Genomic DNA, 43,216 nt, shown 5'->3' on the forward strand with positions numbered 1-43,216 from the left:
GTCATCTCAGGTGCCTCAGATCGAGTGACCCGGCTGCTGGTTGCCGCCGAGGGTCTCCGGTGCCAGCGATCCGGAGTTCTCCAGTTCGCGCAGCTGATCGGTGAGGTAGCTCTTGAGGCGGGTGCGGTACTGGCGCTCGAAGTTCTGCAGTCCGTCGATCTCGCGCTCGAGGCTGGTCTTTTGGCTCTCCAGGGTGCTGAGGGTGTCGTCGCGCTTCTTCTCAGCGTCCTTGACGATCTGGTCGGCTTCGGCGCGGGCCTCGGAGATGAGCTTGTCGCGGATGCGCTCACCTTCGGCGACGTGCTCGTCGTGCAGGCGCTGGGCCAGCGAGATGAGGCCGTGGGCGTCCTGGTCGCCTCCGCCTGCTCCACCGTCGACAGCACCGACAGCGGCACCGGTTCCGGCTGCAGCGGCGTTGGAGCCGAAGCCGTTGGTGGCAGCGCCCTGCTGGGTCTGCTGCGGCTTCTCCTCAGCCTGCTCGCGCGATTCGTCTGCCGACTGCTGCGGGGCGACCAGCGGCGAGGCGGCCTGCTCCTTCTTCTCCTCGGCAGGGGTCTCCTTGACGTCCTGCTCCAAAACAGCGGCGGGCATCGCCTGGGTTGCCTGCGGATCCTCAGCGGTCTGCTGGGCGGCCGGCTGCGATCCGATCGTCTGGGCGCCGGTCTGCTCGGTGCCTGCAGCACCCTGTCCCTGGCTCAGCTCCTGGTTGCGCTGCTCGCACGCCGAGAGCTTCTGACGCAGCTCGTCGTTCTCCTGGTAGAGGCGACGGAGTTCGAGGACGACTTCGTCGAGGAAGTCATCGACTTCCTCCTGGTCGTATCCTTCGCGGAACTTCACGTGCTGGAACCGCTTATTGACAACATCTTGAGGCGTAAGCGCCATGAGGCCACCTTCGATCGGAAATCGTCTTTACTCTACTGTTATACAACAGATGTCGATGCCACTGTACAGCAACGCCAGCTTATTTGTCGTGCAGGCTTTGCCATGATTCGCATCATAATACGCCTTGTGCTTAAGCCGGGTCTCTACCCCGGGCGCGGCGCGGCATCCATCACCTGCTCGATATTGCAGTTCTGTCATATTCACCCGAGGCGAATACTTGCACTCACAAACCGGCGGCTGCTTTCACGACTGTGAAAGGGAATGTCACATTCCCTGGGCTGCGAGGCTGAAGAACACACCGGCGAGGATCTGCACTGCGATGAACACGAGGATGAAGCCCAGGTCCAGGGAGATCTGGCCGAGGCGCAGCGGCGGGATGATCCGGCGCACGAGCTTCACCGGCGGGTCGGTGAGCGTGTAGATGATCTCGGCGAGTACCAGGATGAAGCCGGTGGGCCGCCAGTCACGTGCGAACACCTGGATGAGGTCGATGACGACCCGCGCCAGGAGCACGAAGACGTACAGGCTCAAAGCCTGGCCGATGATCCAAAACAGCAATGACACGAAGGCTTCTCCTGAGGGAACGCAGACGGCGGACTACATTCAAGCGTAGTCCGCCGTTGCTGTTAATGCCGAACCGGGAGCCGCAGCTGCGGCCAGACGCCTCAGCTCTGGTTGAAGAAGCTGGCCTGATGGTCTCCTGCGGCTTCTTCGGTCGATACTTCGATCGACTCGGGGGTGAGGAGGAACACATTGTTGGTGACCTTCTCGATGGATCCGCGCAAGCCGAAGATGAGGCCGGCGGAGAAGTCGACGAGGCGCTTGGAGTTCGCCTCATCCATTGCCGAGAGGTTCATGATGACCGGCACGCCGTCGCGGAAGGCGGTGCCGATGGCCTTGGCGTCGTTGTAGCTGCGGGGATGGATCGTCTGAATGCGCTGCATCGCGGTGGCCGGTGCACTTTCCACAGGACGAACGGACGGGCGGATCGGGGTGACAGCAGCAGCCGGCGGCTCGAACGGCTCAGGTTCGGCCTCGAGGCCGTCGTCAGCGTAGTCGTCGTACTCGTCCTTATAGGTACGGCGCTGTTCGGTGGGCTGATGACGCAGGTCCTGCTCGTCGTAGTCCTCGACGAATCCCAGGTAGCTGCCGATCTTCTTGAGAGCGGACATGGGCGACTCCTCGTGATTGCGGGCGTCCTTCGCGGTTCGACATGCAAAGGTCTTAGTGAGAACGTACCCCACTGGCAGGTGATGGCCGGGAAAGCGCTGCGGGCGTGTCGAAAGTTCGGGTGAAGTTCTCACCGCGGCTGTGCGGTGGGCTCCATCCAGATGACACCTGCGAATCGGCCGGTGACGGCGTCGCGTCGGTAGGAGAACAGGTCGGGGCTGTCGTAGGTGCAGGCCGAGACCCAGCGCTCAAGCCGCACGCCTTCCCGGCGCAGCTGCTCGGCCACTCCGGCGGCGACGTCGATGGCTGGGGTGCCCTCGGCCGAGACCGAGGCGGCGACCGGTTCGATCTCGGCGATCTCCTCGCGCAGTTCGACCGGCACCTCGTAGCGTCGCGGGGAGATCGAGGGGCCGATGATCGCAGCGATGTTGTCCGCCCCACGCTCACGCATCGACTCGACAGCAGCGCCGACGACGCCTGCGGCCATGCCCTTGCGCCCGGCGTGGACGCTGGCGATGACCCCGGCATCCGGGTCGGCCAGCAGCACCGGAGTGCAGTCGGCGACGAGGACGGCGAGACCGAGGAGGGTCGATGAGGTCACCTGGGCATCCGCTTCGACGGTGTCGAGCGAGACGGACGAATTGAGGTCATCGAGATCGACGGTGTGCACGGCGGTGCCGTGGACCTGGGAGGTGAAGCTCAGCCGGTCGGCCTGCAGGCCCAGCACCTGGGCGAGCATATTGCGGTTGGCTGTCACCGCCGAGTCGTCGTCGCCGACTCCGCGCCCGAGGTTGAGCGAGTTGTAGGGAGGAACGGAATAGCCGCCCCATCGGTCCGAGAACGCCGCGTGGGCCACGCAGCGAGTTCCCGGAACGACGAAGCGGCTGTGCAGCACGAGGCCGTCCCTGTCTTATTTGAGGAAGTCGGGGATGTCGAGGTCGTCATCGAAGCTGTCGACCTTCTCATCCGGCAGCTCGCGCGGAACCGAGGGTGCAGATTCCTCGCTGGAACCGGCCGAAGCCGAGGCATCGTCCGATCCGCTCGACGAAGAGTCTTCCGAGCGCAAACTGTATGGGCCAGCCTGGGTGCCCGAATCGCTGGCGGCAGCACCTGCGGCCGCACCGGCGCCGGCGGCTGCCGCACCGACGGCGGCGGGCTGGTTGCCGGATTCGCTGCGGCCGGCGTCTGCCGAACGGCGGTCCTCCGACGACTTGCTGGCTGCCAGCGACGGCGAGCCCTCCACAGCGCCGACCGGCGTGTCGAAGCCGGCGGCGATGACGGTGATGCGGCATTCGTCGCCGAGGTTGTCGTCGATGACGGTGCCGAAGATGATGTTGGCTTCCGGGTGCGCGGCTTCCTGCACGAGGCGGGCGGCCTCGTTGATCTCGAACAGGCCGAGGTCGGATCCGCCCTGGATGCTCAGCAGCACGCCGTGGGCGCCTTCGATGCTGGCTTCGAGCAGCGGCGAGGCGATTGCGGCCTCGGCTGCCTGCACGGCACGGTCGTCGCCGACGGCGGAGCCGATGCCCATGAGCGCTGTGCCGGCGTCCTGCATGACGGACTTGACGTCGGCGAAGTCGAGGTTGATCATGCCCGGCGTCGAGATGAGGTCGGTGATGCCCTGCACGCCCGAGCGCAGCACCTCGTCAGCGGACTGGAAGGCCTCGATGACCGAGACGTTGCGGTCCGAGATCGACAGCAGCCGGTCGTTCGGGATGACGATGAGGGTGTCGACTTCCTCGCGGAGGTCGGCGATGCCCTTCTCCGCCTGGGCCGAGCGGCGCCGGCCTTCGAAGGTGAACGGGCGGGTGACGACACCGATGGTCAGGGCGCCGAGGCCGCGGGCGATGCGGGCGACGACAGGTGCTGCACCGGTGCCGGTGCCGCCGCCTTCGCCAGCGGTGACGAAGACCATGTCGGCGCCTTCGAGCGCTTCGGTGATGGCCTCTTCGGAGTCCTCTGCGGCCTTGCGCCCGATCTCCGGGTCGGCTCCGGCGCCGAGCCCGCGAGTGAGGTCGCGGCCGATCTCGAGCTTCAGGTCAGCTTCGGAGAGGAGCAGCGCTTGTGCGTCGGTGTTGATTGCGATGAACTCGACGCCTTTGAGGCCGACGTCGATCATCCGTTGGACAGCGTTGACACCGCCGCCGCCGGTACCGGCAACCTTGATGTCCGCTCCGGATTGTGGGAATTCAGCCAAGTCGGTTTCCTCTTTCGACGCATCGGGCCCATGCGGGCGTGTGGGCCTATTTTGCCTTCATGTCGACGCTATGACCCGCTCCCCCTCAGCGCAACTCTCGCACGCGGTGTGTCGAAAGCTTCTGCCCCGGCAGGCCCGATCGGTGCCCCGGGCGGGAGCTTATGAGGTGACCGGCACCTCGGGCACGGAGACGTCGATCGTCTGCGCATCGGTATCGATGAGCTTGGAGGCGATGTCGAATTTGCGGGCGGCGTCCTCGGCGCTGCCGAATCGGATCGTCACCGGGGAGGCGTCTTCGCCGGGGCTGTAGTCGATTTCGATCTTCTCCGGATCACTGGCGCGCACGACGCTGATCTGCTCGGGCACCCCGTCAGGCAGTTCGTCGAGCAGTGCCAGTGCGGCGCTGATCGTCTCCTTGCGGCCGGCTCCGGCGGTGAGTTCGAGGCGGGCCAGTCCGTCGGGTTCGCCGGTGACGGTGTCGATCGTCGTGCCGGTGGCATCGACGCGGTCCCAGCCGGAGCCTGCGCGCACGGCGATGAGCGGGGTGCGGTCGGTGACCGTGATGGACAGAGCGCGCGGGCCGGCCCAGCGGGCCTTCGCCGAGGCGGCCTTCGGCAGGCGCTTGAGGGCGGCCTTCTCGACTGCACCGGGCATCGCCTGCGGCAGCGGGGTGCCGGACCAATCGGCCAGCACCGCTACTTCGATCTGCTCGGCGGTGTAGAACTCCGTCGCCTTGGCTTTGACGCTGGTGATCGCCAGCACCGGGGAGAACCAGGCGGCGGCCAGCAGCCCGATGATGACCGCGGCGCTGCCGGCGATGACGAGGATGCGTGTGAGCCGGGCGCGGCGGCGGGCGGCGAGCCGGTCGGACAGGCTCGCGGTCGCCTCGGTGCTGCCGGTGTGCGTCTGCGTCATCGCCTGCCGGTCACCAGGCCGTTTCGAGTGCGGCGACGATCTCGGGGCCGAGGATCGTGACGTCGCCGGCGCCGATGGTGATGACGATGTCGCCGGGCTGGACGCGGGAGACGACGGTCGGCACGGCATCGGAGAAGGCCGGCAGGAAGGTGGCGTTGTCGTGCGGGACCTCCTCGGCGACGATCGCGCCGGTCACCCCAGGGATCGGGTCCTCGCGGGCGGGGAACACGTCGAGGACGATCGCCTCATCGGCGATGCCGAGCGCCTGGCCGAACTCCTGCTTGAAGTTCTGGGTGCGGCTGAACAGGTGCGGTTGGAAGATCGCGTGCACCCGCCCGCCGGGGGCCACGACCGAGCGGGCGGCGGTGAGCACGGCGCTGACCTCGGTCGGGTGGTGGGCGTAGTCGTCGTAGACGCGCACGCCGTGGGCGGTGCCGCGCAGCTCGAAGCGCCGGCGGGTGCCGCCGAAGCCGGCCAGGCCCGCAACAGCGGCATCGAGGTCGCCGCCGAGGTGGTGGACGACGCAGAGTGCGGCGGTGGCGTTGGCGGCGTTGTAGGCGCCGGGCTGCTGGAGTTCGACGTCGAGGTCACGGCCGTCGAGGGTGACGGTGAAGGCGGTGCCGACCTCGCCGGGGCGCAGGTCGGTGATCGGCACATCGGCGGTCTCGGCGAATCCGTAGGTGACGACGGTGGTGCCCTCAGCGGCGGCTTGGGCTGCGATCTCGCGGGATCCGGCGTCGTCGGCGCAGGCGATGAGCACACCGCCGCGGCTGCGCACGTGGCTGGCGAAGTCGACGAAGGCCTGGCGCACACCAGCCCAGTCGCCGTAGTGGTCGAGGTGGTCGGCCTCGGCGTTTGTGATGACGGCGACGGCCGGTTCGTAGAGCAGGAAGGAGCCGTCGGATTCGTCGGCTTCGGCGATGAACGCCTCGCCGGTGCCGTCGTGGGCGTTGGTGCCCGAGGCGGTGAGCACTCCCCCGATGACGAACGACGGGTCCCCGCCGCCGGCCTGCAGGGCGACCGTCGTCATCGATGTCGTCGTCGTCTTGCCGTGAGTGCCGGCGATCGCAACGGTCGTGCGGCCGTGCATGAGGCCTGCGAGTGCCGCTGAGCGGTGGATGATGCGCAGGCCCTTGTCGCGGGCGGCGGCCAGTTCGCGGTTGTCCTGGCGGATGGCTGAGGAGACGACGACGGTGTCGACATCGGCGATGTTCTCTGCCCGCTGGCCGATCGCGATCTCCGCGCCGAGGGCGCGCAGGGCTGCAACGACCGAGGAGTCCTTCGCATCGGAGCCGGTGACGGTCATGCCGCGCATGAGCATGATCCGGGCGATGCCGGACATGCCGGCGCCGCCGATGCCGATGAAGTGGACGCGGCCGAGTTCAGCGGCCGGGATGATCGGCGTGTCAGGGGCTGCTGCCATCTGTCAGTCGTCCTTTGTGCGTTCTTTGCGGTTGAGCAGTTCCGGCGGGTACGGCCGGTGCGGATGCTCCCGGCCGAGGGCCGCATACATCTTATGCACCATCGTGCGCGCAGCTGCCATCGGGAAGTCGGCGGCCAGGGCGGTTTCGCTCATCGCCTGCAGGCGCGCCGGGTCGGTCAGCAGCGGCAGGATCGTGCCGGTGACCGCGGCCGTGTCGAAGTCAGCGTTGTCGATCATGAGTGCCGCGCCGGATTCGACGAGGCCTGCAGCGTTGAGGCGCTGCTCGCCGTTGCCGATCGCCAGCGGCACGAACACCGTCGGCACTCCGGTGATCGACACCTCGGCGACGGTCCCGGCACCGGAGCGGGCGATGAGCAGGTCGGCGGCCAGATAGGCGTTGTGCATCCCGTCGACGTATTCGACGACGTGGTAGTCCGGGACCGAGGCGGCTGCGGCGGCGACGTCTGCGGCCTTGCCGGCGCCGGTGATGTGGAGGATCTGCACGCCTGCTGCCGCGATGTTCTCGATCGCTCCGGCGAAGGCTTCGTTGAGCCGCTGGGCGCCGGACGATCCGCCGGTCACCACGAGGGTCGGCAGGTCTTCGCGCAGACCGAGATGCTGGCGTGCGGCGGCCCGCTGGGCGGGGTCGGTGTAGTCGACGAGTTCGATCTGAGAGCGGATCGGCATGCCGACCTGGCTGCCCTTGAGCGGGGTGCCGGAGAAGGTGTAGCCGATGTTGGCCGCAGGCGTGAAGCCGGCGCCGAGGCGGTTGGCCAGTCCCGGCCGGGCGTTGGCTTCGTGGATGATGACCGGGATCTTCGCGAGTTTGGCAGCCAGGTAGGCCGGCGGGCAGACGTAGCCGCCGACTCCGACGACGATGTCGACGTGGCGGTCGCGGATGAGCCGGCGGACCTTGCGCACGGTGCCGGCCAGCCGCCCGGGGAAGCGCAGCAGGTCGGTGTCGATGCTGCGCGGGGCGGGCACCTTGTCGATGGTGACGAGTTCGAAGCCGGCTTCGGGTACGAGGCGGGTCTCCAGGCCGGCGGGCGTGCCGAGCATGATGATCTCAGCTTCCGGGTCCTGGAATCTCAGATCCTCGGCGATGGCGAGCATCGGGGCGACGTGGCCGGTGGTGCCGCCGCCGGCGAACAGGGCTGTCAGGGGTCGGGTCATGTCCTCTTCTTCTTCCGTAGGCGCAGCGGTGAGGAGGCGAGCACGGCCAGGGATTCGCGCACCCGGGCGTTCTGGGCGCGCATCGCCTCCTGCGCCCCGGATTCGGCGCGCGCGAAGGCGAGCACGACCCCGGCGGCGATGCAGGTGGCCAGCAGTGCGGAGCCGCCGTAGGAGACGAAGGGCAGCGGCACGCCGATGACCGGCAGCACCCCGGAGACGACGCCGATGTTGACGAGTGCCTGGCCGATGAGCCACATGAAGATCCCGGCGGTGGCGGCCTGGATCATCCGGTCGTCGGTGCGCAGCACGATGCGGATGAGGCCGTAGCCGAGCACGGAGAACAGCAGCAGCACTGCCACGGAACCGAGCAGGCCGAGCTCTTCGCCGATGATCGCGAAGATGAAGTCGTTGTGCGCCTCGGGCAGCCACAGCCACTTCTCCCTGGAGGCGCCGAGTCCCACGCCGAACCAGCCGCCGGAGGCCAGGGCGAACAGTCCGTGGTTGGACTGCCAGTGCTGGCCGAGTGGGTCCATCGCCTCGTTCTCGTGGCCGACGAACATCGCGCGGATGCGGGCCATGCGGTTGGCACTCGTGATCACGAGGAGGGTGACGACGGCGGCGATGCCGAGGAAGGCGGTGATGAGGTAGCGCCATGGCAGTCCGGCGACGAACACGGTGCCCAGTGCGGTGGCCATGACGATGAGGGCGGTGCCGAGGTCGCGTCCGGCCAGTACGAGCCCGAGTACGGCGGCGAGTCCGATGATGGCGGGCATGACCTCTTTGAGGCTGGTGAGTTTGGTGGCTTTGTGGGCGAAGAACGTCGCCAGCCAGATCGCCAGCGCCACCTTGGTGAATTCGGCTGGCTGGCCCTGGAAGCCGCCGATTCTGATCCAGCCGGCGTTGCCCTGCACCTCGTGGCCGAGGCCGGGGATGAGCGGCAGCGTCTGCAGTGCGAGAGCGCCGATGAAGATGATCGGGGCGGCCTTCCTGAACCAGTTCACCGGCGCGTAGGACAGGGCGATCATGACGGTCACGCCGATGATCGCGTAGATGCCTTGCCGGTTGAACACGGAGAACGAGGAGCCCTCCCCTGCCCGGTAGGCGGTGATGGAGGAGGCCGAGAGCACCATGATGAGGCCGAAGCCGATGAGTGCGAGCACGCAGATGAAGACGAGGTAGTAGCTGGTGACCGGCAGGTCGAGCAGCCGGCGCAGGCTGGCCATCACGCCGGTCCCGCGCGTGAAGTCAGCTGCGCGCGTCCGCCGGGTCTCGGCGTCGTGCCGCAGCGAGGCCATCTCAGCTCACCTGGTCCTGCACGGCTGCGGCGAACAGCGCCCCGCGTGTGCCGTAGTTGAGGAACTGGTCCATGCTCGCAGCCGCCGGGGCGAGGAGCACGGTGTCACCATCGGAGGCCAGTTCACGGGCAGCGGTGACGGCGGCGCGCATGAGCGCCTCGCCTCGCCGGGTCTCATCGGCCGGGCCCGAGGTCTCGGTCGCCTCATCCTCGCCGGTGGCCGGGTCGATGCGCACGAGCGGCACCGCGGGTGCGTGTGCGGTGAGCACGCTCGTGTAGGGGTCCGGGTCGGTGCCGATGAGCACGACGCCGGTCAGCCGGTGGGCGTGGGTGCTGATGAGCTCGGTGAGGTCAGCGCCCTTCGTCAGGCCGCCGGCGATCCACACGATCCGTTCGGCCGAGGCCAATGCGGCGTCGGCGGCATGCGGGTTGGTGGCTTTGGAGTCGTTGATCCAGCGCACTCCCCCGGATTCTGCGACGACGGCCATCCGGTGATCGGCCGGCTGGTGGGTGCGCAGTCCTTCGCGCACGGCAGCTGGTGGGATGTCGAGGCTGCGGGCGAGGGCGGCTGCGGCCAGGGCGTTGGCGATCTGGTGGGGTGCGACCGGTGCACCGGCGCTGCCGACGGCGGTGGCGACGTCGTCGAGTGAGCCGAGTTCGGCTGCCGTGGACTGCCGGTTGTGCAGGTATGCACGGTCGACGAGGACTCCGTCGACGACGCCGAACTCGCCGGGGGCCGGCATTCCGGTGGTGAAGCCGATCGCGCGGGCACCACCGATGACCTCGGCGTCCTCGACGAGCCGGCGGGTGGCCGGGTCGTCGACGTTGTAGACGCAGGAGGCCGCGACGTTCGTGTAGGCGCGGGCCTTGTCAGCGCAGTAGTCCTCATAGCTGCCGTGCCAGTCGACGTGGTCTTCTGCCAGGTTGAGCACGGCGGCGGCATGCGCGCTCATCGAGTACTGCCAGTGCAGCTGGAAGCTTGAGAGCTCGATAGCGAGCACGTCGGCGGCCGGGTCGAGGACGGCTTCGATGAGCGGCTGGCCGATGTTGCCGCAGGCTTTGGCGTGAAGGCCGGCGGCGGTGAGCATCGAGGCGAGCATCGAGGTCGTCGTGGTCTTGCCGTTGGTGCCGGTGACGACGAGCCAGGGTGCGGTGTTGTGGCCGCGGACCCGCCAGGCGAGTTCGACTTCGCCGATGACGGGGATGCCGCGTTCGTGGGCGGTCGTGAAGATCGGGTGGTCGGGTCGCCAGCCCGGTGAGGTGACGACGAGGTCGGGGATCTTGCCGGCCGCGCTGGTCGGCAGGTCGGTGACGTGTTCGGGCCCGCGCCGGATGTCGACGTCGAAGACGCCGAGGATCGTCTCCCATTCGCTCAAGTCCCGCTCGGTGTCGCCGTCGACGACGATGACCTCGGCGTGGCGTTCGGCTAGGTGGACGGCCATCGGGAAGCCGGAGACTCCCAGGCCGGTGACGACGATGGTGAGACCGTGCAGGCTCTGGGTCGGTCCGTGCAGCACGTCCGGGATGTTCTCGGCGTGCGGGTAGTCGACTGGCTCCCAGCCTTCGGGGTGCAGGGGCAAGTCGGCTGCCGGCGGGGGTGAGAAGGTCATCCCGGCCAGCGGGTTATCTGGAGTGCCGTTGCTGTCAGCGGGCAAGGTTGGACACCCATTCGGCGTAGAAGAGCGCGATCGCGCCGACGACGAAGAGCACGGCGATGATCCAGAAGCGCACGACGATCGTGACCTCGCCCCACCCCTTGAGTTCGAAGTGGTGCTGCAGCGGTGCCATGCGGAAGACGCGTTTGCCGGTGAGCTTGTAGGAGGCGACCTGGATGATGACGCTGAGGGTGATGATGACGAACAAGCCGCCCATGACGACGAGCAGCAGTTCGGTGCGCGACATGATCGCCAGGCCGCCGATCGCACCGCCGATCGCCAGCGAGCCGGTGTCGCCCATGAAGATCTTCGCCGGCGAGGTGTTCCACCACAGGAATCCGATGCAGGCTGCTGCCAGGGCGGCGGCGACGATCGTGAGGTCGCGGGGGTCGCGGACCTCGTAGCAGCCGGCGCGGGCCTCGGACATGAGCGAGCAGTTCTGCGTCGACTGCCACGTGTTGATCATGACGTAGCCGAGGAAAACGACTGCTGAGGCGCCGGCGGCCAGGCCGTCGAGGCCGTCGGTGAGGTTCACGGCGTTCGACACAGCGGTGATGATGAGGTTGGCCCACACGATGAAGAGCACGGTGCCGAAGATGACGCCGGCGAACGCGAGGTCGATGTTGGTGTCGCGGATGAAGGAAATCGCCGAGGATGCCGGGGTCACGCCGTAGCGGCTGGGGAAGTTGAGCGCCAGAATCGCGAACGTGATGCCGACGAAGCCCTGCCCGATGATCTTGCCGCGCGGGCGCAGGCCCAGGGACCGCTGCTTGGAGACCTTGATGTAGTCGTCGAGGAAGCCGATCGCGCCGAGGCCTGCGGCCAGCCACAGCACGAGCAGCCCGGAGACCGTCGGCCAGGAGCCGGTGACGAGGTGGGCGATGAGATAGGAGGCGATCGTCGCCGAGACGATGACGACACCGCCCATCGTCGGGGTGCCGCGCTTGGTGGCATGCGATTCAGGCCCGTCATCGCGGATGAACTGGCCGTAGCCGCGGCGGACGAGCTGGCGGATGTAGACCGGGGTGCCAACGAGCGTGAACAGCAGGCTCAGGCACGCGGCGAGCACAACTGCGATCATTGGGCCCCCGAGATTCCAGCGATCTCGTCACCGAGGTAGCGCAGTCCGGCATCGCGTGAGGACTTGAACAGCACGATGTCACCAGGCTGCAGCTCGGCGTTGAGCAGATCGCGGGCCTCAGCGACGGTGGCCACCCAGGCGGCCTCGTTGCCCCAGGAGCCTTCGAGGTGGGCTGCCTGGTAGATCGGGCGGGCGCCTTCGCCGACGGCGATCGTGCGGTTGATGTTGAGGCGGACGGCCTGCCGGCCGACGGTGTCGTGGGCGGTGACGGAGTCCTCACCGAGCTCGAGCATCTCACCGAGCACGGCGACGGTCCGCCGCGGCGGGGTCTCCTCATCGCCGCGGCCCATCGCGGCCAGCGTCTTGAGGGCTGCGGCCATCGAGTCGGGGTTGGCGTTGTAGGCGTCGTTGAGCACGGTCACACCGCTGGGCGAGTCGATGAGCTCCATCCGCCACCGGCTGGCAGCGCCCGAGGTGCCCAGGGTGGTGGCGATGGTGCGTGATTCGACGCCGCACAGGTGGGCGACGGCGGCTGCGGCGAGGGCATTGTCGACGTGGTGCTCACCGAGCAGGGCGAGTTCGACCGGCTGGGGCTCCTCATCGGGCAGCTGCAGCTGGAACGACGTCCGGCCCGAGGCGTGGGATTCGATGTCGCCGGCGCGCACAACCGGTTCACCCTCGGAACCGGGGTTCGAGGAGAACCACAGCGTGTTGACACCGGGGGCGAGCACATCGTGCATCGCACGCACCCTGGCGTCATCGGCGTTGAGGACCGCCCAGCCGCCGCTGGTGAGCGATTCGACGAGCTCGGACTTCGCCCGTGCAGTATTCTCGACTGAGCCGAACACACCGGAGTGGGCGCTGCCGACGTTGAGTTCGACGGCGATGTCGGGGCGGATGAGGGAGGTGAGGTAGGCGAGGTTGCCGATCGTGCGCGCACCCATCTCGAGGACGAGGAAGCGCGTCGACTCGTCGGCCCGCAGGGCCGTCAGCGGCACACCGACTTCGTTGTTGTAGGAGTTCGGCGGCCACACAGTCTCCCCGACCGAGAGCAGCAGGTCAGACGTCAGGTCCTTGACGGTGGTCTTGCCGGCCGAGCCGGTGATGGCGATGACGGTGAGCTCGCCGGATTCGCGCAGCGCGGCGACGTTGAGGGAGGCGAGCTGGCCGAGGGCTGCAGTGGCGTCGGAGACGTGCAGTGTCGGCAGGTGCTCGCCGTCGACAGCGGGCACCGCCTCTGCGATGACGAGGGCGGCTCCGGCTTCGACGGCGGCCGGGGCGAAGGTGATCCCGTCGGTCTGCTCACCACGCCGAGCGACGTAGATGTCCCCGGGGCTGACCTCGCGGGAGTCGGTGACGACCCCGCCGGTGAGCATCGTGTCTTCAGATACGCCGTACAGGCTGCCCTTGAGGGCAGCGGCGACTTCTCCTGCAGAAAAACTCTTCATATCAATCCTGAACTCTACCTGCTGCAACGCCCGAAGGCCGTGAAGCGCAGGCCCGGCGAGTGTGTTCTCGGTCATCGAAGGGGTGGACGACCCCGGCGATCTCCTGGCCGGTCTCGTGCCCCTTGCCGGCCACGAGAAGGGTGCCGGTCTCCCCTGCTGCTGCGACGCCGGCGATGATCGCCTCAGACCGGGCGGGGATCTCCTCGATGCGGGTGGCGCGGGCCGTTCCCGAGGCGCGGGCCGCCTCGGCACCGGAGCGCACCGCAGCGCGGATGGCGGCGGGGTCTTCGGAGCGGGGGTTGTCGTCGGTGACGATGACGACGTCGGCACCGCGGGCAGCGGCAGCACCCATATCGGCGCGCTTGGAGGGGTCGCGGTCGCCGCCGGCGCCGCAGACGATGACGAGCGGGCGGCCGGATTCGGCCAGGCCGCCGAGCACCTGGGTGATGGCGTCAGGGGTGTGAGAGTAGTCGACGACGGCCAGCGGGGCTGCGCCGTTGACCTGTTCCATGCGTCCGGGCACGGTGACCTCGAAGGAGCCAGCGACGGCTGCCAGCGCGTCGAGGTCGGTGCCGGATTCGAGCAGCAGGGCCAGGGCCAGGGCGGTGTTGGCGACGTTGAAGCTGCCCGGCAGCGGGGCGCGGGCGGGAAGTGTTCCGGCTGGTGTGTGCAGGGTGAAGTGCGGGCCGGACTCGTCGGCGATGAGGTATGTGGGGTTCTCGGCGGTCTCGCGGGAGATCGTGGCGACCGGCACCTCGGCGATGGCCGCCAGGCGGCGGCTGTAGTCATCGGCGAGCATGATGACCCCGCGGTCGGAGAACGCCGGGGTGAACAGGGTGGCCTTGGCCTGGAAGTACTCCTCCATGCTGGCGTGGAAGTCGAGGTGGTCCTGGCTGAGGTTGGTGAACCCGGCAACAGGGAAGTGCGCGCCGTCGACGCGGTGCTGGGCCAGGGCGTGGGAGGAGACCTCCATCGCACACGTGTCGACGCCGGCTGAGCGCATGCGGGCGAACAGGGCGTGCAGCTCAGGGGCCTCAGGTGTGGTGCGCACGGCTGGCTGCGTCTGCCCGGCGATTGTCGTAGCGACGGTGCCGATGAGCCCGGTGGTCCGTCCCAGGGCGGTGAGCAGGCCGTCGAGGATGTAGCTCGTCGTGGTCTTGCCGTTGGTGCCGGTGATGCCCAGCAGCTGTGGAACATCCGGGTCGGTGCCGTAGATCTGGGCGGCTATGCTGCCCAGGCGTGCGCGCGGGCTCTCGGTGATGAGCAGGCACAGCTCATCGAGGGCCGGGGCTGCCGAGTCGGCAGCGAGGGCGGTTTCGATCATCTGCTGGCCGGCCGGGTCGGTGAGGATTGCCCGGACGCCTGCGGTGATGAGGGATGGGGCGAACTGGGCGCCGTGGACGTTGGCGCCGGGCAGGGCCGCGTACAGCCAGCCGGGCTGGGTCTGCCGCGAGTCGTGGCTGACGCCGTGCACCTCGGTGTCGGCCGGGCCGGTGACCGCGACGTCGTCCGGCAGCTGCAGTTCGGTGATCCGCATTACTTCCATTCCCCTGGGTAGAGATCGGGTTCCTCGGTCGATGGTGGCACACCCATATGACGCAGGGTGAATCCTGCGACGTCGGAGAACACCGGGGCCGCTGCGGTGCCGCCGTAGTAGCCCTTGCGGGGCCGCTGCAGGGTCACTGACACAGCGATCTTCGGGTCCTCGGCCGGTGCCGCACCGACAAAGGAAGCAGTGTAGCCGTCATAGCCGGGTCCGTTCTCATTCGGCGCCTGCGCAGTGCCGGTCTTGCCTGCCACCCGGTAGCCGGAAATCTGCGCGGACTGGCCGGTGCCCTCGGCGACGACGCCTTCGAGCATGCGCATGAGTTCGCCTGCCGCTTTTTCGCTGATGACCTGTTCGGGATCGGCTGGTGCGATATCGGTCACGCGGCCGGAATCGTCGACGGTGCCGGTCACGAGCTGCGGGGCGACCTTCTTCCCGCCGTTGGCGATGGTGGCCATCGCCGCGGTCGTCTGCAGTGAGGTGGCTGCCACGCCCTGGCCGAACATGACGGTGTACTTGGTGCGGCCGTCCCATTCATCCGGCGGGTAGAGCAGGCCGCGGGTGGTGCCGGGGAAGTCGATGCCGCTGGGCTGGCCGAAGCCGAACTTCGTCAGATACTCGTAGCGCTCCTCAAGGGAGAGCTTGTCGCCGGAGAGGATCGTGCCGGTGTTCGAAGACTCTTCTAAGATCCCGGCGACGGTGAGCTTCTGGTCCGGGTGGCTGCTGGAGTCGCGGAACTCCTCGCCGTTGGGTGCCTTCCACTTTTCGGGCACGACGAACTTGTCGGTCGGGGTGGCTTTGCCGGTGTCGAGCAGCGCTGCGGCGGTGACCATCTTGGCAGTCGAGCCGGGTTCGAAGGAGCCGGAGAAGATCCGTGATCCGCGGTCTTCGGCATCAGCCTTGCCGGGGTTGTTCGGGTCGACGCTCGGGGCTTCGGCGGCGGCGATGATCCGTCCGGTGCCGACTTCGAAGATCGTCACGGTGCCCCATTCGGCTTCGTGCTTCTTGACCTGGTCGGCGATCGCCTGCTGGGCGTAGTACTGCACATCGGAGTCGAGGCTCAGCTGCAGGCCCTGGCCGTTCTGGGCTGGGGTGATGTTCGAGTCGCCGAGCGGGATGATGTCGCCGGACAGGCCGCGCTCGTACTGCTGTTCGCCGTCGCGGCCGCGCAGGGTGCCGTCATGCTGGAGTTCGAGGCCGGCCAGTGCCTGCCCGTCGGAGCCGACGAAGCCGAGCAGGTTGCCGCCGACCGCACCGGCTGGATATGAGCGGATGGCGTACTCGTCGGCGGTGATGCCGGGGATGTCGCGGGCCTTGATCGCCTGCCACACCTCGGCGGTGATGCCATCGGCGACGACGGACCACTGCCGGTCGCCGTGCAGCATCGGATACAGCAGGCCGGGATCGGTGTCGAGGTCTTCTGCCAGCTGTTCGGCGGCACCCCAGGCACCGATGATGACGCCGTCCTTGTTCTTGTACTTGCCGACGTTCTGCTGGTCGGCGACCAGCCGGTAGCGCATCGCGTTGTCGGCCAGCACGGTGCCGTCGGCGGCGAGGATGACGCCGCGGGAGGCCGGCAGGGACAGGGTCACGAGCCGGGAGTCGAGTGCCCGCTCAGCCAGCCGGCGGGTGTCCATCCCCTGGATGTAGAACAGCTTGCCGGTGATCGCGATGATGAGAAGCACGGCGCAGATGGCGAGGAACTTCATCCGCTTCTGCGGGTCGGCCACCCGGGCCGGTTTGGGCGTACGGGTTTTCGGCTTCGCTGTCACCGGTGTGCGCTTGGGTCCGGTGGCGCGGCGAACAGGCTTCTTCTGGGCGGTGGCTGTCGTGCTGCGCGGGGACCGAGAGGTGCTGCCGGAGGCGCGAGTGCTGCCAGCTGCCCGCGCGCCACCGCTGCCGGTGCGGGCTGGTCGCTTCGCTGACCGGCTGGCAGGTCGTTGCCGCGGGGAAGCGCCGGTGCGTGCGGCGGTCTTCCGCTTCTGCGGCTTGCCCATGACGTCTGCTCCCCCTTGCTGTCCGGCTGTCTGCTGTTCGGCCTGTGTGGTCTGCGGCCCCCGAGCACCGGTTCCGGTGTCAGCGCGGGACGGTGAGCTGCGGCGGGCTGAGCTCCTCTGCGCCGGAGTCGCCGACGGCCGGGAGCTTCTCATCTGATCGTAGGTTCGGGCGGACGGCTTCACGGGTATCGGCACGCGGGCCCGGCACCTTTTCTGCTGAGCCTTCGCTGAGAGCCGGCACCTCTCCGGGGTCGATGACGGACCCGTCGGACAGGCGCAGGTACTTCACATGCGTCGGCTGGTGCATGCCCATCTCCTCGGCCGCTTTAGTGATCGACTGCGGGCTTTCGCGGTAGGAGATGTCCTCGGTGAGCCGGTCGCGTTCGCTGTGCAGCGCCCGCTGTTCGGCGGTGAGCTTCTCGACCTGGAAGGAGCTGTGGGAGATGAAGATGTTGAGAAGCAGCACGGCGACCAGACCGAAGAGCAGCAGCCCGACGAACATAAGGCTGGCAGGTGTGCGGCGCTTGGCCAGGCCCGGAACGATGAGCTTGAGGCGGGAGGCCTCGCCGCGGGTCAGCGGCGCGGTGAGTGAGCGGGCCGGGCGGGATGGGGCGGCGGAGGTCGTGACGGCGCGGGCGACGGGACTCATGAGGAACGGTCACCTTTCATCTGCGATGCTGCTGTCTTCTTGGTATCCGTGTGGCGGGTCTTCTGTACGGCCCGCAGGCGCACGGAGGCGGCCCGCGGGTTGATCTCAATCTCCTCTGCCGGGGCCTTCTCGGCCCCGCGGGTCAGCGCGCTCAGCCACGGCTGCAGGTCCGGTGGGATGACCGGCAGGTCGGCTGGTGCCTGGCTCTCGAGTCCTGCCCGGAAGGCGCGCTTGACGATCGTGTCCTCCAGGGACTGGTAGGACTCGACGACGACAACCCCGCCGACGTGCACGGCTTCGAGTGCCTGGTTCAGTGCTGAGCGGAGGATGTCGAGTTCGGCGTTGACCTCGATGCGCAGGGCCTGGAAGGTGCGCTTGGCCGGATGTGAGCGGTTGCGCTGCCCGGCCGGCTGCGGGATGACGCGCTGGAGCATCGCCACGAGCTGATCGGAGGTCTCCCACGGCGTCTCGTCGCGATCGGTCACGATGACGCGGGCGATCTTGCGGGCGTAGCGCTCTTCGCCGTACTCGCGCAGGATGCGGGTGAGCTCAGCTTCCGGGTAGGTGTTGAGCACTTCGGCGGCGGTGAGCTCATCACCGGGATCCATGCGCATGTCCAGCGGAGCGGAGCGGGCGTAGCTGAAGCCGCGGGCGTCTTCGTCGAGGTGCATCGAGGAGACCCCGAGGTCGAAGAGCACCCCGCTGACTCCGGTGTGCCCGGCACGGGCGATAACCGAGGCCATCTCGTCGTCGGTGGCGTGGAAGGCCTGGAAGCGCTCTCCGTATCCGGCCAGGCGCTTGCCGGCGATCTCGAGAGCTGTCGGGTCGCGGTCGATGCCGATGAGCTGGACCTGTGGGAAGGCTTCGAGGATGCCCTCGGAATGCCCACCTGCCCCGAGCGTTGCGTCGACGATGACCGGGGTGGTGCCCTCCGCCTCGGCGGCGGCGACCCCATGGCCCAGGAGCTCGACACAGCGCTCAAGCAGGACGGGGGTGTGCGGTGCCTGTGCCATGTCTCCTCCTCTTCATCGTCGAGCGGTGATGGTGCTGGTCGCGGTGGTGCTGCGTGCCGCTGGGACCAGAACCTCGTCCGCCTGTGCCCTGCCACCGGGGAAGTGCGTCAGGACCGGAGGGCTTTGGAACCGGGGAAGTATCCCAAAACCACCAGGCGGGCGAGGATCTCAGCCCAGCGACTAGATCACACCGGGAATCACCTCGTCGGACCGATCGGCGAAGCCCTGCTCGGTCTCTGCCAGGTAGGTCTCCCATGTCGGTGCATCCCAGATCTCTGCACGGTTGCCCATGCCGATGACTGCGACGTCGCGATCCAGGCCGGCGTAGCGGCGCAGGATCTGCGGAACGGTGATGCGCCCCTGCTTATCCGGTTGTTCTGCGGAGGCTCCGGAGAGGAAGACGCGCAGGTAGTCCCGCGCTTCCTTGCTCGTCATCGGCGCCGATCGCATCTGCTCGTGGACGGTCTCGAACTCCCGCGTGGAGAACAGGGTGAGGCAGCGCTCCTGGCCGCGGGTGAGAACGAGACCGTTCTCAAGCTCGTTGCGAAACTTCGCAGGCAGGATGAGCCGACCTTTGTCATCAAGGCGCAGGAGATGCGTCCCCAAGAACATGTCGCTCACCCCTTTCGAAACCACCCGGTTCCGATAGCAACCACTGTACTCCACTTCCCCCCACCTTTTCTATACATCTGTCTAAGTCTGGCCGATTCCTCGCTGTTTTCGCTGGTCAGATAGGTGGTGGAAAGTGGGGTTTTTGGGCAGAGAACCCGTGCCCGAGGCGGTGGCTGGGCGGGCTGCAGGGCGCTTGCGGCCGTCGCCGAGGCGGTCGCGGGCCTGATTTGGCGGGTTCTGGGGGCTGTGTGGAGGGATGTGGGGTGGCCGGTGGTGGGAAGTGGGGTGAGGGGTGGAGAGGGGTGGAGCGGCGGGTGAGGTGGAGTCGAACCGCCTCGTCGGGGACAATGGAGCCTATGAGCATTCCGAGCGATCCGCAGCAGCCGCTTTCGCGCCGCCAGGCCCGCGAGTCCGGCTATCCCGTCCCACAGTCGCAGCAGCCCGCCCACGGTTCATCGGCGGTCGGGTCGCAGCCGAGCGGAGCCCAGGCTCCGTTCATCAGCAGCCAGCCGGCGGCCCCGGCAGGCCAGCAGGGCGTTGATCCGCGCATCCAGCATGTCCAGCGGATCGCCGAGAACGCCCGCCAGGCGATGAACTCAGTGCTCGACGGCAAGGACCGGGTCGTGCAGATCGCGCTCATCACGCTGCTGGCCGGCGGCCACCTGCTGCTTGAGGATGTGCCCGGTGTCGGCAAGACGCTGCTGGCCAAGTCGCTCGGCCGGGTCGTCGACGGTTCGGTCAAGCGCATCCAGTTCACCCCGGACCTGCTGCCCAGCGATGTCATCGGCGTCAACCTGTTCAACCAGGAGTCCCGCCACTTCGAGTTCCGGCCCGGCCCGGTGTTCGCCAACATCGTCATCGCCGATGAGATCAACCGCGCCTCGCCCAAGACCCAGTCGGCGATGCTGGAGTGCATGGCCGAATCCCAGGCCAGCATCGACGGCACCACCTATCCCCTGCCGGCGCCGTTCATGGTCGTGGCCACCCAGAACCCCATCGACATGGAGGGCACCTATTCGCTGCCCGAAGCCCAGCGCGACCGCTTCACCGCCCGTGTGTCGATCGGCTACCCCGATCAGGCCTCGGAGATCGAGCTGCTCGACCACCACGTCGACCACGACCCGCTGGCCAAGCTGCCGGCGGTGACCTCGCTCGATGAGATCATGCAGGCCCGCGAGATCGTCCGCCACATCGGCGCGACCCACGAGCTGCGCGCCTACATCGTCGCCCTGCTCGAAGCCACCCGCAACGACCCGGCCGTGGCACTGGGCTCCTCCCCGCGCGGCGGCGTGCAGCTGCTGCGCGCAGCGAAGGCCCATGCAGTGCTGCACGGCCGCGGCTACGCCACCCCGGCCGATGTCCAGGCGCTGGCCGTGGACGTGCTCGCCCACCGGATCATCACCCATGACGGGGAGGACCACGACCACGCAGCGGAGATCATCCGGGCGACGCTGAGCCGCACGCCCGTGCGCTCATGAGGCTCACCACCTCGGGGTTCGTCTTCCTCATCGCCGGCATCGCGCTCATCATCTCCGCGTACCGGTTCTCACTGCCGGGCATGCTGCCGGCCGGGATCCTGCTCATCGGGCTCGTCGCCCTCAGCCTGCTGCTGGCGATCATCACGAGCCGCCGGATGGAGGTCACACTCTCAGCGGCTGTCCGCAGCGTCGACGGCACCCCCGTCGCCGAGGTGGGCCGCCCGCTGCTGCTGCGCGCGGCCCTGCGCAACCGGACCCCGCTGCCGATCGGCCCCTTCGGCGTCGACCTGGCCTTCCGGCCGGGTCTCGGTGAGGACCAGGGCGTCCGGGTGCCGGGCATCGGCGCCTCGTCCTCAGTGACCGTCGAGGCCGAATGCACCCCCACCCAGCGCGGGGTCAGCGGCGTCGACGGGGTTGCCGTGTCCTTTGAGGGCCCCTTCGGGCTCTCGGCGGTCTCGCACACGCTGCTGCGCGGCTACGACATCGCCGTCGCCCCGCGCCTGGAGCAGATGCCCAGGCCGCCCAAGGCCGGGCTCGCCCAGCCGATGGCCGACACCTCCCGCGCACTGCGCGGGGGCACGAGCCGGGACTTCGACACCCGCGAGTACGTCCCCGGTGACGACCTGCGCCATATCCACTGGACGTCGACTGCCCGCCATGACGAGCTCATGGTCCGCCACGAAGCCGAAGAGGAACATCCGTTCGCGGTCATCCTGCTCGACACCGCCGGTGCCGGGGAGCATCCCGATCCGGCCGCCGAGGTGCTCATCTCAGCCGTCCAGTCGCTGGCCTCGGTGTACTTCTCCGCCGGCTACGAGGTGCTGTGCTGCATCGACGGCACGCTGCATCCGGTGCGCGAGACCCGCGGGGCCGAGCGCCTGCGCCTGGCCCTGGCCAGCTACGAGACCGGCGGCACCGAACTTCCGGGCACCCTGCGCGGGGCCTCCGGTGCTGCCGATGTCGCGGTGTGCGCGATGACCCCACAGCGGGCGAGCGCACTGGAGTCGGCCCTGCCGCGGGGCACCCGCAGCCGCCGGCTCATCGCCGCCGACCTCGACCTCGACGCCGGCGGTGTCGACGGTGTGTTCGCCACCGGGCATGCGATCCCGCAGGAATGGAAGCGACTGGGAAGGAGGCGCAGGTGAACTCGCGTCAGTGGATCGGCACTCTGGCCGTCATCGCCTCGATGTCCCTGCTGGCGGTGGCGATGTCGAGTGTGTTCATCGACTTCAACTGGTTGCCGCCGGTGCTCATCATCGTGCTCGTCGTCGCACTCTCCGGTGCGCTGCTGCGCATGAGCTCCCGCATCCAGGCTTCTGGCCTGACGGTGCTGCTGCAGCTGGTCATCGGCCTCATCACCGTGCTCATCCTGTGTGTGCCGCACACTCTGGCGTTCGGGATCCTGCCGACGCCGGGGTCGATGCTCGAGCTGTTCGCTCAGCTCGGCAGCGGCATCGACGACATGTACAAGGTCATCGCGCCTGCCGATTCGACTCCTGGCTTCACGACGATCCTCATCGTCGGCTTCGGGCTCATTACCATGCTCATCGACGGGCTCGTCTCCGATCTGCATGTGCCCAAGGTCGCCGGTGTGCTGCTGCTGCTCGTCTACTGCATCCCGGTGTTCCTGGCACCCAATGAGCTGCGGTGGTGGCACTTCGCTGCCGTCGGTGCTGCGTTCATCGTGCTCATGCTCGCCCCGTACTTCGAGCAGGCGGAGTCGTTCGGCCCGCTGCCCCCGTTGCTTGCCGGCGGTCTGGCGCTGCTGCTCGGCGTCGGCATCCCGGTGCTGCTGCCCGATGTCTCGGTGCGCCCGCCCCGGCAGTCGCAGCAGGCCGACATCACCGTCGTCAACCCGTTTCTCGATCTGCGCAGCAACCTCGCCGATCAGAGCGACAAACCGGTCTTCGCCTATTCCAGCAGCGACCCGCTGCAGCCGCCGATCCGGCTGACCTCGGTCTCGGAGTTCGACGGGCAGACATGGAAGCCAGCCGAGTTCGACATCGACCCCTTCGCCATCGCGGTGGACGGGCTGCCGAACCCGCAGGGCGTCAGCACGGATACGACGACGACTGAGCAGACGATGAATGTCAACGTCGGCGGCTTCGACCAGTCCTATCTGCCTGCGCCGTATGCGCCGTCGCAGATCGACGGGGTGTCCCGGCGCTGGATCTTCGACAAGGACACGCTCACGATCGTCGGAAACGGAGAGATCGCCGCCGATCAGGAGTACAGCGTCACCTACACCTCGGTCGAGCCGACGGCTGAGGAGCTCGAATCCTCCCAGCCGGTCTCGGCAGGCCAGTTCGCTGACACCCTCGCGCTGCCCGATGATATGCCCGCCGTCGTCGGCGACACCGCTGACGAAGTCACCGCCGGTGCCCGCAATCAGTGGGAGCAGGCCGTCATGCTGCAGGAGTACTTCCGTTCGGATCAGTTCGAGTACTCCCTCGACGCACCTGAGGAGGCCTCCAGCGATGCGATCGCTGACTTCCTGTCGGAGAAGGCCGGCTACTGTGTGCAGTTCTCCGGGGCGATGACGGCGATGGCACGCTCGCTCGGCATCCCTGCCCGCATCGCCGTCGGGTTCGCTCCCGGTGAGGAGACCGGGGAGAACGCCTATGAGGTGGCGATGTCGGATGCGCACGCCTGGCCCGAGCTGTACTTCGACGGCATCGGCTGGGTGCGCTTCGAGCCCACCCCCGGCGGCCCGGCCGGCACTCCCCCGCCCTGGTCGCAGACCGACGGCAGCGCAGGTGCTGAGGACGAGCCGACGGAAGAGCCGACCGAGGAGGCCACAGAAGAGGACACCGAGGAGCCGACAGCTGCAGAGACCACTCCGGCAGCCGAGGACGAGACCGCTGGATCCCACGCCGATTCCCAGGGCATGTCCCTGTGGTGGATCCCGCTGGCGATCCTGGCCGTCCTCCCGCTGGCCGCACTGCCGGCGCTGGTGCGCATCCTGCAGCGCCGCAAGCGTCTGGGTGAGCCGCTTGACCCCGAGTCGGTGTGGGAGGAGATCCATGCCCTCGGCGTCGACTACAAGCTGGCGCCGGCCTCTTCGCTGCCGGTGCGCGAGCACCTCAACGAGCTGCGCAATGCAGTTGCCGAGCAGTCGGCCGACGGCGATGCCGACTACCTGCCGGCTGTGTTCGAGGATCTCGGAGAGGCTGTCGACCAGGCGCGCTATCTCGACCGCTCGCGCAGCGACCTCAAGCATGCGGCGCCGCACATCGACAAGGCCGGTATCGATGAGGCCGTCGAGTCGGTTCGCGCGCACTACGATCGCGTGGCCCCGCGCAGCACCTCGCTGCTTGCCCGCCTGTGGCCAGCCAGCGTGTTCCACCGCCGCTAGCCACTGTCCGCAGGCATCGCCTGCACCATGGGCACGGCGTCCAGCCGGGTCCTGCAGAGCGCAGGATCCGGCTGGTGCTCATTCCGGCACCGGCTTATGCTCTGATACCGCCTGCGAAATCCGCTCATTAGCCGCGGATGTCCTCGGCAGGAACTCCTCACGGAAGCTTCTGCGGCGCGCATCGGCCTGGGGGTTGAGGCAAAGAGAAGATCCCGCCGGTGGTGCCGAGCGGGATCTGTTGTCAGGTGATATGGGGCAGGCGGATCATTCTCCGCGGCGGCGCTTCTCCCAGCGATCTTCGAGTCGATCCATGAAGCTGCTGGATCCTGCAGTGCTGCCGGCCGAAGCCTTGGCGGTCGTGGCGTTCTGGACGTTGCCCTTGGGTGCGCTGCCGGACCCGCCGTTGACGGCCCAGTAACCACCGGCGACCATCACCGCGAATCCGATGACACCGCCGACAGCGCCGAACGGCATGCCGAAGAAGTAGATGGAGGCAATCGTGATGGCGATGCCCGCCAGCAGGCCGAGCACGCCGATGACGAACCGCTTGGCTGAAACCGATCCCCCGCCGGACGGACGCGGCTGCGAGATGTTCTGGGCAAAGCGGGGATCCTCACTGCGCAGCTGCTGCTCAAGCTGGTCCAGTAGCTGCTGTTCATGTTCTGAGAGTGGCATGGTAGCCCCCTTCACCTGCGCGCTCGAAAAGTCGTACCTCAATGATAGTCCTTTCGACCCTGTTTCGGCATCTCGGAATTGACCTGGCGAGCATACTCTGACCAGGTTCACAGCCCAGACGCCAATGGATGGGAGATCACTGCCCGTCGGTCGTCTCTCCGCGCCGCGGTTCCAGCAAGGACGCCTGCCCGATGACGGCGTTGCCGAACTTCCTGCGCACCTCGTCGAGGGCGACTTCAGCATCGCGCGGAGAGCGGTCTGGCTCATCGAGGGTGGCCTGTCGTCCGGCAGCATCGCGATCGATGACATCGGCTGCGCGCAGACCCAGCAGGCGGACCGGTTCGCGGTGCTCGGCATAGAGGCGTCTGAGCAGCGGCAGCAGCGCGGCATGGATCTCAGCTGCGACATCGGTCGGCGCCGGGAGTGTGACCTGCCGGCTGAAGGTGCGGAAGTCGTGCAGCCGGAACTTCAGGCCCACCGTCCCTGTCACGATCTCCTCGCGACGCAGACGCCCTGCCACCCCGTTGGCCAGCCGCAGCAGTTCGCGCTCGAGGCTGGGCAGGTCGGCGATGTCGGCAGGGAAGGTGTGTTCGGCGCTGACCGTGTGCTCCTTGGCGGAGTCGTGAATGGTGCGCGAGTCGATACCGCGGGCAAAACCGTGAACCGTCGCACCGAAGGACCCGAGAGTCTGCGCCGCCCAGCCGGCATCGGCGTCGGCCAGCTGGCCGATCGTCGTGATGCCGTACCTGCGCAGGGTCTCCTGCAGCTTCGCTCCCACCCCAGGCAGCGCTTCGATCGGCATCGGGGCTAGGAACTGCTGGGTGCGCGCGACCGGGACGACGAGCAGCCCGTCGGGCTTGGCCCGGGCGGAGGCGAGTTTGGCGACCACCATCGTCGCGGCTACCCCGATCGAGGCGGTCAGCCCGGTGCGCTTGGTGATCTCTGCGCGCAGGCCGGCGGCGATGTCGGCTGGCCGGCCGAGCCGGCGCAGCGCGGAAGTGACGTCGACATATCCCTCGTCAACGCTGACCTTGGTGAACTCGTCGGTCACTTCGGCGATGATGTCGAAGACCTGCCGTGAGTAGTGCGAGTAGGCACCACGAGAGGGCGGGATAACGGTGGCCTGCGGGCACAGCTGCACCACACGTGACATCGGCATCGCGGCGTGGATCCCGTACTCGCGGGCCTCGTAGCTGGCTGACACGCAGACACCGCGGCCGGCGCGGCCGCCGACGATGACCGGTGTGCCGCGCAGCTCGGGCCGGGTGAGCAGTTCGACGGAGACGAAGAAGGCGTCCATGTCCAGGTGCAACATGGTGCATCCGGTGTCGTCGGTGCCGAGCGCCGCGAGATCTCCGCCCGAGCGGGCGAGCTGCTTTCGACTCATGTCTCTCCTGGGCGCTAGTCTGGAAGCATGATACAACGCACTGCTCTGACGACTTCGGCCCTCGCAGTCTCCGCCGCGCTCATCCTCTCCGGCTGCACCGGAGACGATACCCCTGAGTCCGAGGAGCAGACAGCCACGGAAACCGCTGCCGCTGAGAATGAGGAGACCGAAGCCGCAGACGGTGACGAGCAGACCGCATACGGCGAGCTCATCGACGGCTTCCCGGACACGATCGAGCCGCTGCCGGAAGCCGAGATCGTCTCCTCCACCCTCAGCCCTGCCGACGAGCGGGCTGCTGAGGGCGAAGAGGCTGAGGCTACTGAGGCACCCGAAGGTGAGGACGGCGCTGAAGCCGAGAATCCGCAGGCTGACAGCGAGCGGATCGGCGTGTCCCTCGTCCAGCTGAGCGAGAAGTCCGAAGAGGAGATCATCAAGTTCTACACCGACTCCCTCAAAGACAAGGGCTTCGAGACAGTCGGCGACGCCGCCAAGGAAGGCGACGTCACCACGCAGACCTTCCACGACACCAAGAACGACCAGACCCTGTCCCTGACCGTCGGGCCCGGACCTGACGATGACACCGACAATCGACAGGTCACCGTCGGCGGGGTCGTGCTGCGATGAGCGCAGCCGCCACCACCGTCACCGCACTCACACCCGCAGACGAGGTCATCGCCGCAGTCGACGCCGTCATCGACGAGCACCTGCAGACCACCGCCGCGCGCATGGCCGAGATCTCACCGGTCACCGACGAGCTCATCGACCCGATCTGCGCATTCAGCGCCAAGGGCAAGCGGATCCGGGCACTCATCACCTGGTGGGGCTACGAGCTGGCTGGCGGCACCGACGCCGCGAAATCCGGCATCGCCCACACCGCTGCCGGGGTCGAGCTGCTGCATGCCGCAGCCCTCATCCACGACGACATCATCGACGATTCCGAGACGCGCCGCGGCCAGCCGGCCGTGCACACGTACTTTCGGGCGATGCACCGCGACCGTGACTGGACCGGTGACGCGGTGCTGTTCGGCGATGGCGCTGCGATCATCGCCGGGGACCTGTGCCTGAGCCTGAGCGAAGAGCTCTTCAGCGCCTCAGCGCTGGCGGCCTCGGCCACCGCCGAGGCGGTGCGCCGCCACAACGACTTCCGTCGCGATGTCATGGTCGGCCAGTATCTCGACATCCGCCTGCAGGCCGCACCGGTCGCCGGTGATGAGCTGTTGCCGCGCGCCGATGAAGTGCTGACCTACAAGTCAGCGAAGTACTCCGTCGAGCAGCCGCTGCTGCTCGGCGCCGCCCTGGCCGGTGCCGACACCGCGCTGCTGAGCGCGCTTTCGGACTTCGGCCTGCCGCTGGGCCGGGCATTCCAGCTGCGCGATGACGAACTCGGCGTCTTCGGCGACCCAGACGTGACCGGCAAGCCGGCCGGTGATGACCTGCGGCAGGGCAAGAAGACCGTCCTCATCGGACTGACTCTGCAGGCACTGTCCAACGGTGACGATGCGTCAGCCGATCAGGCCGACTGGCTTATGCGCCGGCTCGGGCAGCCGGATCTCAGCCTCGACGAGCTGCAGCAGATGAAGGATCTTATCGGGTCCTGCGGGGCGCTGGAGAAGTTCGAAGCCGAGATCGACGCACAGCTCGCTGCCGCCCACCAGGGGCTCGATGCTCTGGCCGCCCACGGCATCAGCGATGCCGCCCGCGAGCAGCTGGCGCAGTATGCGCTCCTGCTCACGCGCCGCTCAGCCTGAGTCCTCAGACGGCCAGCGCCTGCGCGCGGCGCCGGACCTCTTTCTTCGATCCCGTGCGCAGCAGGTCGATCGGCCGACCCGGCAGCGAATCATCAGGGGTTAACAGCCAGGCGATGGCCTCTTCATCGGAGAAGCCGGCATCGGCCAGCAGCATGAGGGTGCCCTGCAGGTTCTTGACCGGAGCGTCGCCGTCGATGAAGAGCGCGGGCACCTTGAAGACCTTCGGCGAACCGTGCTTGAAGCCGATAAGCGCCCGATCTTCGATCAGACGGCGAACCTTCGAGATCCCCAGCCCTGTCTGCTCGGCGATGTCCGGCAGCGGCAGCCATTCGTCGACGAGTGCCAGCGCCTGCGCAGAATGGTCGGGCGAACCTGCCTGCTGGGATGAGCCGGAAGCGGCGGTTGAATCAGTCACAGATCTCAGGATAGTACCGACACGCCGAGTGAGCATGCTCGCACGTGTGGCGCAGCGCAGTCGTTAAGCTGGGATCAACTGTAACCGCAGCTTGTCTTCCCCCATCAGAACTGCAGGTCGTACATGAACAGGGCATCGCACCGCCCGCCGCACGGACGGGCGCGACAGACAACGGCTCGGGCTGCCGTCCCGTCGCCGTTGACCGTGGCATCGCATTTCGCATCCCAGCAGGCCGCACAGCATCTCCCTGTTGCTGACGAGCATGCCCCTGCAGCGCCCGAAACGACGACCGATCCGAACCTTGAGCCGGGCTTCAGCCCCGCCTTCACACCGCGCGCCACGCCCGCCTCCGATGCCCAGCCGGGATTCACCTCGGGCACGGTCAGCGAGGCCATCCCGGTCACCCACGGCGGACGCACCTACAAGGTCCGCACCGGCGACACCCTCATCTCGATCGCCAAACGCCACGGAGTCTCCGCCCCAGCGATCGTCGAACTCAACGACCTGCGCGGCCGCAGCGCGGTGCGGCCTGGACAGATCCTGTCGCTGCCGGCGAAGAACATCCACCAGCAGCACACCGCCGGCCACCGGGTCGCCGCAGGCGAGACCCTCGAAGCGATCGCCGAGCGCTACCAGATCTCGGTGCCGGCCCTGCAGGACGCCAACGCAATGGGCGACTCGACAGTCATCCGCGAAGGCGAGCTGCTCGCACTCTCCGGTTCCGGGGCCACCTCGAACCGTGCCCGGCAGCATGTCCCGACAGCCGAGCTGCCGCAGCTGCCCACCGACCACCGCGGCACCCCGTACCCGGCCGAAGTGCTCGCTGCAGCCCGGCACAACAAGTGGATCCTCCAGCAGCGTCCCGTACTGCCGAAGCGCGACATCGCCGCGATGGTCCGCGGGATCGCCGACTACCTCGGAGTCGATGAGCACCTCGCCTCCGCCCTGGCCCAGCAGGAGTCCGGGATGCGCCAGCAGGTCGTGTCCCCGGTCAACGCGATCGGCGTCATGCAGGTGACCCCGCGCGCCGGAGCCTGGGCCGCCGAGCTGCTCGGCGAACCGGTCGACATCCTCGACACCGCCGAGAACATCCGCGCCGGCCTGGCGATCCTGCGCTGGCTGCTCGAACGCACAGGCTCCGAAGCCGAGGCGCTGGCCGGCTACTACCAGGGCCTCGCCTCGGTCGCGGCGCACGGACAGCACCGCGACACGCGCCGCTTCGTCCACAACGTCCAGGTGACCGCCGAACGATTCCGCAGCCAGGAGAGCACATCATGAAGACCCTGCACGATCCGCTGCTCGGTGTCGTTCTCAACGAACGCTACCGAGTCGAGTCCGTCATCGCCCGCGGTGGCATGGCGATGGTCTACCGCGGCACCGACCTGCGCCTGGATCGCGAGGTCGCGATCAAGGTCATGCACCAGCACCTGCTCGACGACGAGACGTTCGTCGAGCGGTTCCGCCGTGAGGCCATCCACGCTGCCCGGCTCAGCCACCCGAACCTCATCGCCGTCCACGACCAGGGCTCTGACGGCCAGGCCGTGTACCTCGTGATGGACTACCTGGAGTCGGTGACGCTGCGCAAGGAGCTCAAGCACCGCGGCAGCCTCACCCCGCGTCAGGCGATTGTCGTGACCGATGCGATCCTCGCCGCACTCGAGGCGGTCCATGGTGCCGGCATCATCCACCGTGACCTGAAGCCGGACAATGTGCTGCTCGGCACCGACGGGCAGATCAAGCTCGCGGATTTCGGTCTGGCGCGCGCGGTGAGCACGTCGACGACGACGAAGACGCTCATCGGCACTGTCGGCTATGTCGCACCCGAGCTCGTCACGCGCACCGGCGCTGATGAGCGCACTGATCTCTACACGGTCGGGATCATGCTCTACGAGATGCTCACCGGCAGCCAGCCCTACACCGACGATGTGCCGATCCAGGTCGCCTACCGTCACGTCCACGACACAGTTCCCGCGCCCTCTGAGGCGGTTGCCGGGGTCAGCCCGACTCTCGATGCGATCGTGCTGTGGGCGACTTCCCGCAAGCCGGAGGACCGACCCGCTGATGCGAGCGAGCTGCGCCTGGCGCTGGCCGAGGCGCGCACGCAGCTGAGCGAGGAGGAGCTCGATCTCGCTGAAGGCAGCGGCGCACCCGTTGTCGATGCGCCGGTGCTCACCGCCACGATCACCATCGAGGACGGCGATCCGGCCGAGCCGCGGCAGAAGGAGCCGAAGGCCCGCACTGACGAGATCCCCTACCTCGCCGATGACGAAGACGACGAGGCCGCCAGTTCGCCTGGCGCTCCTGCCCCACTGGCTCCGGCTGCTGCCGCAGCTGCTCGGTCTGCCGCTCCGGCGAAGAGCCCGGAGCACGGGGGCCGCAGCCGCCGGCGCACCCGCACAGCACTCGGCCTGACAGCAGCAGCTGCCGTCATCGCACTGGCGGGATGGGGTGCCGTCGCCTCAATCGAGACGACCGCCGAGGTGCCGGCCGCTGTTGCCGGCCAGGAGCAGGCCGATGTCGTCTCCGCACTCAAGACCGCCGGTTTCACCACTGCCACGCGGGGGGAGTTCAGTACGGCAGTCCCGGCCGGGAAGGTCATCGGCACCGATCCGGCAGCCGGCACCGAACTCGACAAGGACGCCGTCGTCACGGTCCTGGTCTCGAAGGGCGAGGAGCTCTTCGCTGCCCCCGATGTGTCCAAGATGACCGAAAGCGAAGCCCGCTCGGCGATCGAGGGAGCCTCACTGCAGGTGGGTGCGGTCGACCGTGAGCACTCCAGCTCCGTGCCTGAGGGCTCGGTCATCTCCCAGTCACTGGAGCGCGGCGAAGAGGTGGCCAAGGGAACCGAGATCGACCTGGTCGTCTCCAAGGGTGCTGAACCGCTCGTCATCCCGGATGTCACGGGAGTCTCGTATGAGGTCGCCTATGGCCGTCTCGCCCGGATGGGCCTGCGGATCGCCAAGGACGAGGTCTACAGCGATCACACTCCGAAGGGCGATGTCGTCGCGCACTATCCGAAGGCTGCTGCGAAGAAGAACCCCGGTGATCTCGTCATCCTGAAGGTCTCGAAGGGCAAGGAGCCCGATAAGCCGAAGGATGATGAGAAGAAGGACGAGGAGAAGAAGTCCGACGACGGCAGCTGAGCCCAGCTGCCGCCGCGGAAACCGTCAGCTTCAGACGAGGCTGGTAAGCACCTCGGCTGCCGTGTCGATCTGCTCGGGTGAGACATCTCGGTGGGTGACGAGCCGGACGCTGTTCTCCCCCATCACCGAGACCCGCACATTGCGCTCAGCTGCCTGAGCGGCGAACTGCTCGGCATCCGCTGCCAGATCGCTGAGGTCGAGGAAGACGATGTTCGTATCCACGGTCTCCGGATCGACGATGCCCTCGCGGGTCGCTGCCAGTGCGTCGGCGAGTTGCCGGGCGTGGGCATTGTCATCGGCAAGGCCATCGACGTGGTTGTCGAGGGCGTACAGGCCTGCGGCGGCGAGGATGCCGGCCTGGCGCATGGCGCCTCCGTAGCGCTTGCGCAGCAGGCGGGTCTTCTCGATGATCTCCGCGCTGCCGACGAGCACGCTGCCGACCGGTGCGCCCAGGCCCTTGGACAGGCACAGGGAGACAGTGTCAGCCTGCCGACCGTATTCGTCTGCCGAGATCCCTGTGGCCGCACACGCGTTGAGCAGGCGTGCACCGTCCATGTGGACGGCGACACCGGCTGCTGCGGTCTCTCGCCTGAGTGTGCGCAGCTCGTCGATGTCGGCGATGCGTCCGCCGCCGAAGTTGTGGGTGTTCTCCACCGAGATCGCCGCGGTTCCGACCTGGTGGTAGCCGCGCGGGCGGCTCATGAGTGCGAGTGCGTCGGCGGCGGTGAAGGTGCCATCGGGTGAGACCCAGGTCCGGGAGGTGACTCCTGCCAGGGCGGCATGACCGCCCGCTTCAGCGCGCAGGACGTGTGCCTGGGATTCGGCGATGAGCTCCCAGCCGGGTGCGACCAGTGCGGCGACACCGAGCATGTTCGTCATCGAACCCGAGGGGCAGAAGATGCCGGCCTCGTGTCCGAGCAGCACGGCAACGCGGGCTTCGAGTGCGTTGATCGTCGGGTCTTCGCCGTAGACGTCGTCGCCGACTTCGGCGTCCATCATCGCCTGGCGCATCGCAGCATCCGGGCGGGTGACGGTGTCTGATCGCAGGTCGATCATCGTGCGGTCTCCTGAGCTGGTGGTGGGATGGCAGGCAGCGTGGCAGGCTGCCTGCGGGTCATCCGTGTTCCTGCTGGTGTTTGGTGAGGTATTCGGCGACCTGGAATGCCATTTCGAGCGACTGGTCATGGTTCAGGCGCGGGTCGACGAGCGTTTCGTAGCGGCGGCGCAGACCCTCGTCGTCGATCTCGCTGGCTCCGCCGAGCACCTCGGTGACGTCATCACCGGTGAGTTCGATGTGCAGGCCGCCGGGGATGGTGCCAGCGTCGTAGTGCGCGTCGAAGAACCCGGCGACCTCTGCCATGACATCTTCGAACCGGCGGGTCTTGTACCCGGTGTTCGAGGTGATGGTGTTGCCGTGCATCGGGTCGCAGACCCACGTGACGTGCGGCAGCTGGTCGCCGACCTGGCTGAGCAGGCGCGGCAGGCCTTCGCGGATCTTCTCCGCACCCATGCGCGTGATGAACGTCAGTCGGCCCGGCTCTGCTTCGGGATCGAGCTTCTCTGCCAGGGCCATGGCGTCATCGTAGGTGGCGTTCGGGCCGAGCTTGACGCCGATCGGGTTGCGCACACGGGAGAGGAAGTCGACGTGGGCGGAGTCGAGCTGGCGGGTCCGCTCCCCGATCCACAGGAAGTGACCGGACACGTCGTACGGGTCGCCGGTGCGCGAGTCGATGCGGGTGAGTGCCCGCTCGTATTCGAGCAGCAGGGCTTCGTGGGCGGAGAAGAACTCGACCGATTTGAGGCTGTCGAAGTCAGCGCCGCATGCGGCCATGAACTTCAGCGCCCGGTCGATCTCGCGGGCCATCTGCTCGTAGCGGTGGTAGTTCGGATTCGAGCCGAGGAAGCCGCGGTTCCAGTCGTGGACCAGTCGCAGGTCGGCGAAACCGCCGGTGGTGAAGGCACGGATGAGGTTGAGGGTCGACGAGGAGATGTTGTAGGCCTCGAGCAGCCGGTTAGGATCGTGCCGCCGCGCTTCGGGCGTGAACTCGTAGCTGTTGACGATGTCACCACGGTAGCTCGGCAGCTCAACACCCTCGCGCACCTCGGTGTCCGAAGAGCGCGGCTTGGCGAACTGGCCGGCCATCCGGCCGATCTTCACCACCGGCAGGGATCCGCCGTAGGTGAGCACGGCAGCCATCTGCAGCACGGTCTGCACCCGGCGGCGGATACGGTCGGCATCGGCGTCGGCGAAGGACTCAGCGCAGTCACCGCCGGCGAGCACGAAGGCCTCGCCGCGGCTGGCGGCTGCGATGCGCTCGGTGAGCTTGTCGGCCTCACCGGCGAAGATGAGGGGCGGAACGGAGCGCAGCCGCTCGAGAACGGCAGCGAGTTCGTCTGCATCCTCGTACGTCGGCTGCTGGCGAGGCGACATGGAGCGCCAGGCGTCGAGTCCTTTGATGGTCTCTTCGCTGGCTTCTGCCTGTCCGGCGGCCTGGTAGACGCGGCTGATGTTCACAGTATGTGTTCCTTCGATCGATGGTGATGCCGATGCGGCCATGGTCTCACGGCGGCATCGGCACACAGGTGTGGTGTCCGGTGTGCGAACGGCGGGGTGGGAAAGCTCAGCTTTCGCCTTCGAAGTCCTCCGGTGAGACGTGGTCGAGGAAGTCGCGGAACTGTGCGACCTCCTCTTCGTCTGCTTCGGGCGCTTCGATGCCGTTCTCCTGGATGAGCTGCTCATCGGCCAGCACTGGGCATTCGGCGATGAGGGCGAGTGCGACAGCGTCAGACGGGCGGGCGGAGATCGTCTTTCCGTCTGAGGTGTGCAGCTCGGCGAGGAAGGTGTGGTTCTCCTTGCCGGTGATGACCACCTCGGTCAGTTCGGCCCCGTAGGACTCGAGGATGTCGAGCATGAGGTGGTGGCTCAGCGGCCGCGGCGGTGTCAGGCCGCGCTGGGCGATGCCGATGGCATTGGCTTCGGCCGTGCCGATCCAGATCGGCAGATAGCGCGGCAGATACAGGGCCTTGAGCAGCAGAACCGGCTGGTTGGCGGGCAACTCGATGCGCACCCCGACGACTTCGACGCTGACGTAGGCCATTTCGCTCAGCTGCTGCGCGGACGCTGCTGGAAGATCATCCGGAACTTCCCGATCTGCACATCAGCGCCGTTCTGCAGCTCGATCGAATCGATGAGCTGGCGGCCCACGTAGGTGCCGTTGAGCGAACCGGTATCGCGCAGGGTGAATCCGCTCGGGGTGCGGACGAACTCAGCGTGCTTGCGCGAGACGGTCACGTCATCGAGGAAGATGTCGGCATTCGGGCTGCGACCGACGGTCACCACATCGGTGTCGAGCAGGATCTGCGCGCCGGCGTCGGGCCCGGAGACGACGACGAGGAGCGCATCGGTCTCCTGCAGGTGGTTGAGGTCGGAGACCGGGTGGATCTCACCGGTGCGCGGGTCGAGGATGCTCGGCACCTGCTGGTCGTGACCGCCGACCGGCTGGTTGCCGTAGGCATTCGGCGAGGCCTGCGTGCCGGCTTCAGGCTGGCCGCCCTGCGGCTGCGAGCCGTAGCCCTGCTGCTGCGGGTCCGACGCCTGCGGGGCCCCGTAGCCAGGCTGGGAGCCGAAGCCCTGCTGGTCCTGCGGGTATCCCTGCTGCGGCTGCGAACCGTACTGAGGCTGGGGCTGTGAGCCGAACTGCTGCGGCTGTGCACCGGAGTCGTACTGCTGGGGGTAGCCCTGCTGGGGCTGCGAACCGTAGGCCGGCTGTCCGCCCTGCTGCTGCGGATCGTAGGCCTGCTGGGCATACGGCTGCTGCGGCTGTGAGCCGAACTGCTGCTGGGGCTGTGAGCCGAACTGCTGCGGCTGAGCACCGGAGTCGTACTGCGGCTGGTCGCCGTAGGGCTGCTGCGAGCCGTAGCCGGGTTGCGAGCCGTACGGCTGCTGAGCGGCAGGTCCGCTGCCATACTGCTGGGCGCCGTAGCCGGGCTGCTGCGAGGCGGCGGCAGGCTGCTCACCGGCGGCATGGGAGCCGCCCTGGTTCTGATTCGGGTCAGTCTGGTTCTCACCGGTCTGGTACGGGAAAGCGCGCGGTTCGCGGGCGGACTCGTCGCCGCCGTACCACGGAGTCTGTCCCGCCTCATCCTGCGGGTAGTTCTGCTGGGACATCAGGCTCCCTCGCTTTCCACTGCTGCGGCGTACGCATCTGCATCCATGAGCGTATCAAGCTCAGAGGCATCGCTGAGCTCGACGTCGAAGAGCCATCCCTCACCATAGGGATCGGAGTTGATGACTTCCGGGGCGTCTTCGAGGGACCCATTGACGGCGATGACCTCACCGCTGACCGGCGCGACGATGTCGGAGACGCTCTTGGTGCTCTCGACCTCGCCGCAGTTCTCGTTGGCCGTGACACTGTCACCCACATCTGGGAGGTCGACGAACACGACGTCGCCGAGCTGATCCTGCGCGAAATCGGAGATGCCCACACGCACGACAGATCCCTCACGAGTCTCGGTGACCCACTCGTGGTCACGCGAATACCGCAGTGGGGCTGGGAAGGTCAGGTCGGGCATTTTGTCTCCTGCTCATCGTTGTGGTGTACCCAGCATAACTGGTCAACAGAATGAAGATAACACTAGAGCAACATCACAGAAACCGTGCATGCGAAAACGCGTGCGAGGTCATCCGCTGCCCAGCTGCGGGACGATGCTGTCGATGTCGAGGCTCGTCTCCTGATTGATGGTCATCGCACCGCCGCGCTTCTCAACCGTGTCGTAGATGCCGCCGGGGATGCGCAGGGCGGTGTCCATCGTGTCCGGCTGCCCGATCGCCTGGATCCGGATCGGCAGGTCCACCGGTTCGCCGTCGATCTCCAGGCCGCCGGTCGGGGTGTCGGTGAAGTAGGTGGACACGACGACGCGGTGCCCGCCGATCTCGATCGCCTCGGCCCCGGCATCGCGCAGCTCCTGAACCAAAGTCACGAGATTCGAGGCGCTGAGCTGGCCGGGCTGGGCGGTGATCGTCACATCGACGCCAGGCCCTGTCACCGGGACCGTGCCGGTGATGATCTGCATCGACCTAGCCCGCTCCTCAGCCTGCTTCTGCGCGGCCTCCTGCTGGTTCGTCGATGACCGCAGCTCGTCCTCATCGCGGCGCAGCGACGCGGATTCCTGCTCGAGGCGCTGATTGCGGGAATCGACGTCGCCGAGGATGCGGATGAGCTCGGGTTCGGACAGCTGCGAGAACCCGGCGTCCTCGGTCTGCTGCAGCTGGGCAACGAACGCAAAGCCCAGCAGCGCACACAGCACGCCGGCCAGCAGCTGGGAGCGGTTGGCCCGGAATTTCAGCGCACTGGCGAGCCGGCCGACGACGTCGCGCCGGGAGCCGGCGTCCTCGGGCTCGGGATTGGGACCGAGCCCACGAGGAGCGGTATCTGCATCCGCGACCTTCGCCTCGGGACCGGGTTCGGGCACCGGCTTGCCCTGCTCGCGGGCCAGGGCCTCGCGCCGGGTCAGCGGCCGCTCCTCCGGGCTCGGCTGCTGGGCGCTCATGTCTTCGTCTCGATCAGCCATCGGTCACGCCTTGAACAGCTGCCGGCGGATCGCGGCAGCGTTGGTGAAGATGCGGATGCCGAGGACGACGACGACGCCGGTCGACAGCTGCGAGCCGACGCCGAGCTTGTCGCCGAGGAAGACGATGAGGGCGGCGACGAGCGAGTTGGAGAAGAACGAGATGACGAAGACGCGGTCGTCGAAGTTGCCCGAGAGCACCGCGCGCAGACCGCCGGCGAGCGCGTCGAGGGCGGCGACCACGGCGATCGGCAGATACGGCTGGATGACGACGGGCACTTCGGGATCGAGGACGATCCCAAGGATGATGCCGATGATGAGCCCGATGATCGCGATCACTGTCTCTCCTCAGAGTCTGCCGGTTCTTGGCCCTTCGGCTGAGCGTACCGGGATTGTGAGAGCTCGGCTGCCGGGACCGTGACCTCGGCGGAGGTCGAGGCGGAGTAGCCGATCCCGTAGTCCTTGCTGATGGTGGCCAGATAGCTGGCCGCCTGGGTCTGGTCGAGGCGGTCGATGAGGTCCTCCGGGCCGACGGCGACGACCTCATACGGTGGGCGCAGCGGGTCGTAGTTGACGAGGATCGCCCCGCCTGCGCTGCGCACCGCCGAGGTGGTGGTGATCCGGTGGTCGTTGACGGCCACGGCGTAGGCGCCCGAGGCGAACATCGCGTTGATGACGGCCTGGATGTCCTCGTCGTGGACCTTGTTGGCTTCCGGTGGGGCCGCCCGCGGATCGTTGTCCAGGGCGCTCGTGTCCTGGTCGGTGAGTGTCAGCGTCACGCCGGGCCCGGTGACTGGGGTGAGCGCGGCCCGTTCGGCGAGTGCGTCGAGTTCGCTGCTGCGATCCTCACCGAGCGCTGTTGTCTGTGCTTCGTTGAGCCGGGCGGCGCGCCGCTCGTTGGAGGCGGCGAGGTCCTCGTTCTCCTGCGAGCGCTGTTCGATCTGCTCGATGAGGTAGTCAGATGTCGTGCGCTCTCCCCCGCTGCCGCGGGTCAGCTGGACAACGGCGATCGAGCCGGTGAGCCCGAGGAACACGGCGACGATGCCGGCGATGAGCTTGGTACTCGGCCGTTTCGGTGCCCCGGACTTGGCTGCCAGTTCGTAGTCCGGTTCAGGGGTGCGCAGCCACAGCGATTCGAGCAGCGAGGACGAATACGACTCGCGCTGGCCGTCGGTGCCGCGGGAGGTCACGCGGCGTTCGGCGAACCGGCGGGCGCGCCGGAAGCGCTTCGTCTCGGGCATCCGGCGGCCTCCTCTCGTTCATCGCATCCGGGTGCGCACATGACTGCGCGCAGCACATCGCGGCCCGTCAGGGGGACCGATGCGCAGCAGCATGCTGAGACCGATCATCTCATGACCCCTCGACACGGATGCGGCGGCTGTGAGGTGCGCCGCAGCCGGGCGGGAGTTTTTGCTCCAGCCGAAGTGCCGATATACAGTTAGACGAGCCGATTGACAGGTCCGCCTGCATGATCGGCATCGGGCTATGGCGCAGCTTGGTAGCGCGCTGCACTGGGGGTGCAGAGGTCGTGGGTTCGAATCCCGCTAGCCCGACGTAAAAGCCCAGGTCAGAGCATGTTTCTGGCCTGGGCTTCGTTCGTTCTTGCCGACCTCGCGGCGCCGACCGATACTCTCTACCTGGAGCGTCGCGCCTTCGACGTCCCGGCCGGTCTTGATCGCTGAGCGCAGCAGCGTGCCAGGCTTCGTGGTGGAACGCCCACTGATGGCGTCTTTAGCGCGTGCCGGCTGCAGATACCGGTCGATCGTGGACGGGCTCATCGCCAGCAGTGCCTTGCGCACGCTCGCGGTGTAGCGGCCCTGGCCGATCACGAACTCTATGGTGGGCTTCGAGGAGATCGAGGAGGATCCGCATCGTCGCATGCAGATTCTTCCCGCACTGGCCACCAGAGATCGCCGATACCCGCTGGAGGACCTTCACCGCATCGAAGGAGTACTTCCTGGCTCTAGGTTTCCGCGGTCGTGTGGCAACTTTCCTGCCAGGCCCGGTAGCCAGTTCGCTGCCTGAGTGAGGCGACGGCGGGCGCTGTCACGAGACCACCCGGTCACCGCTACGACTTCATCGAGCACAGCCCCTTTGATCTTCTTCGTAGCCTTCTTATACGCCTTGGTGTACTTCGTGGTGATCTCGGCTCGTGCCGCCATCGACAGTTCACTCCCCATACTGTCCCAGGGTCCACCATTTCGCGGGCAAAAGTATATGAGGCACCGAGGGTGGCTCGCGGGCTATTTATCTGTGTCTCGTCGTGCTCTAGCGGTCCAGTAGGGTGCGGCGTCTCCCGAACCGTGTCACGACTGTGCGGCCACCATCAAGTTCTCCGCACTCTGGAATTTGAGCATCCGCACCCGGAGCCTGATCGATCGCTACGCACCCCCGAACCGGCTTCTGCGCCGGCTCATTACCCGCGAGCCCGCCCGCTGGCCGGGCTTCGCTATCTGCTGGGGTGCGGCATTTCTCATCGCGGCGATCGTCATTGCCGTCCTCGTCTACCTGGGGCTGCCGGAGATCTGGTACCTGCCATTCTTCCTGTTCCTCTACGACGGCGGGAAGTTCATCGCCTACGCATTGCAGGGCTTCGCCCTCGCCGCCGGCAACGCCGCACCCAGAGGCGGGCAGTGACCGGGAACGACCGTGATCAGGCGTGAGCATCACCGATCGCATTACAGCTGCTCCTCATTGCTGTCGCTTCCGGCAGTGTGCACGGCGTTGATGACCGTGGCCTCGGAAAGGCGCTCACCTGGGCCGTGAGTGTCGTAGAGGGCTTCGATCGTGATGAGCGTGCGGTTCATCTGATCTGGGACCACCCTTGGCCCATTCCGAGCACCATGCCGATCGCCTCTGCCCGCGTCACCCACCCGTCCGGCACACCCCTCCCGCTGGGCTCGAGCGGATGCTTCTCACGCGACATGCTCCCGAGCCCGTCCAGCTCCACACCCGGCGGGTTCGGGTGGCGGGGTGCCGGCGAGGAGGTACTCCCATTCCTCGGGCAGAACCTCCCGGTGCAGGCCGGGAGCGGCGCGGGAGGTGTCGAGGACGTACTCGTGTTCGTCACGGTGGGCATGGAAGGAGGCCGCCACCATCTGACGGGGGCGTCCATTTCGAAGATCCGATGTGGGCGCCGTGCGATCGCGCCCAGGCGGGTGGCGAACCAGTGCGCGCGTTCGAAGCTCGTCGTCCACGACATCCCCTCCTCATTCCCGGCCGCTGCCGCCCCGTACGACTGCAGCGTTTCCAGGAGCGTCTGCACGGGGCATAGGTCGGTCTCGTCCAGGTACATTCTCGGCTCCAGCGCCTCCTCGAACAGCATCAGCCACAGCTCGCGGGCCGCGGCCAGGCCCGGCCATTCGGTACCCGTCCAGGTGTCCTCCAACGCGTTCCGCAGCTCACCAGGTTCCGAGAGCACACCCGTCCCGATCGCGTGCACCAGCAGCGCGGGCTTGTCTGCACGCCCTATCCGGGCCGACAGCTCCGCCCACGCCCTCGACTCCAGGCCCTCCGGCAGGTCGCGGCCGGGCATGCCCGAGCGGGGCCGCTCTCGCGATCCTGGCTCCCTGGCGAACATCGCCATACCTCCCCAGTCTCACCGCTCGCACCGTTCTCAAGCCAGGCCCAATGATCGAATCACCCATTCAACAGCGAGTAGCTGCCCGAGATGCTTATGTGCTCATCGCCGTGGATCGATCCATCAGCACAGGGCGAAGCTGCTGCTCTCAATCTTTCATAGGTAGGGGCCGTGACGAGTCACCGATACCCCACCCGGGTTGCGGTCGCGAGATCGAGCTGACGGGATGCTTGATCACCTCCCCCGGCACAGGTGCGAACCGTCGCTGGGCAGACCCGGCACCATCGACGCTGCTGCCAGCTGAGACGCACGCCTCGATCCTGGTTTCGTCTGGGTAGGGCGCCTCTCTTCTCAACGTTGACAGATAGAATCGATGTGTAGGCAGATAGACAGTAGCCCGGATGCTGCCGAGATACTTACGTTCCCACGCGCGGGCACCTTCCGGGGGCCGCGGCTGCTCAGCCGGTACGATGGGAGGTGAGAGTGGAGAGAGGTGCGTCATGGCTGGGCTCGGGGAACACATCACCGCGATGGTGCGTAGTCACGCCTCCGGCGATGACTCAGCGTTCTACTCATTGGCGCTGCAGATCGCCGCTCGCGAAGCCAAGCGCGGGCATCATGTGCTCGCCAGCGACATCAAGAAGGCAGTCGACTCCTCACGTGACCGGGCGCCCTTGGGGACGGTCACCCCGATGTCGCAGCCACGAGGAGAACTCGCCGAGCTGGTCGAGGAGACCCGCCCCACCGTCCGCCTCCGTGAGCTCGTCGCCCCCGCGGAGCTAGCCGCGCAGATCAAACAGGTGCTCGCCGAGCAACGACAGCGCAAGAACCTGCTCGACCACGGATTCGCCCCGGCACACCGGCTGCTCCTCGAGGGGCCTCCGGGAACGGGAAAGACGATGACCGCAGCTGTGCTTGCGACCGAGTTGTGCTTACCGATGTACACCATCCGGTTCGACAGCCTGCTGAGCAAGTTCATGGGCGAGACTGCCAGCAAGCTCCGGCTAGTCTTCGACGCCGTCGCGCGCACCCGTGCCATCTACCTCTTCGACGAGTTCGACGCACTCGGCGCCGACCGTTCCGGCAACGATGTCGGTGAGGCGCGACGCATCCTCAACTCCTTCCTCGTCTTCCTCGAAGAAGCCAGCCCCGAGTCGCTCGTGCTCGCCGCCACCAATCACCGCACGATCCTCGACAAAGCGCTCTTCCGCCGCTTCGATGCGGTGCTGACCTACACGCTGCCCGATGCGCGCCAGGCGGTCTCGGTCATCCGGGCACGGCTGGGATCTCTCGCCAGAGGCACCAGCCTCGCCAAGCTCGGCGAGTACACCGCCGACCTCAGCCACGCGGAAATAGTCAAGGCCGCTGAGTCCGCTGCCAAGAGTGTCCTCATGCGCGGCGAAGTTCATGTTGGACGCGAGGACCTGGTCACCGCGTTGAATGCTCGCAGAACGGCCAGCCTTGGCTGAGCCCGGCCGTGATCTCGACCACCTCTATGTCCACGGGCATGCCCAGACGCAAGGCTTCCGTCCTCCGCAAGGAGGACCGTCCAAACGACGCAAGGTAGACCGTCACGGCCACGGCCAGGGGCTGAAGAACGCCGCCGAGAGCGCGTTCGAGGACTCCGACGAGGAGCGTACCGAGCATGACCTGAGCGATGACGAGCTCCGGGCAACAGGCACGGTCATCGTCCTCGAAGGCGAAAGCGCCGCCTATCCGCTGAAGCTCGACTCCCTCAGCAGCTACACCCGCAGTTGTCCCCATCAACCGAAATGGTTGCTGTTCTCCGTCCGGGAAGCAACAGAGGACCGTCCCGAGCGTGCCACCGTGTGGATTGCGGATGACCATCGGCAGGAGTTCCTGCAGCTCTTCCAGGACTACCTCGACGAGGACACACCCAAGGGCAGCCCAAGGTACCAGGATCTGGTCGCGAACATCGCCCGCATCCGGCGCGCCGTCCTCGCTGATCTGTGGACCTCTGAGGGGGAACCACCGCAGCATGGCACCCACTGGTGGGAGCTTTGGCTGGATGCGAGCAGTGAGCACCTGGCCACGTTCGACGGTTTCGTCACCGCCAACCGCCTACGATCAGCCACCCGCTCCCTGCAGCTGCGTGACCGCGTGATCGTCTGGGTCCAAGCGAACTGGTCGCAGCTCGAAATCCTTCCCTTCACCGCGGTACCGCTCACCGAGATCCGTAGACCGGAGTTCATCGACACCGTCGAAGACCTCGACGTCGGCGAGCAGCAGGACTACGTCGCGGACCTTGCCGACCGCATCGTTCCCGCGCCCGCTGACGCCCCGGCCGTCTGTCACCTCGACACTGGGGTGTTGCGCACCCACGTCCTCCTGCGTGGCTCGCTGGCCGCAGACGATCACCACACGGTCATCGGTGCTTCCGGCACTGACGTCCACCGTCACGGGCACGGCACCTCGATGGCCGGCCTCGCGCTCTACGGCGATTTGGAACCCCACCTGGTCGGCAACCATCCAATTGTGCTGCGCCACCGCCTCGAATCCGTGCGCATGACGCCCGGCATCGGAGAATACCGGCTGGATCCCATCGACTACGGCAGCGCCACGGTACAAGCGGCCGCGCTGCCTGAGATCGCTAACGGCAGACCCCGCGTCTACTGCCTCACGTTGAGCTACCCACCAGAACACACCGGTCAGCCCACGCTGTGGTCCGCCGCCGTCGACGCCCTTGCCGTGGGTACCGACAGCACCCACGATGGCGCCCAGTTCCAGCTGATCAGTGAGCCCGACCCCGATAGCGCCCGCCTCATCGTCGTCGCCGCGGGCAACGTCTGGC

Annotated in this window: 41 protein-coding genes and 1 tRNA gene; 11 read left to right on the forward strand and 31 right to left on the reverse strand. The window is 67.4% G+C overall.

Going from position 1 to position 43,216, the window contains the following annotated elements; genetic code table 11:
- Positions 1 to 15: 15 nt before the first annotated feature.
- The 17 genes from M3C25_RS07940 to mraZ form a co-directional block, all read right to left on the reverse strand.
- On the reverse strand, positions 16 to 882 hold the full coding sequence (locus M3C25_RS07940; protein WP_259855704.1) for a DivIVA domain-containing protein: 867 nt from the start codon (positions 880 to 882) through the stop codon (positions 16 to 18).
- Between the two features lie 264 nt (positions 883 to 1,146).
- Positions 1,147 to 1,446 (reverse strand): YggT family protein, encoded by a 300-nt coding sequence (locus tag M3C25_RS07945; RefSeq protein ID WP_165882732.1) that lies wholly within the window; start codon positions 1,444 to 1,446, stop codon positions 1,147 to 1,149.
- A 101-nt stretch (positions 1,447 to 1,547) separates the two neighbouring features.
- The gene (locus M3C25_RS07950) at positions 1,548 to 2,054 is read right to left on the reverse strand and encodes a cell division protein SepF (RefSeq protein ID WP_259855705.1); all 507 of its coding nucleotides are present in this window, start codon (positions 2,052 to 2,054) and stop codon (positions 1,548 to 1,550) included.
- 128 nt (positions 2,055 to 2,182) lie between these two features.
- On the reverse strand, positions 2,183 to 2,947 hold the full coding sequence (pgeF, locus tag M3C25_RS07955; protein ID WP_259855709.1) for a peptidoglycan editing factor PgeF: 765 nt from the start codon (positions 2,945 to 2,947) through the stop codon (positions 2,183 to 2,185).
- Positions 2,948 to 2,962: 15 nt separating this feature from the next.
- Positions 2,963 to 4,249 (reverse strand): cell division protein FtsZ, encoded by a 1,287-nt coding sequence (gene ftsZ / locus M3C25_RS07960; protein WP_259855711.1) that lies wholly within the window; start codon positions 4,247 to 4,249, stop codon positions 2,963 to 2,965.
- A 159-nt stretch (positions 4,250 to 4,408) separates the two neighbouring features.
- Positions 4,409 to 5,164 carry a cell division protein FtsQ/DivIB gene (locus M3C25_RS07965; protein WP_259855713.1) on the reverse strand — a complete coding sequence of 252 codons (756 nt, stop codon included), beginning with the start codon at positions 5,162 to 5,164 and terminating at the stop codon, positions 4,409 to 4,411.
- 10 nt (positions 5,165 to 5,174) lie between these two features.
- Positions 5,175 to 6,587, reverse strand: a complete 1,413-nt coding sequence (gene murC, locus M3C25_RS07970) for a UDP-N-acetylmuramate--L-alanine ligase (protein ID WP_259855715.1) — start codon at positions 6,585 to 6,587, stop codon at positions 5,175 to 5,177.
- A gap of 3 nt (positions 6,588 to 6,590) precedes the next feature.
- Positions 6,591 to 7,760, reverse strand: coding sequence for a UDP-N-acetylglucosamine--N-acetylmuramyl-(pentapeptide) pyrophosphoryl-undecaprenol N-acetylglucosamine transferase (locus M3C25_RS07975; RefSeq protein WP_259855716.1), 1,170 nt, complete (start codon positions 7,758 to 7,760; stop codon positions 6,591 to 6,593).
- The gene (gene ftsW / locus M3C25_RS07980; protein ID WP_102160551.1) at positions 7,757 to 9,055 is read right to left on the reverse strand and encodes a putative lipid II flippase FtsW; all 1,299 of its coding nucleotides are present in this window, start codon (positions 9,053 to 9,055) and stop codon (positions 7,757 to 7,759) included. Before ftsW ends, M3C25_RS07975 begins: the two co-directional genes overlap by 4 nt.
- A gap of 1 nt (position 9,056) precedes the next feature.
- Positions 9,057 to 10,664 carry a UDP-N-acetylmuramoyl-L-alanine--D-glutamate ligase gene (murD, locus tag M3C25_RS07985; protein ID WP_259795325.1) on the reverse strand — a complete coding sequence of 536 codons (1,608 nt, stop codon included), beginning with the start codon at positions 10,662 to 10,664 and terminating at the stop codon, positions 9,057 to 9,059.
- Positions 10,665 to 10,698: 34 nt separating this feature from the next.
- Positions 10,699 to 11,790, reverse strand: coding sequence for a phospho-N-acetylmuramoyl-pentapeptide-transferase (gene mraY / locus M3C25_RS07990; RefSeq protein ID WP_259855717.1), 1,092 nt, complete (start codon positions 11,788 to 11,790; stop codon positions 10,699 to 10,701).
- Positions 11,787 to 13,238 (reverse strand): UDP-N-acetylmuramoyl-tripeptide--D-alanyl-D-alanine ligase, encoded by a 1,452-nt coding sequence (locus M3C25_RS07995; RefSeq protein WP_259855718.1) that lies wholly within the window; start codon positions 13,236 to 13,238, stop codon positions 11,787 to 11,789. Before M3C25_RS07995 ends, mraY begins: the two co-directional genes overlap by 4 nt.
- 1 nt (position 13,239) lies before the next feature.
- Positions 13,240 to 14,775 (reverse strand): UDP-N-acetylmuramoyl-L-alanyl-D-glutamate--2,6-diaminopimelate ligase, encoded by a 1,536-nt coding sequence (locus M3C25_RS08000; protein WP_259795321.1) that lies wholly within the window; start codon positions 14,773 to 14,775, stop codon positions 13,240 to 13,242.
- Complete coding sequence (locus M3C25_RS08005) at positions 14,775 to 16,781, reverse strand: peptidoglycan D,D-transpeptidase FtsI family protein (protein ID WP_259855720.1); 2,007 nt, start codon at positions 16,779 to 16,781, stop codon at positions 14,775 to 14,777. The genes M3C25_RS08000 and M3C25_RS08005 overlap by 1 nt, the downstream gene beginning before the upstream one ends.
- A 79-nt stretch (positions 16,782 to 16,860) precedes the next feature.
- A complete protein-coding gene (ftsL, locus tag M3C25_RS08010; RefSeq protein ID WP_259855722.1) occupies positions 16,861 to 17,430 on the reverse strand; it encodes a cell division protein FtsL in 570 nt (189 codons plus the stop codon).
- Positions 17,427 to 18,443, reverse strand: a complete 1,017-nt coding sequence (rsmH, locus tag M3C25_RS08015) for a 16S rRNA (cytosine(1402)-N(4))-methyltransferase RsmH (RefSeq protein ID WP_259855724.1) — start codon at positions 18,441 to 18,443, stop codon at positions 17,427 to 17,429. Before rsmH ends, ftsL begins: the two co-directional genes overlap by 4 nt.
- A gap of 180 nt (positions 18,444 to 18,623) precedes the next feature.
- Positions 18,624 to 19,055, reverse strand: coding sequence for a division/cell wall cluster transcriptional repressor MraZ (gene mraZ, locus M3C25_RS08020; RefSeq protein WP_102160769.1), 432 nt, complete (start codon positions 19,053 to 19,055; stop codon positions 18,624 to 18,626).
- 356 nt (positions 19,056 to 19,411) lie between these two features.
- On the opposite strand from mraZ, the gene M3C25_RS08025 reads away from it, so the two are divergent.
- The 3 genes from M3C25_RS08025 to M3C25_RS08035 are packed head-to-tail and all read left to right on the forward strand — an operon-like array spanning position 19,412 to position 23,888.
- On the forward strand, positions 19,412 to 20,533 hold the full coding sequence (locus tag M3C25_RS08025) for an AAA family ATPase (RefSeq protein ID WP_239557033.1): 1,122 nt from the start codon (positions 19,412 to 19,414) through the stop codon (positions 20,531 to 20,533).
- Positions 20,530 to 21,678 (forward strand): DUF58 domain-containing protein, encoded by a 1,149-nt coding sequence (locus M3C25_RS08030; RefSeq protein WP_102160564.1) that lies wholly within the window; start codon positions 20,530 to 20,532, stop codon positions 21,676 to 21,678. The genes M3C25_RS08025 and M3C25_RS08030 overlap by 4 nt, the downstream gene beginning before the upstream one ends.
- Entirely contained in the window at positions 21,675 to 23,888 is a 2,214-nt protein-coding gene (locus M3C25_RS08035) for a transglutaminase TgpA family protein (protein WP_259855726.1), read from the forward strand. The genes M3C25_RS08030 and M3C25_RS08035 overlap by 4 nt, the downstream gene beginning before the upstream one ends.
- 264 nt (positions 23,889 to 24,152) lie before the next feature.
- Here the strand turns inward: M3C25_RS08035 and M3C25_RS08040 are convergent, their stop codons facing one another.
- Together M3C25_RS08040 and dinB are read right to left on the reverse strand one after the other, a co-directional pair.
- On the reverse strand, positions 24,153 to 24,605 hold the full coding sequence (locus tag M3C25_RS08040) for an SCO2097 family morphological protein (RefSeq protein WP_259855728.1): 453 nt from the start codon (positions 24,603 to 24,605) through the stop codon (positions 24,153 to 24,155).
- 94 nt (positions 24,606 to 24,699) lie between these two features.
- Positions 24,700 to 25,950 carry a DNA polymerase IV gene (gene dinB / locus M3C25_RS08045; RefSeq protein WP_259855735.1) on the reverse strand — a complete coding sequence of 417 codons (1,251 nt, stop codon included), beginning with the start codon at positions 25,948 to 25,950 and terminating at the stop codon, positions 24,700 to 24,702.
- Between the two features lie 27 nt (positions 25,951 to 25,977).
- On the opposite strand from dinB, the gene M3C25_RS08050 reads away from it, so the two are divergent.
- Positions 25,978 to 26,574 carry a hypothetical protein gene (locus M3C25_RS08050; RefSeq protein ID WP_259855736.1) on the forward strand — a complete coding sequence of 199 codons (597 nt, stop codon included), beginning with the start codon at positions 25,978 to 25,980 and terminating at the stop codon, positions 26,572 to 26,574.
- Complete coding sequence (locus M3C25_RS08055; RefSeq protein ID WP_259855740.1) at positions 26,571 to 27,698, forward strand: polyprenyl synthetase family protein; 1,128 nt, start codon at positions 26,571 to 26,573, stop codon at positions 27,696 to 27,698. Before M3C25_RS08050 ends, M3C25_RS08055 begins: the two co-directional genes overlap by 4 nt.
- 4 nt (positions 27,699 to 27,702) lie before the next feature.
- On the opposite strand, the gene M3C25_RS08060 is transcribed toward M3C25_RS08055, so the two are convergent.
- Entirely contained in the window at positions 27,703 to 28,044 is a 342-nt protein-coding gene (locus M3C25_RS08060) for an Rv2175c family DNA-binding protein (RefSeq protein WP_259855760.1), read from the reverse strand.
- Between the two features lie 273 nt (positions 28,045 to 28,317).
- Here M3C25_RS08060 and M3C25_RS08065 point away from each other — a divergent pair, with 273 nt between their 5' ends.
- Both M3C25_RS08065 and pknB read left to right on the forward strand, forming a co-directional pair.
- On the forward strand, positions 28,318 to 29,391 hold the full coding sequence (locus M3C25_RS08065; RefSeq protein WP_259855742.1) for a LysM peptidoglycan-binding domain-containing protein: 1,074 nt from the start codon (positions 28,318 to 28,320) through the stop codon (positions 29,389 to 29,391).
- Positions 29,388 to 31,256 carry a Stk1 family PASTA domain-containing Ser/Thr kinase gene (gene pknB, locus M3C25_RS08070; protein ID WP_259855744.1) on the forward strand — a complete coding sequence of 623 codons (1,869 nt, stop codon included), beginning with the start codon at positions 29,388 to 29,390 and terminating at the stop codon, positions 31,254 to 31,256. Before M3C25_RS08065 ends, pknB begins: the two co-directional genes overlap by 4 nt.
- 30 nt (positions 31,257 to 31,286) lie before the next feature.
- Here the strand turns inward: pknB and M3C25_RS08075 are convergent, their stop codons facing one another.
- The 8 genes from M3C25_RS08075 to M3C25_RS08110 form a co-directional block, all read right to left on the reverse strand.
- Positions 31,287 to 32,312: a threonine aldolase family protein gene (locus tag M3C25_RS08075; protein ID WP_259855746.1), complete on the reverse strand. Its 1,026-nt coding sequence runs from the start codon at positions 32,310 to 32,312 to the stop codon at positions 31,287 to 31,289.
- A 58-nt stretch (positions 32,313 to 32,370) separates the two neighbouring features.
- On the reverse strand, positions 32,371 to 33,771 hold the full coding sequence (locus M3C25_RS08080) for a class II 3-deoxy-7-phosphoheptulonate synthase (RefSeq protein ID WP_257995004.1): 1,401 nt from the start codon (positions 33,769 to 33,771) through the stop codon (positions 32,371 to 32,373).
- A gap of 106 nt (positions 33,772 to 33,877) precedes the next feature.
- Positions 33,878 to 34,354, reverse strand: coding sequence for a bifunctional nuclease family protein (locus M3C25_RS08085; protein ID WP_259855748.1), 477 nt, complete (start codon positions 34,352 to 34,354; stop codon positions 33,878 to 33,880).
- Between the two features lie 5 nt (positions 34,355 to 34,359).
- Positions 34,360 to 35,424 (reverse strand): FHA domain-containing protein, encoded by a 1,065-nt coding sequence (locus M3C25_RS13160; protein WP_375545106.1) that lies wholly within the window; start codon positions 35,422 to 35,424, stop codon positions 34,360 to 34,362.
- Positions 35,424 to 35,828 carry a glycine cleavage system protein GcvH gene (gene gcvH, locus M3C25_RS08095; protein ID WP_259855750.1) on the reverse strand — a complete coding sequence of 135 codons (405 nt, stop codon included), beginning with the start codon at positions 35,826 to 35,828 and terminating at the stop codon, positions 35,424 to 35,426. Before gcvH ends, M3C25_RS13160 begins: the two co-directional genes overlap by 1 nt.
- A 108-nt stretch (positions 35,829 to 35,936) precedes the next feature.
- Positions 35,937 to 36,827 (reverse strand): DUF881 domain-containing protein, encoded by an 891-nt coding sequence (locus M3C25_RS08100; protein ID WP_259855752.1) that lies wholly within the window; start codon positions 36,825 to 36,827, stop codon positions 35,937 to 35,939.
- A 3-nt stretch (positions 36,828 to 36,830) separates the two neighbouring features.
- Positions 36,831 to 37,163, reverse strand: coding sequence for a small basic family protein (locus M3C25_RS08105; RefSeq protein WP_102160588.1), 333 nt, complete (start codon positions 37,161 to 37,163; stop codon positions 36,831 to 36,833).
- On the reverse strand, positions 37,160 to 38,065 hold the full coding sequence (locus M3C25_RS08110) for a DUF881 domain-containing protein (protein ID WP_102160590.1): 906 nt from the start codon (positions 38,063 to 38,065) through the stop codon (positions 37,160 to 37,162). Before M3C25_RS08110 ends, M3C25_RS08105 begins: the two co-directional genes overlap by 4 nt.
- 238 nt (positions 38,066 to 38,303) lie before the next feature.
- On the opposite strand from M3C25_RS08110, the gene M3C25_RS08115 reads away from it, so the two are divergent.
- A tRNA-Pro gene (locus M3C25_RS08115) sits at positions 38,304 to 38,377 on the forward strand.
- Here M3C25_RS08115 and M3C25_RS08120 read toward each other — a convergent pair.
- Entirely contained in the window at positions 38,369 to 38,653 is a 285-nt protein-coding gene (locus M3C25_RS08120; protein ID WP_259855753.1) for a hypothetical protein, read from the reverse strand. The genes M3C25_RS08115 and M3C25_RS08120 overlap by 9 nt on opposite strands.
- 520 nt (positions 38,654 to 39,173) lie before the next feature.
- Here M3C25_RS08120 and M3C25_RS08125 point away from each other — a divergent pair.
- Positions 39,174 to 39,461, forward strand: coding sequence for a hypothetical protein (locus tag M3C25_RS08125; protein ID WP_259855754.1), 288 nt, complete (start codon positions 39,174 to 39,176; stop codon positions 39,459 to 39,461).
- Positions 39,462 to 39,502: 41 nt separating this feature from the next.
- Here the strand turns inward: M3C25_RS08125 and M3C25_RS08130 are convergent, their stop codons facing one another.
- Both M3C25_RS08130 and M3C25_RS08135 read right to left on the reverse strand, forming a co-directional pair.
- Entirely contained in the window at positions 39,503 to 39,631 is a 129-nt protein-coding gene (locus M3C25_RS08130) for a hypothetical protein (RefSeq protein ID WP_259855755.1), read from the reverse strand.
- Positions 39,632 to 39,739: 108 nt separating this feature from the next.
- Positions 39,740 to 39,922 (reverse strand): hypothetical protein, encoded by a 183-nt coding sequence (locus M3C25_RS08135; protein ID WP_259855756.1) that lies wholly within the window; start codon positions 39,920 to 39,922, stop codon positions 39,740 to 39,742.
- A gap of 1,012 nt (positions 39,923 to 40,934) precedes the next feature.
- Here M3C25_RS08135 and M3C25_RS08140 point away from each other — a divergent pair.
- Both M3C25_RS08140 and M3C25_RS08145 read left to right on the forward strand, forming a co-directional pair.
- The gene (locus tag M3C25_RS08140; RefSeq protein WP_259855757.1) at positions 40,935 to 41,873 is read left to right on the forward strand and encodes an AAA family ATPase; all 939 of its coding nucleotides are present in this window, start codon (positions 40,935 to 40,937) and stop codon (positions 41,871 to 41,873) included.
- Positions 41,845 to 43,216 (forward strand): S8 family serine peptidase (locus tag M3C25_RS08145; RefSeq protein WP_259855758.1); only part of this gene is annotated, 1,372 nt, incomplete at its 3' end. The genes M3C25_RS08140 and M3C25_RS08145, both read left to right, overlap by 29 nt.

It is taken from the genome of Brevibacterium luteolum (genome assembly GCF_025147615.1).
GTDB classification, from domain to species: Bacteria; Actinomycetota; Actinomycetes; order Actinomycetales; family Brevibacteriaceae; genus Brevibacterium; species Brevibacterium luteolum.

Bases quoted from the DNA above. Each gene is read 5' to 3' on its own strand.
- M3C25_RS08085 (WP_259855748.1), bottom strand. From the start codon at position 34,354: ATGGCCTACGTCAGCGTCGAAGTCGTCGGGGTGCGCATCGAGTTGCCC.
- ftsL (WP_259855722.1), bottom strand. From the start codon at position 17,430: ATGAGTCCCGTCGCCCGCGCCGTCACGACCTCCGCCGCCCCATCCCGC.
- M3C25_RS08075 (WP_259855746.1), bottom strand. From the start codon at position 32,312: ATGATCGACCTGCGATCAGACACCGTCACCCGCCCGGATGCTGCGATG.
- mraZ (WP_102160769.1), bottom strand. From the start codon at position 19,055: ATGTTCTTGGGGACGCATCTCCTGCGCCTTGATGACAAAGGTCGGCTC.
- M3C25_RS08030 (WP_102160564.1), top strand. From the start codon at position 20,530: ATGAGGCTCACCACCTCGGGGTTCGTCTTCCTCATCGCCGGCATCGCG.
- murD (WP_259795325.1), bottom strand. From the start codon at position 10,664: ATGACCTTCTCACCCCCGCCGGCAGCCGACTTGCCCCTGCACCCCGAA.
- M3C25_RS07995 (WP_259855718.1), bottom strand. From the start codon at position 13,238: ATGAAGAGTTTTTCTGCAGGAGAAGTCGCCGCTGCCCTCAAGGGCAGC.
- M3C25_RS07975 (WP_259855716.1), bottom strand. From the start codon at position 7,760: ATGACCCGACCCCTGACAGCCCTGTTCGCCGGCGGCGGCACCACCGGC.
- M3C25_RS08135 (WP_259855756.1), bottom strand. From the start codon at position 39,922: ATGGTGGCGGCCTCCTTCCATGCCCACCGTGACGAACACGAGTACGTC.
- M3C25_RS13160 (WP_375545106.1), bottom strand. From the start codon at position 35,424: ATGTCCCAGCAGAACTACCCGCAGGATGAGGCGGGACAGACTCCGTGG.
- M3C25_RS07940 (WP_259855704.1), bottom strand. From the start codon at position 882: ATGGCGCTTACGCCTCAAGATGTTGTCAATAAGCGGTTCCAGCACGTG.
- M3C25_RS08110 (WP_102160590.1), bottom strand. From the start codon at position 38,065: ATGCCCGAGACGAAGCGCTTCCGGCGCGCCCGCCGGTTCGCCGAACGC.
- murC (WP_259855715.1), bottom strand. From the start codon at position 6,587: ATGGCAGCAGCCCCTGACACGCCGATCATCCCGGCCGCTGAACTCGGC.
- M3C25_RS07950 (WP_259855705.1), bottom strand. From the start codon at position 2,054: ATGTCCGCTCTCAAGAAGATCGGCAGCTACCTGGGATTCGTCGAGGAC.
- M3C25_RS08050 (WP_259855736.1), top strand. From the start codon at position 25,978: ATGATACAACGCACTGCTCTGACGACTTCGGCCCTCGCAGTCTCCGCC.
- M3C25_RS08055 (WP_259855740.1), top strand. From the start codon at position 26,571: ATGAGCGCAGCCGCCACCACCGTCACCGCACTCACACCCGCAGACGAG.
- pknB (WP_259855744.1), top strand. From the start codon at position 29,388: ATGAAGACCCTGCACGATCCGCTGCTCGGTGTCGTTCTCAACGAACGC.
- rsmH (WP_259855724.1), bottom strand. From the start codon at position 18,443: ATGGCACAGGCACCGCACACCCCCGTCCTGCTTGAGCGCTGTGTCGAG.
- M3C25_RS08005 (WP_259855720.1), bottom strand. From the start codon at position 16,781: ATGGGCAAGCCGCAGAAGCGGAAGACCGCCGCACGCACCGGCGCTTCC.
- M3C25_RS07965 (WP_259855713.1), bottom strand. From the start codon at position 5,164: ATGACGCAGACGCACACCGGCAGCACCGAGGCGACCGCGAGCCTGTCC.
- M3C25_RS08025 (WP_239557033.1), top strand. From the start codon at position 19,412: ATGAGCATTCCGAGCGATCCGCAGCAGCCGCTTTCGCGCCGCCAGGCC.
- M3C25_RS08000 (WP_259795321.1), bottom strand. From the start codon at position 14,775: ATGCGGATCACCGAACTGCAGCTGCCGGACGACGTCGCGGTCACCGGC.
- M3C25_RS08140 (WP_259855757.1), top strand. From the start codon at position 40,935: ATGGTGCGTAGTCACGCCTCCGGCGATGACTCAGCGTTCTACTCATTG.
- gcvH (WP_259855750.1), bottom strand. From the start codon at position 35,828: ATGCCCGACCTGACCTTCCCAGCCCCACTGCGGTATTCGCGTGACCAC.
- mraY (WP_259855717.1), bottom strand. From the start codon at position 11,790: ATGATCGCAGTTGTGCTCGCCGCGTGCCTGAGCCTGCTGTTCACGCTC.
- dinB (WP_259855735.1), bottom strand. From the start codon at position 25,950: ATGAGTCGAAAGCAGCTCGCCCGCTCGGGCGGAGATCTCGCGGCGCTC.
- ftsW (WP_102160551.1), bottom strand. From the start codon at position 9,055: ATGGCCTCGCTGCGGCACGACGCCGAGACCCGGCGGACGCGCGCAGCT.
- M3C25_RS08130 (WP_259855755.1), bottom strand. From the start codon at position 39,631: ATGAACCGCACGCTCATCACGATCGAAGCCCTCTACGACACTCACGGC.
- M3C25_RS08100 (WP_259855752.1), bottom strand. From the start codon at position 36,827: ATGGCTGATCGAGACGAAGACATGAGCGCCCAGCAGCCGAGCCCGGAG.